53 protein-coding genes (1 of these 53 only partly in view) are annotated in these 57159 nt (G+C 62.7%); 24 read left to right on the top strand and 29 right to left on the bottom strand.

Annotation, left to right across the window (positions count from 1 at the left end):
* Positions 1-1032: the 3' portion of a glucose-6-phosphate isomerase gene (gene pgi / locus FJ958_RS18200; RefSeq protein ID WP_140744577.1), read on the top strand. It extends 612 nt beyond the left edge of the window; only the last 1032 of its 1644 coding nucleotides appear in the window; the start codon falls outside the window, past its left edge; the stop codon is at positions 1030-1032.
* Between the two features lie 5 nt (positions 1033-1037).
* Positions 1038-1760: an HAD family hydrolase gene (locus tag FJ958_RS18195; protein WP_140744576.1), complete on the top strand. Its 723-nt coding sequence runs from the start codon at positions 1038-1040 to the stop codon at positions 1758-1760.
* On the opposite strand, the gene FJ958_RS18190 is transcribed toward FJ958_RS18195, so the two are convergent.
* A complete protein-coding gene (locus FJ958_RS18190; protein WP_140744654.1) occupies positions 1744-2412 on the bottom strand; it encodes a 50S ribosomal protein L11 methyltransferase in 669 nt (222 codons plus the stop codon). The two genes, FJ958_RS18195 and FJ958_RS18190, sit on opposite strands and share 17 nt — an antisense overlap.
* Before the next feature lie 98 nt (positions 2413-2510).
* Complete coding sequence (locus FJ958_RS18185) at positions 2511-4526, bottom strand: long-chain fatty acid--CoA ligase (protein ID WP_140744575.1); 2016 nt, start codon at positions 4524-4526, stop codon at positions 2511-2513.
* A 472-nt stretch (positions 4527-4998) separates the two neighbouring features.
* Here FJ958_RS18185 and FJ958_RS18180 point away from each other — a divergent pair, with 472 nt between their 5' ends.
* From FJ958_RS18180 to FJ958_RS18150, 7 genes are all read left to right on the top strand, one after another.
* Positions 4999-6591, top strand: coding sequence for an ABC transporter substrate-binding protein (locus tag FJ958_RS18180; RefSeq protein ID WP_140744574.1), 1593 nt, complete (start codon positions 4999-5001; stop codon positions 6589-6591).
* Between the two features lie 49 nt (positions 6592-6640).
* Positions 6641-7648, top strand: a complete 1008-nt coding sequence (locus FJ958_RS18175; protein WP_140744573.1) for an ABC transporter permease subunit — start codon at positions 6641-6643, stop codon at positions 7646-7648.
* 70 nt (positions 7649-7718) lie between these two features.
* Positions 7719-8573, top strand: a complete 855-nt coding sequence (locus tag FJ958_RS18170) for an ABC transporter permease subunit (protein WP_210243452.1) — start codon at positions 7719-7721, stop codon at positions 8571-8573.
* 2 nt (positions 8574-8575) lie between these two features.
* Entirely contained in the window at positions 8576-9427 is an 852-nt protein-coding gene (locus FJ958_RS18165) for an ABC transporter ATP-binding protein (RefSeq protein WP_140744653.1), read from the top strand.
* Positions 9424-10251, top strand: coding sequence for a dipeptide ABC transporter ATP-binding protein (locus FJ958_RS18160; RefSeq protein WP_140744571.1), 828 nt, complete (start codon positions 9424-9426; stop codon positions 10249-10251). Before FJ958_RS18165 ends, FJ958_RS18160 begins: the two co-directional genes overlap by 4 nt.
* A 184-nt stretch (positions 10252-10435) precedes the next feature.
* Positions 10436-11335, top strand: a complete 900-nt coding sequence (locus tag FJ958_RS18155) for a macro domain-containing protein (protein ID WP_140744570.1) — start codon at positions 10436-10438, stop codon at positions 11333-11335.
* Positions 11332-12318 (top strand): DarT ssDNA thymidine ADP-ribosyltransferase family protein, encoded by a 987-nt coding sequence (locus FJ958_RS18150; RefSeq protein WP_140744569.1) that lies wholly within the window; start codon positions 11332-11334, stop codon positions 12316-12318. The genes FJ958_RS18155 and FJ958_RS18150 overlap by 4 nt, the downstream gene beginning before the upstream one ends.
* 22 nt (positions 12319-12340) lie before the next feature.
* On the opposite strand, the gene FJ958_RS18145 is transcribed toward FJ958_RS18150, so the two are convergent.
* The 5 genes from FJ958_RS18145 to FJ958_RS18125 form a co-directional block, all read right to left on the bottom strand.
* Complete coding sequence (locus FJ958_RS18145) at positions 12341-13606, bottom strand: cysteine desulfurase-like protein (protein WP_140744568.1); 1266 nt, start codon at positions 13604-13606, stop codon at positions 12341-12343.
* A 43-nt stretch (positions 13607-13649) separates the two neighbouring features.
* Positions 13650-14324, bottom strand: coding sequence for an amino acid ABC transporter permease (locus FJ958_RS18140; protein WP_140744567.1), 675 nt, complete (start codon positions 14322-14324; stop codon positions 13650-13652).
* Between the two features lie 222 nt (positions 14325-14546).
* Entirely contained in the window at positions 14547-15344 is a 798-nt protein-coding gene (locus FJ958_RS18135; RefSeq protein WP_140744566.1) for an ABC transporter substrate-binding protein, read from the bottom strand.
* 90 nt (positions 15345-15434) lie between these two features.
* Positions 15435-16625, bottom strand: a complete 1191-nt coding sequence (locus tag FJ958_RS18130; RefSeq protein ID WP_246679630.1) for a pyridoxal phosphate-dependent aminotransferase — start codon at positions 16623-16625, stop codon at positions 15435-15437.
* Positions 16626-16804: 179 nt separating this feature from the next.
* Positions 16805-17581 (bottom strand): HpcH/HpaI aldolase/citrate lyase family protein, encoded by a 777-nt coding sequence (locus FJ958_RS18125; RefSeq protein WP_140744564.1) that lies wholly within the window; start codon positions 17579-17581, stop codon positions 16805-16807.
* Between the two features lie 123 nt (positions 17582-17704).
* On the opposite strand from FJ958_RS18125, the gene FJ958_RS18120 reads away from it, so the two are divergent.
* Positions 17705-18796, top strand: coding sequence for an LLM class flavin-dependent oxidoreductase (locus tag FJ958_RS18120; RefSeq protein ID WP_140744563.1), 1092 nt, complete (start codon positions 17705-17707; stop codon positions 18794-18796).
* A gap of 61 nt (positions 18797-18857) precedes the next feature.
* Here FJ958_RS18120 and FJ958_RS18115 read toward each other — a convergent pair whose 3' ends face one another.
* From FJ958_RS18115 to FJ958_RS18055, 12 genes are all read right to left on the bottom strand, one after another.
* A complete protein-coding gene (locus tag FJ958_RS18115; protein ID WP_140744562.1) occupies positions 18858-19253 on the bottom strand; it encodes a RidA family protein in 396 nt (131 codons plus the stop codon).
* Between the two features lie 78 nt (positions 19254-19331).
* A complete protein-coding gene (locus FJ958_RS18110) occupies positions 19332-20480 on the bottom strand; it encodes an acyl-CoA dehydrogenase family protein (protein WP_140744561.1) in 1149 nt (382 codons plus the stop codon).
* Between the two features lie 210 nt (positions 20481-20690).
* Complete coding sequence (locus FJ958_RS18100) at positions 20691-21503, bottom strand: enoyl-CoA hydratase family protein (protein ID WP_140744559.1); 813 nt, start codon at positions 21501-21503, stop codon at positions 20691-20693.
* A complete protein-coding gene (locus FJ958_RS18095; protein WP_140744558.1) occupies positions 21500-21970 on the bottom strand; it encodes a MarR family transcriptional regulator in 471 nt (156 codons plus the stop codon). The genes FJ958_RS18100 and FJ958_RS18095 overlap by 4 nt, the downstream gene beginning before the upstream one ends.
* Positions 21964-22722 (bottom strand): SDR family NAD(P)-dependent oxidoreductase, encoded by a 759-nt coding sequence (locus tag FJ958_RS18090; RefSeq protein WP_140744557.1) that lies wholly within the window; start codon positions 22720-22722, stop codon positions 21964-21966. The genes FJ958_RS18095 and FJ958_RS18090 overlap by 7 nt, the downstream gene beginning before the upstream one ends.
* 199 nt (positions 22723-22921) lie before the next feature.
* Positions 22922-25216: a bifunctional salicylyl-CoA 5-hydroxylase/oxidoreductase gene (locus FJ958_RS18085; RefSeq protein WP_140744556.1), complete on the bottom strand. Its 2295-nt coding sequence runs from the start codon at positions 25214-25216 to the stop codon at positions 22922-22924.
* A gap of 117 nt (positions 25217-25333) precedes the next feature.
* Positions 25334-26167 carry an ATP-binding cassette domain-containing protein gene (locus FJ958_RS18080; protein ID WP_140744555.1) on the bottom strand — a complete coding sequence of 278 codons (834 nt, stop codon included), beginning with the start codon at positions 26165-26167 and terminating at the stop codon, positions 25334-25336.
* Positions 26160-27038: an ABC transporter ATP-binding protein gene (locus tag FJ958_RS18075; RefSeq protein WP_140744554.1), complete on the bottom strand. Its 879-nt coding sequence runs from the start codon at positions 27036-27038 to the stop codon at positions 26160-26162. Before FJ958_RS18075 ends, FJ958_RS18080 begins: the two co-directional genes overlap by 8 nt.
* On the bottom strand, positions 27035-27883 hold the full coding sequence (locus tag FJ958_RS18070) for an ABC transporter permease (protein ID WP_140744553.1): 849 nt from the start codon (positions 27881-27883) through the stop codon (positions 27035-27037). Before FJ958_RS18070 ends, FJ958_RS18075 begins: the two co-directional genes overlap by 4 nt.
* A complete protein-coding gene (locus FJ958_RS18065) occupies positions 27876-28883 on the bottom strand; it encodes an ABC transporter permease (RefSeq protein WP_140744552.1) in 1008 nt (335 codons plus the stop codon). Before FJ958_RS18065 ends, FJ958_RS18070 begins: the two co-directional genes overlap by 8 nt.
* Positions 28884-28972: 89 nt before the next feature.
* A complete protein-coding gene (locus FJ958_RS18060; protein WP_140744551.1) occupies positions 28973-30502 on the bottom strand; it encodes an ABC transporter substrate-binding protein in 1530 nt (509 codons plus the stop codon).
* Between the two features lie 110 nt (positions 30503-30612).
* Positions 30613-32187: an NAD(P)/FAD-dependent oxidoreductase gene (locus tag FJ958_RS18055; protein WP_140744550.1), complete on the bottom strand. Its 1575-nt coding sequence runs from the start codon at positions 32185-32187 to the stop codon at positions 30613-30615.
* 119 nt (positions 32188-32306) lie between these two features.
* Here FJ958_RS18055 and FJ958_RS18050 point away from each other — a divergent pair, with 119 nt between their 5' ends.
* From FJ958_RS18050 to FJ958_RS18025, 6 genes are all read left to right on the top strand, one after another.
* The gene (locus FJ958_RS18050; protein WP_140744549.1) at positions 32307-33098 is read left to right on the top strand and encodes a cyclase family protein; all 792 of its coding nucleotides are present in this window, start codon (positions 32307-32309) and stop codon (positions 33096-33098) included.
* A gap of 152 nt (positions 33099-33250) precedes the next feature.
* Positions 33251-34822 carry an NAD(P)/FAD-dependent oxidoreductase gene (locus FJ958_RS18045; RefSeq protein ID WP_140744548.1) on the top strand — a complete coding sequence of 524 codons (1572 nt, stop codon included), beginning with the start codon at positions 33251-33253 and terminating at the stop codon, positions 34820-34822.
* Entirely contained in the window at positions 34822-35304 is a 483-nt protein-coding gene (locus FJ958_RS18040; RefSeq protein ID WP_140744547.1) for a MarR family transcriptional regulator, read from the top strand. Before FJ958_RS18045 ends, FJ958_RS18040 begins: the two co-directional genes overlap by 1 nt.
* A 105-nt stretch (positions 35305-35409) precedes the next feature.
* A complete protein-coding gene (locus FJ958_RS18035; protein WP_140744546.1) occupies positions 35410-37563 on the top strand; it encodes an indolepyruvate ferredoxin oxidoreductase subunit alpha in 2154 nt (717 codons plus the stop codon).
* On the top strand, positions 37556-39136 hold the full coding sequence (locus FJ958_RS18030; protein WP_140744545.1) for an indolepyruvate oxidoreductase subunit beta family protein: 1581 nt from the start codon (positions 37556-37558) through the stop codon (positions 39134-39136). Before FJ958_RS18035 ends, FJ958_RS18030 begins: the two co-directional genes overlap by 8 nt.
* A gap of 424 nt (positions 39137-39560) precedes the next feature.
* Positions 39561-42971, top strand: a complete 3411-nt coding sequence (locus FJ958_RS18025; protein ID WP_140744544.1) for an acyl-[ACP]--phospholipid O-acyltransferase — start codon at positions 39561-39563, stop codon at positions 42969-42971.
* 54 nt (positions 42972-43025) lie between these two features.
* Here FJ958_RS18025 and FJ958_RS18020 read toward each other — a convergent pair whose 3' ends face one another.
* From FJ958_RS18020 to FJ958_RS17980, 9 genes are all read right to left on the bottom strand, one after another.
* The gene (locus tag FJ958_RS18020) at positions 43026-44264 is read right to left on the bottom strand and encodes a DUF1501 domain-containing protein (protein ID WP_140744543.1); all 1239 of its coding nucleotides are present in this window, start codon (positions 44262-44264) and stop codon (positions 43026-43028) included.
* A 35-nt stretch (positions 44265-44299) separates the two neighbouring features.
* Positions 44300-45844, bottom strand: coding sequence for a DUF1800 family protein (locus tag FJ958_RS18015; RefSeq protein ID WP_140744542.1), 1545 nt, complete (start codon positions 45842-45844; stop codon positions 44300-44302).
* 114 nt (positions 45845-45958) lie between these two features.
* Entirely contained in the window at positions 45959-46246 is a 288-nt protein-coding gene (locus FJ958_RS18010) for a hypothetical protein (protein WP_140744541.1), read from the bottom strand.
* A 109-nt stretch (positions 46247-46355) separates the two neighbouring features.
* Positions 46356-46811, bottom strand: coding sequence for a periplasmic heavy metal sensor (locus tag FJ958_RS18005; RefSeq protein ID WP_140744540.1), 456 nt, complete (start codon positions 46809-46811; stop codon positions 46356-46358).
* The gene (locus FJ958_RS18000; RefSeq protein ID WP_140744539.1) at positions 46808-47260 is read right to left on the bottom strand and encodes a hypothetical protein; all 453 of its coding nucleotides are present in this window, start codon (positions 47258-47260) and stop codon (positions 46808-46810) included. The genes FJ958_RS18005 and FJ958_RS18000 overlap by 4 nt, the downstream gene beginning before the upstream one ends.
* A 120-nt stretch (positions 47261-47380) precedes the next feature.
* Positions 47381-47917, bottom strand: a complete 537-nt coding sequence (locus tag FJ958_RS17995) for an RNA polymerase sigma factor (RefSeq protein WP_140744538.1) — start codon at positions 47915-47917, stop codon at positions 47381-47383.
* A 45-nt stretch (positions 47918-47962) separates the two neighbouring features.
* Positions 47963-48385, bottom strand: coding sequence for an acid-shock protein (locus FJ958_RS17990; RefSeq protein WP_140744537.1), 423 nt, complete (start codon positions 48383-48385; stop codon positions 47963-47965).
* 225 nt (positions 48386-48610) lie between these two features.
* Complete coding sequence (locus FJ958_RS17985; RefSeq protein WP_140744536.1) at positions 48611-48799, bottom strand: DUF2158 domain-containing protein; 189 nt, start codon at positions 48797-48799, stop codon at positions 48611-48613.
* Positions 48800-48958: 159 nt separating this feature from the next.
* The gene (locus FJ958_RS17980) at positions 48959-49396 is read right to left on the bottom strand and encodes a VOC family protein (protein ID WP_140744535.1); all 438 of its coding nucleotides are present in this window, start codon (positions 49394-49396) and stop codon (positions 48959-48961) included.
* Between the two features lie 520 nt (positions 49397-49916).
* Between FJ958_RS17980 and FJ958_RS17975 the strand changes: the two genes are divergently transcribed.
* From FJ958_RS17975 to FJ958_RS17940, 8 genes are all read left to right on the top strand, one after another.
* Entirely contained in the window at positions 49917-51110 is a 1194-nt protein-coding gene (locus FJ958_RS17975) for a site-specific integrase (RefSeq protein WP_140744534.1), read from the top strand.
* A 201-nt stretch (positions 51111-51311) separates the two neighbouring features.
* Positions 51312-51593: a helix-turn-helix domain-containing protein gene (locus tag FJ958_RS17970; RefSeq protein ID WP_140744533.1), complete on the top strand. Its 282-nt coding sequence runs from the start codon at positions 51312-51314 to the stop codon at positions 51591-51593.
* 5 nt (positions 51594-51598) lie between these two features.
* Positions 51599-52735, top strand: coding sequence for a hypothetical protein (locus tag FJ958_RS17965; protein ID WP_140744532.1), 1137 nt, complete (start codon positions 51599-51601; stop codon positions 52733-52735).
* 832 nt (positions 52736-53567) lie between these two features.
* Positions 53568-54032 (top strand): hypothetical protein, encoded by a 465-nt coding sequence (locus FJ958_RS17960; RefSeq protein WP_140744531.1) that lies wholly within the window; start codon positions 53568-53570, stop codon positions 54030-54032.
* An 88-nt stretch (positions 54033-54120) separates the two neighbouring features.
* Complete coding sequence (locus FJ958_RS17955) at positions 54121-54993, top strand: hypothetical protein (protein WP_140744530.1); 873 nt, start codon at positions 54121-54123, stop codon at positions 54991-54993.
* Between the two features lie 23 nt (positions 54994-55016).
* Complete coding sequence (locus tag FJ958_RS17950; protein WP_140744529.1) at positions 55017-55256, top strand: hypothetical protein; 240 nt, start codon at positions 55017-55019, stop codon at positions 55254-55256.
* 182 nt (positions 55257-55438) lie between these two features.
* On the top strand, positions 55439-55927 hold the full coding sequence (locus tag FJ958_RS17945) for a GIY-YIG nuclease family protein (protein WP_181176424.1): 489 nt from the start codon (positions 55439-55441) through the stop codon (positions 55925-55927).
* A 341-nt stretch (positions 55928-56268) separates the two neighbouring features.
* Positions 56269-56967: a hypothetical protein gene (locus tag FJ958_RS17940; RefSeq protein WP_140744527.1), complete on the top strand. Its 699-nt coding sequence runs from the start codon at positions 56269-56271 to the stop codon at positions 56965-56967.
* Here FJ958_RS17940 and FJ958_RS17935 read toward each other — a convergent pair.
* Positions 56964-57134, bottom strand: coding sequence for a helix-turn-helix transcriptional regulator (locus tag FJ958_RS17935; RefSeq protein ID WP_246679629.1), 171 nt, complete (start codon positions 57132-57134; stop codon positions 56964-56966). The two genes, FJ958_RS17940 and FJ958_RS17935, sit on opposite strands and share 4 nt — an antisense overlap.
* Positions 57135-57159 lie beyond the last annotated feature (25 nt).

Raw genomic sequence — 57159 nt, 5'->3', positions numbered from 1 at the left:
ACCTTCACCACCGTGGAGACGATGACCAATGCGCAGACCGCGCGCGATTGGGTGCAGAAGGCACTTGGCAAGGAAGCGGTCGGCAAGCATTTCGCCGCTGTCTCGACGGCGCTCGACCTGGTGGCGAAGTTCGGCATCGAATCGGATCGCGTCTTCGGCTTCTGGGATTGGGTCGGCGGCCGCTATTCGGTCTGGGGCGCGATCGGCCTGCCTGTCATGATCGCTGTCGGTCCGAGAAATTTTCGCGCTTTCCTCGACGGCGCCCATGAAATGGACGAGCACTTCCGCTCAGCAACGCCCCAGAAGAACCTGCCGGCGCTTCTGGGGCTGATCGGCTGGTGGCATCGCGTGATCTGCGGCTATCCGGCCCGCGCGGTCATCCCCTATGACCAGCGCCTGTCCAGGCTGCCTGCCTATCTTCAGCAACTCGATATGGAATCGAACGGCAAGGGCGTCACCCTTGACGGCACTCCGGTGACGACGCCGACCGGGCCGCTGGTCTGGGGCGAGCCGGGCACCAATGGCCAGCACGCCTTTTTCCAACTCCTGCACCAGGGCACCGACTTCATCCCGGTCGAGTTCCTCGCCGCGGCTATGGGGCATGAGCCTAACCTTAAGCATCAGCATGATTTGCTGCTCGCTAACTGCCTGGCGCAGTCGGAAGCCCTGATGAAGGGCCGCACGCTGGAGGAGGCGCGCGCGCAGATGCTGGCCAAGGGCATGAAGCCGGCCGACGTCGACAGAATAGCGCCGCATCGCGTTTTCTCCGGCAACCGGCCTTCGGTGACCATTCTCTATCGCAAGCTCGACCCGCGCACTTTCGGCCGGCTGATCGCGCTCTATGAGCACCGCGTCTTCGTCGAGGGCACGCTGTTCAACATCAATTCCTTCGACCAGTGGGGGGTCGAGCTCGGTAAGGAACTGGCGACCGGCCTGCTGCCTGTCGTGGAGGGCAAGGAAAGCGCCGCAAACCGGGACGCCTCGACGAGGGGCCTTGTGGAACGCATCCACCAATTGCGTGGTTCGGAGTGACTGATTTGGCAGACATCAAGGGGATATTGTTCGACAAGGACGGGACACTTGTCGACTTCAACGCGACCTGGCTCGGCGTCGCCGACTTCATGGCCATGGACGCATCCGACGGCGATCGCTGGAAGGCGGACAGGTTGCTTTCGGCCGCCGGCTTCGACTTCGCCAACCGGCGCTTCAAGCCGGACTCGATCTTTGCCTCCGGCACCAATCTCGACGTCGTCGAACTCTGGTTTCCGCGCCTGTCGAATGAGGACCAGATGCTGGCCGTCGCCCGCTTCAACGAGATCACCTCGGTACAGGGTTCGGCGATGGCGGTGGCGCTGCCCGGCATCGTCGACACCTTGGCCGTGCTGCACAAAAGATCCTACCGGCTTGGTGTCGCCACCAACGATTCGACCAGCGGCGCGGAAAAGACTCTGGTCACGCTCGGCGTCGCCCAGCTTTTCGACGCCGCCTATGGCTATGACGCCGTGGCCAGTCCCAAACCCGCGCCCGACACCATCCAGGCCTTTTGCGACCTCACCGGCCTGAAGCCGGCGGAGATCGCCATGGTCGGCGATAACAGGCACGATCTCGAAATGGCGCGCGCCGGTGGCTGTGGTCTGGCGGTCGGCGTGCTCTCCGGCACCGGTACACGCGAGTCGCTCGCCGAGATTGCCGACATCATCCTGGATTCGGTTGCCGATCTGCCGGATTTCCTTTCGGCGCGGGTTAGGGAGACTGTTTGATCGCTCCGGGCAGGGCGGGCGCGGTCCCGGCCTCGAAACGAAAGACGCCGCTCGGCTTCAGCGCGGACTCTTTCGCCTCGCCGAAATCCGGCACCTTGTACTCGGCAAGCAGGCGCAGCCGTGATCGTGGCAGACAGGTCCGGCCGGGATCGCCGACCAGGACCTCGATGCCGGCGGCGAGGCAGCGGTCGAGGAAAGGCATCACCCTCAGGGCGACATCCTGCCCGTAGAACACGTCACCGGCGAGCACCAGGTCGACGGCGGGTGGCGGCCCCGTGGTGATGTCGTGTCCAATTACGGCGATAGCGGTGCCATTGGCGGCAGCGTTGAGAGCCAGCGCGGCAACGCCATTGCGGTCGGTTTCGGCTGCGATCACCTCGCGCGCGCCAGCCTTCGCCGCGGCAATGCCCACGATGCCGGAGCCGGCCCCAAGGTCGAGCACGCGGCGGCCTGTCACGGTCGTCGGATGGTCGAGGATGTGGCGCGCCAGCACGGCGCCGCCGGCCCATGTATAGGCCCAGTAGGGCGGCTGTGGTTCCGACAGGTCGTCGTCCGCATCGTCCTCGGGGTCGACGAGGCGCCTCAAACCGCTGCCCGGGTGGGCGGTGTAAAGCTGGATTTCGGGAAGCGCGGGCACCCGCACGAGCCGCATGTTGGCCTTGATGAACGCCGCCGGGTCGAGGCGCGGGCGCCGGTCAGGCAAATCCTTATCCGGCGCCTCGTCGCCGACGGTATCGTCACCCACTGAAATCAGCCGCGCAGCGCCCGCCGCAGGATCTTGCCGACCGGCGTCTTCGGCAATTCGGTCCTGAATTCGATGTATTTGGGCCGCTTGTAGCCGGTCAGGTTCTCGCGGCAATAGGCGGTGATGGCTTCGACGGTCAGGGCCGGATCCTTCTTGACGATGAACAGCTTCGGCACTTCGCCGGAGTGTTCGTCCGGCACGCCGATCGCCGCCACTTCAAGCACGCCCGGATGCAGCGCCACCACCTCCTCGAGTTCCGTCGGATAGACGTTGAAGCCGGAGACGAGGATCATGTCCTTCTTGCGATCGACGATCTTGGTGTAGCCGCGCTCGTCCATGAAGCCCATGTCGCCCGACTTGAAGAAACCGTCCTTGGTCATCACCCTGGCGGTCTCGTCCGGCCGGTTCCAGTAGCCGGCCATCACTTGCGGTCCCCGGATGCAGATTTCGCCGACCTCGCCCAACGGCACGTTGTTGCCGTCATCGTCGCGGATGGCGATTTCGGTCGAGGGCAACGGCAAGCCGATTGTGCCGGTGAACTCGCTGGACGAGAACTTGTTGGCCGTGGCCACGGGGGAGGTCTCCGAGAGACCGTAACCTTCGCTGACCGGACAGCCGGTCAGCGCTTTCCAGCGTTCGGCGACGCCCTTCTGCACTGCCATGCCGCCGCCAAGCGTCAGGATCAGCGGCTTGAAGTCGAGCTTGCGGAAATCCTCGTTATTGAGCAGTGCATTGAACAGCGTGTTGAGGCCGGGAAAGATGTGGACCGGATATTTCCCGAGTTCCTTGACGAAGCCCGGAATGTCGCGTGGGTTGGGGATGAGGATGTTCTGGGCGCCTTGCTGCATGCCCATCAGCGCATTCACCGTCAGCGCGAAGATATGGTACAACGGCAGGGCGCAGACGAAGTTGAGATGAGCAGGCTTCGGCTTGATCGTGTAGGCATCCTCGACCCACAGCGAATTCTGCGCGACATTGGCCAGCACATTGCTGTGCAGCAGGGTGGCGCCTTTCGAGATTCCCGTTGTGCCACCGGTATATTGCAGGAAGGCGACGTCATTGGCGGCCACCGTGGCCGGCTTGAAATTCATGCCGCTGCCGGCCTTCAAGGCGGCATTGAACCGGACATGGCCCGGGAGCGACCAGGCCGGCACCATTTTCTTGACGCGGCGCACGACCAGATTGACGATCGTGCCTTTCAGGCCGCCGAGCATGTCACCCATGGCGGCGACGACGACGTGCTTGACCGAAGTCCGCGCGACCACGGTCTGCAAGGTGCCGGCGAAGTTTTCCAGGATGACGATGGCCTGCGCCCCGGAATCCTTGAGCTGATGTTCCAGTTCTCGCGGCGTGTAGAGCGGATTGATGTTCACCACCGTGTAGCCGGCGCGGGCCACGGCCATCATCGCCACCGGATACTGCAGCACGTTCGGCATCATCAGCGCGACGCGTTCCCCCTTCTGCAGTCCTGTCGACTGGAGGTAGGCGCCGAAAGCCGCCGAGAGCCGCTCGAGCTCCGCATAGGTGATGGACTTGCCCATGCAGGTGAAAGCCGGCTGGCCGGAAAACTGCTTGCACGCCGCGACAAGGAAGTCGCCGATGGAGCTGTAGGGAAGGGGGCCGATCTCGGCCGGCATGTTCTTCGGATAGCTTTTCAGCCACGGCTTGTCCGGCAGGCCGGCGGCGAGCTCGGTGAGTGCCTTTGGCAGCCGCTGGCCGGCTGCCGGCGCCGGTATCGGTGCCTCTGGCGGTGCAGCCTTCGCCGCTCCGGACTTGTTCGCCCCGGTCTTTGTGAGAGCAACCTTTGTCGAAGAGGTCTTCGCCGAAGCGGGTTTCGCCACCGGTTTGGTGGTGCGCTTGGCCGTCGCCGCCGTTTTGGCCGCCGGTGCCTTCTTGGCAGGCTTTGCTGCCGTCTCGGAAGGCGCGGCTTTGGCGGCGGCTTTACCTTGGCCCTCGGCGGCGGTTGGTTTCGCGACTGCCTTGGCCGCCGCTTTCACCGGCGCCTTCGATGCTTTTGCCACCCGTTCCTCCTCGACAGTTCTTGTTCGCCCGTCTCTTGTCAGCCAGCGCCGCGCTCGCCTCCGAATTGACAGAGACATCCTCCGCTGCCGCCAGCATATCCATCTATGTATTGCCTCTATCGGCGGCGGTGCAAGCCTTGCCCTTGCGGCAGGGCGCCCGAAAGATTTGCCGCCGAAAATCTTTCCCCCCGGCGACACTTGGACCCGGTATCTTTCCACATCCGCGGTCGGACGAGGGCGAACACGGCGCCGATCTCACGGAACCGCCGATCAATAAAAAAATGCGGTCGTTAACAATATCGTGAATGGAAAAAACTGCTCATTTTTTCTGCCGTTTAGTGAAATCGCGGATTTTTTTCCTGCTTCCCGCCGGGTAAGCAAGCGGGGTGTTCCAAAGCCGGAAAAACGGTGCTTATATGCGCGCTTCGCGAGCCTGATAGAGGGGCTTGGAAGAACATCTAGGGAGTGCTCAATGAAGAAGAAATTGACTTTTGCAGCCGCGTTGCTGGCTGCAAGCGTCCTGGGGGGCGTGGCCAACGCGAAAACCTTGGTCTATTGCGCTGAGGCTTCGCCGGAAGGTTTCGACCCGGCGCCGTACACCGCGGGACAGACGTTCGATGCGTCCTCGCGTACCGTTTTCAACCGTCTCGTCGAATTCGATCATGGCAAGACCACGATCTCGCCCGGCTTGGCCGAGAGCTGGACGATCTCCGACGACGGCAAGGAATACACCTTCAAGCTGCGCAAGGGCGTCAAGTTCGCCCCCACCGACTATTTCACGCCGACGCGCGACCTGAACGCCGACGATGTGGTGTTCTCCTTCCAGCGTCAGGTCGACAAGAACGGTCCCTGGTTCCAGTACATTCCGGGTATCGCCTACCAGTACTACAACGACCAGTTCGGCGATAACATCACCAAGGTGGAGAAGGTCGACGACCTGACGGTGAAGTTCAGCCTGAAGGAGCCGGCGATCACCTTCATCCCGACGCTGGGCATGGATTTCGCCTCCATCGTTTCCAAGGAATATGCCGACAAGCTGCAGGCGGACAAGACGCCTGAATTGTTCAATCAGAAGCCGGTCGGTACCGGTCCGTTCATCTTCGTCGATTACCAGACCGACGCGGCCATCCGCTACAAGGCCAATCCGGATTACTGGGGCGGCAAGCAGAAGATCGACGATCTGGTCTTCGCCATCACCACCGATCCGGCGGTGCGCGCGCAGAAGCTCAAGGCCGGCGAATGCAACATCATGTCCTACCCGGCGCCGGCCGACATCAAAGGTCTGCAGGCTGATCCGAACCTGACGGTCGCGGAGCAGGAAGGCCTCAACGTTGGCGCGTTGATGTACAATACCCAGCAGAAGCCGTTCGATGATGTGCGCGTCCGCAAGGCGCTCAACATGGCCATCAACAAGAAGGCCATTATCGACGCCGTGTTCCAGGGCGCGGGCCAGGTGGCGATCAACCCGATCCCGCCGACCATGTGGTCCTACAACAAGGAAGTGAAGGACGATCCGTACGATCCGGATGCGGCCAAGAAGCTGCTCGCGGAAGCCGGCGTCAAGGACCTCAAGATGAACGTCTGGGCGATGCCCGTGTCGCGTCCGTACATGCCGAACGCGCGCCGCACCGCCGAACTGATCCAGGCCGACTTCGCCAAGGTCGGCGTCACCGTCAACATCGTCAGCTATGATTGGGGCGAATACCTCAAGCGCGCTTCCGCCGTCGATCACGACGGCGCCGTCATCGTCGGCTGGACCGGCGACAATGGCGATCCGGACAACTTCCTCGGCGTCCTCCTGAGCTGCGCTTCCGTCGGTTCGAACAACCGCGCGGAATGGTGCAATAAGGATTTTGACGCGCTCATCAACAAGGCCAAGACGGTTTCCGACCAGGCCGAGCGCACCAAGCTCTACGAAAAGGCACAGGTCATCTTCAAGGAGCAGGCACCGTGGGCGACGCTCGCCCACTCGAAGGTGTTCATGCCGATGCAGAAGACCGTCACCGGCTTTGCGATGGATCCGCTCGGCATCCATCGCTTTGACGGCGTCGATATCGCCGAATAAGGTTCGCGAAACGGGGCGGTGCCACAGGTGCCGCCCCACCTCGCCCGCCATGCTGCGTTATATCCTCGGCAAGCTCGCCCTCATCATCCCGACCTTCATCGGGATAACCATCCTCGCTTTCGGCTTCGTGCGCATCCTGCCCGGTGATCCGGTGCTGGTGCTTGCGGGCGAACGTGGCCTGTCGCCCGAACGTCACACGGCGCTGATGCACCAGTTCGGTTTCGACCAGCCGATCTGGCAACAATATCTGACCTATCTGACCAACATTCTCAGCGGTGATTTCGGCACCTCGTTCTCCACCAAGACGCCGGTGCTCAAGGATTTCCTGGTGCGGTTCCCGGCGACCGTCGAACTCGCCATCTTCGCCATGATCTTTGCCATCGTCTTCGGTGTCGCCTTCGGCATCTTCGCCGCGATCCGCCGTGGCTCCTGGTTCGACCAGCTGACCATGGGCACGGCCCTTGCGGGCTACTCCATGCCGATCTTCTGGTGGGGGTTGCTGCTGATCATCGTCTTCTCCGGTATGCTGCACTGGACGCCGGTCTCCGGCCGCATCGACCTGCTCTACTTCTTCAAGCCGGTGACCGGCTTCATGACCATCGATTCCCTGATTTCCGAACAGAAGGGCGCGTTCCGCTCGGCGCTGTCGCACCTGATCCTGCCCACCATCGTGCTCGGCACCATACCGCTCGCCGTCATCGCCCGGCAGACGCGCTCGGCGATGCTCGAAGTGCTGGGTGAAGATTATGTGCGCACCGCGCGCGCCAAGGGCCTGGCGCCACGCCGCGTCATCGGCCTGCATGCCTTTCGCAACGCGCTGATCCCGGTCGTCACCACCATCGGCCTCCAGGTCGGCACGCTGCTCACCGGCGCCATCCTGACCGAGAGCATCTTCTCCTGGCCTGGCATCGGCAAATGGATGATCGACGCCATTTCCAAGCGCGACTATTTCACCGTGCAGGGCGGGTTGCTTTTGATCGCGCTGATCGTCATGTCGGTGAATCTCATCGTCGACGTGCTCTACGCCGTCATCAACCCGCGCATACGGGCGAATTGACATGACCAATGAAGGCCCAGCCACCATCGAAGCCGCGACCGTCGTCAGACCGCAGGACGCGCGGCTGCAGATGTTCGCCGAGTTCTGGCACTACTTCTCCATCAACAAGGGCGCGGTGATCGGGCTCGTCGTCTTCGCGCTGCTGATCCTGATCGCCATCTTCGCGCCGCTGCTCGCGCCGCATTCACCGGACGACCAGTTCCGCGATTTCTTCCTGACGCCGCCGGCCTGGCAGGCGGGCGGCAACACCCAGTTCCTGCTTGGCACCGATGCCGTCGGCCGCGACATCCTTTCGCGCCTGGTCTACGGTTCGCGCTTCTCGCTTGCCATCGGCTTCGTCGTCGTCACCACGGCGCTGATCTCCGGCGTCATCCTCGGTCTGCTTGCCGGCTATTGCCGCGGCTGGGTCGATACGTTGATCATGCGCGTCATGGACATCATCCTGGCCTTCCCGTCACTGCTTCTGGCACTGGTGCTGGTCGCGGTGCTTGGCCCCGGCCTCGTCAATGCCATGATCGCCATCGCCTTTGTGCTGCAGCCGCATTTCGCCCGGCTCACCCGCGCCGCCGTGATGGCGGAGAAGAACCGTGAGTATGTGATCTCGGCCAAGGTCGCCGGCGCCAGCCATCTCAGGCTGATGCTGGTCACCATCCTGCCCAACTGCATTGCGCCGCTGATCGTGCAGGCGACTTTGTCCTTCTCCAATGCCATCCTCGAGGCGGCCGCGCTTGGCTTCCTCGGTATGGGCGCGCAGCCACCGACACCCGAATGGGGCACCATGCTCGCCGAAGCGCGCGAGTTCATCCTGCGCGCCTGGTGGGTGGTGACCTTTCCGGGCCTCGCCATCCTCATCACCGTCTTTGCCATCAACCTGATCGGCGACGGCCTGCGCGACGCGCTCGACCCCAAGCTGAAGAGGTCGTGAGCATGTCACTGCTCGAGATCAAGAACCTCACCGTTTCCTTCGACACCGCCGCCGGCCCGTTCATGGCCGTGCAAGGCATCGACCTTTCGATCGAGCCACGCGAAGTGCTGGCGATTGTCGGCGAATCCGGTTCGGGCAAATCGGTGTCGATGCTGGCCGTGATGGGGCTTCTTCCCAACACGGCAACGGTCAAGGCAGACCGCATGGCCTTCGACGGCGTCGACCTGCTGAAGCTCAGCCCGTCCGAGCGGCGCAAGATCATCGGCAAGGACATCTCGATGATCTTCCAGGAGCCGATCGCCAGCCTCAACCCGTGCTTCACCGCCGGTTTCCAGATCGAGGAGGTGCTGCGCTTCCACATGGGCATGGACCGCGCCCAGCGCCGCGCACGCGCCCTCGAACTTATGAAGCTGGTCGGCATCGCCGATCCGGAATTGCGGTTGAGTTCCTTCCCGCATCAGATGTCAGGCGGCCAGTGCCAGCGCATCATGATCGCAATCGCCATTGCCTGCAATCCGAAGCTTCTGATCGCGGACGAGCCGACCACCGCGCTCGACGTCACCATTCAGAAGCAGATACTGGACCTGCTGGTCTCGCTGCAGGCCAAATACGGCATGGGTCTGATCATGATCACCCACAATATGGGCGTGGTGGCCGAGACCGCCGACCGCGTCATCGTCCAGTACAAGGGCCGCAAGATGGAAGAGGCCGACGTGCTGTCGCTGTTCGAATCGCCGAAAAGCAATTACACGCGCGCGCTGCTGTCGGCGCTGCCGGAAAACGCCGTCGGCGACCGGCTGCCGACCGTCTCCGAGGTGATGTTCGAGCCAGCGCCGTCGGGAGCCAGAGCATGACCAGGGTTGTCGAGGGCAAGAACATCGTGCGCGACTACCATGTCGGCGGCGGCCTGTTCACCGGACCGCGCACCGTGCATGCGGTCAAGGGCGTCTCCTTCAACGTGGACAAGGGCAAGACGCTGGCCATTGTCGGCGAAAGCGGCAGCGGCAAGTCGACGCTTGCCCGCATCATCACCTTGATCGATCCGGCGACAGCGGGCGAGCTGTTCATCGACGGTAAGAAGGTCGACATCGCCAGGGGCGGTCTGACCAGGGAGATGCGCCGCAAGGTGCAGATCGTCTTCCAGAATCCTTACGGCTCTCTCAATCCGCGCCAGAAGATCGGCGACGTGCTGGGCGAGCCGCTGCTGATCAACACCGACAGATCGGCGGCGGACCGGCGCGACCTCGCCATGAAGATGCTGAAGAAGGTCGGTCTCGGTCACGAGCACTACAACCGCTATCCGCACATGTTCTCGGGCGGCCAGCGCCAGCGCATCGCCATTGCCCGCGCGCTGATGCTGAATCCGAGCCTGCTGGTGCTGGACGAGCCGGTCTCGGCGCTCGACCTGTCGGTGCAGGCGCAGGTGCTCAACCTGCTCGCCGACCTGCAGGACGAATTCCAGCTGACCTATGTCTTCATCAGCCACGACCTGTCCGTCGTGCGCTACATCGCCGACGATGTCATGGTGATGTATCTGGGCGAGGCGGTCGAGTATGGATCGCGCGAAGAGGTCTTCGCCGACCCCAAGCACAGCTACACCAAGACCCTGTTCGCCGCGACGCCGCGCGCCGACGTGGCAAGCATCAAGGCGAGGCTAGCGAAGAAGAAGGCTGCTTAGAGGCCTGGGCCCGAAGGCCATCTATCGAAAAGGCGTTTCCAACGATAGCGATCGAAAATGTGTGAGTTGCGACGGTTCTGGCGCTTTCCTGATTTTCACACGACTTGCGATCAGCTATCGTTTCAGATAAAGTTCCCGTTTTGTTCTAAATGAGCTATAATTTCGTGCAGCCTAGGGAGGTTCGATGCTGATTTATCGTCGGACGAGTTTGCTCGAGTCGTCGGCTCAAACTCTCGTCAACACAGTCAATTGCGTTGGCGTAATGGGTAAAGGGATTGCTCGCGCTTTCAAGGAGCGCGAACCTGAGATGTTTAGCGCTTACAAGCGTATATGCGATGAGAAGCTGCTAGAGCCGGGCAAGCTCTGGCTTTGGAAGGGTTCGGACCAGTGGGTGTTGAACTTTCCGACCAAAATTCATTGGCGCTACCCGTCCAAGATTGAGTGGATCGAAGTTGGCCTAGCAAAATTCGTGAGCAACTACTCGCGCCTCGGAATTCGAGAGGTCTCATTTCCTCGTCTCGGCTGCGGCAATGGCGGCTTGGATTGGAATAATGTCCGGCCGCTGATGGAGCACTATCTCGCCGAATTGCCCATTCACGTCTATGTCCATGATTATACCGTTGACGTCGGCCTCCCCGAACATATGGAAACCGTGGCTGACGCTTTGCGCGGGAATTCGACGAGCGTTGAGACTTTCGACTCATTTATCAAACTGCTGGGTCAAGCGGCTTGTCTGGCAGATTCCAAACTCCTCGATTTGGAAACGTACGAGCATTTGGAAGCCCGTCTGGAAGATGGCGAACTTCACCTCCTACAAGGTAATCAGAGGTGGACATTTGATGCTGACGATCTCTGGGGAGTTTGGATCGGCCTGCAGAAGGGGCTTCTGACCCAAGAAAAAGCTGGTTGGTCGGAACGCGACGGTGGGCGCCATCTGTTGTCCCTGATGAGCCTATTGCCGCATGTTCGACCGGTTCAAATCCAGAGGTTCAATCGGTCACCAGAACTCGCGCTGGAACTCAACCCGTCGACTCGGAGTGGACATTCAGTTCCACCACAGGCTGAGCCGATAGCGCTTCAATGACGTTAAGCGCCGCATTCGTCGACATGCACATAACGAAGTGGGAAGCGGCGCTCACACGACCAGCGTACCCATTCCGGTCCAAATGGCCGAGCCGCCTGTTTCACCACGCGCCGCTCGAAAACGCCGTTCGCATAATCATCGATGGGAATCTACGTTCAAGGAATGATCCGGCAAACCAACGCCAACGTGATGTCGCAGCTATGGGCGTCATCGACGCACGACAGCACGCGCATGATTCTGTTCGTCTCTACTTTCGTCCACGAAACCCAACTCAATGGCACATAGAAGGAATCCGGAAGCCTGGTGAGTGCCAGTATGGGGAGGCATCTCACGCGCCCGTGCTGATTATGCTCATGTTCGAGGCACGTCGGGTGCTTTCCCTTCCGGGTGTGAAATTCTGCGACCGTAATATGCAACTGGGTGCGGCAGAGCCGCACGATAACGAAGAGCACTTTGCCGCGATTGCCTTTGACAAGGTGTATCACATGGGCGGGACCGGCGGCGACGCGTCGATCGTTCAACATCGCTGTGCCGAAGTACTGGTCCCGTCGCCGCTTCCGCTCGACGGGTCTCTTCAGTGGATTTATTGCCGATCGAGCGCGGAAAAGGCGACATTGCTGCATAACCTTGGAGCGTATGGAGAGCAGTGGGCGCCGCGGATTCTTATTTCGGACGATCTTCTCGTTTTCGAACGCAATTACGTTTTTGTCGAAGATGTTTCGTTAAGCCGGCGCGGCGTCAGCTTTCGTCTCAATCCGAGACGAGATCTGCAGACTGTCGATGTTCGTATATCGGCGACAGATAGGCACGGCAACCAAGCAATTGCATTCCGAAACAACTCAATGTCTGCAACGCCACCGCGTCCAAGCACTGGTTGGATATACGAATCCGAGCTCGCAGACGGACAATATCTTGTCGACGTGTTCCTTGAGGCCCATTTGGCGTTCAGGAGTTTCCTGACCGTTGGCACAGGACTGTTCTAATCTAGCTAGACCTAGACGCCGATCACGACAACTTCGCAATAATGGCGCGCAGCGCCTCGCCGAAACGGTGGATCTCCTCGACCGTGTTGTAATGGACCAGCGAGGCGCGGATGGCGCCGCTGTCCATCGACAGGTTGAGGCGCTTCATCAGCCGTGGCGCGTACATGTGCCCATCGCGGATGCCGATCTGCATGTCGGCCATTTCCTCGACGATTCGCTGCGGTGACAGCTTGCCGACGTTGAAGCAGAAGGTCGGCACGCGTTCGTTGATGCGGGCCTCGTCGGCAACGCCATAGATGGTTGCGCCGCAGCCCTTGAGCACGGCGAGCATTTCGCGCGCCAACACCAATTCATAGTCGCGGATGGCGCCCATGCCGGCGACGATGTTTTCGCGCCGCGAGCGGTTGTTCGAGGGCGCAAGGTTGCGTCCGATCAGTTCCAGATACTGCACGGCCGCGTCCATCCCGGAGACGTTCTCGTAGATGAACGTTCCGGCCTCGACCTTGTAGGGCGGTTCGTCCGGAATGAAATCCTCGCGGAAGGTCGGTAGCCGCTTCAGCGTCTCGAAGCGGCCCCACAGGAAGCCCATATGCGGCGAGAAATTCTTGTAACCCGAGCAGACGAGATAATCGCAGTCCCAGGCCTGGACGTCGATCAGCCCATGCGGCCCGTAATGCACGCTGTCGAGGAACACCTCGGCGCCGGCGGCGTGGGCGATCTTGGCCACCGAGGCGACATCGACAATCGAGCCGATCGAATGCGCCGTCACCGTGCAGGCGACAAGGCGGGTGCGATCGGAAACCAGCGGCTTGAGGTCGTCGACATGCAGGTTGCCGTCCTCGCGCATGCGCCACCACTTGAACTTTGCGCCGGCGGATTCCAGCGCCAACCAGGTGGCGATGTTGGCGTCATGGTCCATGTCGGTGACGACAATCTCGTCGCGCTCCTGCAGCATCTGGCCGATGCCCAGGCTGACGAGACGGATGAACGAAGTCGCGTTCATGCCGAAGCAGATTTCCGCCGGGCTGTAGGCATTGATCAGCAACGCAACGCTTGTCCGCGCATCGGCGACCGACTGGTCGACGCTGACGCTGCGGCCATAGCGGCCGCCGCGCTGCACATTATGCGAAACCAGGTGGTTGGTAACCGCGTCGAGCACGCTTTGCGGGATCTGCGCGCCGGCGGCGTTGTCCAGGAAGATGAAGTCGCCAGCTCTTTGCAATGCCGGGAACATCGCGCGGATGGTGTCGACGGGAAAGCCGCCGCTGGTGGATTGGGAATTGCTCAAGGTCGTCTCCTGCGAAATGTCTTTGCAGACGGGATTGGGGCGATCAGCGCGACTTTTCGGTCTTGAAGCGGCGCTCGAGCAGGCTGACGAGGCGCACCATCGGCCAGAGGAAGATAAGATAGACGAGCGCCGCGCCGATCAGCGGCGAGGGGTTGGCGTAGAGCGATTGCGCGTTGGTCGCTTCCTTCAAGAGCTCCGGCAGCGCCACGGTCGAGGCGAGCGAAGTGTCCTTGAACATCGAGACGCAGTTGCTGGTCATCGGCGGGATGACCACGCGCACCGCCTGCGGCAGCACCACCTTGCGCAAGGTCAAGAGGAACGGCAGGCCGAGCGCCTGCGACGCCTCGAACTGGCCGCGCGGAATGCTCTCTATGCCGGACCGGAACACTTCGGCCGAATAGGCCGACATGATGATGGCGAACGCCGTCACGGCGGACGCCCAGGACGAAAGCCGGATGCCAAGGAAGGGCAGCGCGTAGTAGATCAGGATAAGCACGACCAGCACCGGCAAGGCCCGGAAAATGTCGGTATAGCCGACCGCCAGCCAGCGCAGCGGCTTCGGCGCGTAGAGCCGCAGCAGGCTGATCACAAGGCCTATGGGAATGCCGATGCCGATGCTGAGCAGGCCGAGCAGCAGCGTGTTCAGGAAGCCGCGCAGCAGCGCCGGCAGGCTGGACGCAATGACATCGGCGTTGAAGAAGGTGTCGATCAGCGACATGGGAGCGTTCCCGAACCGTTTTGCGTCCCGTGACGCCTGAGCAATTCCAGGAAAAGTGTGAAACGGTTTTCCGTCCGGAATTGCGTCGAAACAAGGAGATGGATCAAGGCCCCCCGGAACATCAAATCGGTTTCTGCGCCGACCTGCGGTTCCGGGAAGGAATGCATGAAATGAACCGTGCCGGCCTTCGAAGCCGGCACGGCTCCTTTTTTGCCGGTCCGCTCAAGCCTTCGGCAGCGGCATTTCCTTGACCGTCGAAGAGTCCGCCGGCGCGTCGCTGCCGAACCACTTCTTGTGGATCGCGGCCAGCGTGCCGTCCTTCTTCATCGCGCTCAGCGCATCGTTCAGCTTGCCGAGCAGCGGGTGGTCCTTGGTCATCATCAGGCCGTACTGCTCGCCGGTCTTGATGCGCTGCTTGACGGTCAGGTCCTTCATCTTGGTGAAGGAGTACTGCATGCCCGGAATGTCGCTGACGGCGGCATCGATGCGGCCGGCGCTGAGATCGAGCAGAAGGTTCTGCTGCGTGTCATAGCCCTTCACGTCGCTGAAGCCGTCGGCCTCCTGATGCGCCTTGACCCAGGTCTCGCCTGTCGAACCCGACAGCACGCCGACGATCTTGCCCTTGAGGTCGGCCTCGGCATTGATCGGGCTGTCGGTCTTGGTCGCGATGCCCATGTCTGAATCATAATAGGGCTGTGTGAAGGACTGAGATTTCAGCCGCTCCGGTGTGATGGTGATCGACGAAATGGCGACGTCGATGCGCTTCGAGGTGGTGGCGGCGAACAGCGCCTGGAAGCCGAGGTCGGCTATATCGGTGGTCATGCCGACGCGCTTGGCCGCTTCGTTGACGATGTCGACCTCAAAACCTTCGAAGGTGCCGCTCTCGTTCTTGTATTCGAAGGGCGGGTTGGTCGGGTAGGCGCCGACATTGAGCACATCGGCGGCATAGGCGGTAGCAGGGCCGGCGGCGATGCCGATGGCGGCGGCGAGCAGGATGAGATTGCGACGGGTGAGCTTCATTGGTGTTCCCTCTGGGGTGTCCCTCTGGTTGTTGATCGGGCAGGGCTGGCCCCCGCACGGTTTCTTGCCGTCCCACCTCCCAGCGGGGCGTCAATTCATGGCGACGACCATCCGGTCGAGCGCTGTCGCTATCTGGTCGCGATCGCGGCAGACGCACATGCGCAGGAATGCCGCCGAAGAGCTTCCGAACAAATGGCCGGGCGCCAGACCGACCCGCGCTGTTTCGAGGATCCTGGCGCAGGCCTGCCGGGCATCGCTTTCGCCCTCAAGGGCAAAGAAGGCATACATGCCGCCGCGCGGTTTCGCAGGCAGGATGATGCCGGGAATCCGTGCCAGCCGGTCATAAGCAAGATCGAGGCCGGTCCTGATCCGCTGCCGGATCTCCTCGACCAGCGGCTCGCCCTGGCGGATGGCGGCAACCGCTCCGGCCTGGATCGGGGCGGCGGTGCCGCTGTTGATGTACTGGGTCATGGCGCCCAGCTGGTCGGCGACACCCGATGGATGGGTCAGCCAGCCAATGCGCCAGCCGGTCATTGCCCAGGCTTTCGAAAAGCTGTTGACCGACAACACGCGGTCGCCGTCCTCGGCGATCTGCAGGATGGAGGGCGCGACGTCGCCGTCGAAATAGAGCCGGCCATAGACCTCGTCCGATATGATCCAGATGCCGGTGCGCCGGCTGAAGTCGAGCAGCGCCTGCATTTCCTCGCGCGACGCGGTCCAGCCGGTCGGATTGGACGGCGTCGACAGGAAGATGGCGCGGGTGCGTGCGTCGCAGGTGGCGAACAGCCGGTCGAGATCGAGGTGCCAGTCGCCCTTGAAGTCGAGCGAAACCGGCCGCGGCTCGCCGCCGATCAGGTGGATGGCGTTATGGATGTTGGGCCATTGCGGCGCGACATAGACGACGTTGGTGCCGGTATCGACCAGCAGTTCCAGGGCAAGATACAGCGCCTGCATGCCGCCCGGTGTGACCGTAGTGCGTGGGATCGGGATCGGCCGGCCATGGATGCGCGTCTGGTATTCCGACAGCGCTTCATTCAGCGGGCCGTGGCCGCGCATGTTTGGAACGTAGAACGTCAGGCCTTCGTCGAAAGCCGCCTTGGCGGCGTCGCGGATGAAGGACGGCGTCACCATGTCGCCTTCGCCGTACCAGAGCGCGATCACATCGCCCAGTTCCCGCGCGCGCACGGCGAGGTTGGCGATGTTTTCAGTATGAAGGTCGCGGATCTGGGCGCGCACGCCATCGAAAGCATAGCGCGCGCTGGACGATGACTGGGGCAGCACGAACGACAAGGACTGAACCCCTCCCCCTAAGCATCATGACGGACTGGCCGGCAACCTCCTCGGCACGGCAGCCACCATCGACTTCGAATGCTTATCCAAAGTGGGGCGCTTTTCAAGGCGAAAGTTTTAAGCTTAAAAAGTTTGACCGACCTGTTGCCTTACCCATACGTCTCTTTTGCCTAGCTGCGCCCGTTTTGCGCCAGTTCGACGCGCGCGGCAGCACAGTTGGCCGCGGCGCCGGCACCAAGAAACATCGTGTCGCTGGCCAGCACGAAAAAGCTCGCGCCGATGGCTGCCCATCGGCCGATACTCTGTGGGCTGGCGCAGAATATGCCGGATGTCTTGCCATGTGCGATCGTCGCGCCGATGATTGTGCCGATCGCCTCGTTGAGCTTGTCCGTGCCTTTCGGTCCCATCGCATCGATCGACACCGAAAGATCGCCGGGACCGACGAAGATCATGTCGACGCCATCGATGGCCGCGATCGCTTCGATGTTGGCGAGCCCCTCCGATGTCTCGACCTGCACCGCGACGACGATCCGCTCATTGGCGCCGGCAAGATATTCGGGAATGCGATAGCCGTAGCCGGCGGCCCGGCCGGGCCCGACGCCGCGCTGGCCCAGCGGCGGATAACGCGAGGCCTTTACGGCCATCGCCGCCTGGGCTGATGTCGAAACGCGCGGCACCAGCACGCCTTGCGCGCTGCTGTCGAGTGCGGCCTGGATGGCTTCCGGCGCATGGCCGGGAACGCGCACCATCGCCGGCACGCGGTGAACGTCGGCCGCGCGCACCATGGCCTCGATCGTGTCGCGCGAAATCTGCGCATGCTCCCAGTCGATGCAGACGAAGTCGAGGCCGGCGAGCGCCATCACCTCGACCGCGACGGGATGCGGAATGGCGGCGAACGAGCCGACGAGCCTCGTCTTGCCGATGCATTTCTGGCGGAATTCGCTCATGCCGATCCCCTTTTTGTGCTGCCCAATCCATATCCGCAAACGATGGCAAGGCGAAGCTATTTCAGGCTTGAAATATTTTCGCGCGGGCCTAGCCTGCGTGGTCTCCCGCCGCGAGTTCCCTAGATGATCAAAGCCCATCCCCTGCACGGCCAAAACAAACTGAAACTCGGCGTCTTTTCGACCAATGCCGATGGCGGCCTTGCCATCACCGACGTGCCGGAACGCTGGACGGCAAGCTGGCAGGACAATCTGACAGCGGCCCAGATCGCCGACCGCGCCGGGCTCGAGTTCATGCTGCCCATCGCGCGCTGGCGCGGTTTTGGCGGCCGCAACAAGGTGCGCGAATGGTCGTTCGAGACCTTCACCTGGGCGGCGGCCCTTGGCGTCGCCACCGAGCAGATCGGCCTGTTCATGACCGTGCACGTGCCGCTGGTGCATCCGCTTTATGCCGCCAAGGCGCTGGCGACGGTCGACCATATCAGTCAGGGCCGCGCCGGTCTCAACATCGTCTGCGGCTGGAACCCGAAGGAATTCGGCATGTTCGGCACGCCGCTCGTGGAAAAGGGCTATGAGCAGGCCGCGGAATGGATTGAGATCCTGGAGCGGCTTTATGCATCGAGCGAGCCGCTCGACTATGAAGGCATCTATTATCGCCTGAAGGAAGCGGTCAGCCGTCCGGCCAGCCTGCAGGTGCCGCGCCCGGTGACCATGAATGCCGCTTTCGGCGGCCCGGGCCGCGATTTCGCCGCCGCCCATTGCGACTATTTGTTCACGACCTTTTCCGAGATGGGCGATGCCGGCAAGCATGTCGCCGACATCCGTGAACGGGCCGACAAGGCTGGCCGCGATGTCGGCGTCTACACCGTGGCGCATGTCGTCTGCCGCCCGACCATGGAGGAGGCGCAGGCCTATTATAACAGCTATGCCGTCACGATGGCCGACCATGAGGCGGTCGATGCCCATATGGCCGGCAAGAAGGAATTCTCGCAGTCGCACGACCCGCACGCCTACGACCGCTACCGCCAGCGCTTTGCCGGCGGCGCCGGCACCTACCCCTTGGTTGGAACGCCGGAATCAATTGCTGCCGAGATGGCCGCCATTGCCGGCCATGGCTACCAGGGCATCGCGCTGTCCTTCGTCAACTACACGCAGGAGCTGCCCTATTTCTGCGATCACGTGCTGCCGCTGCTGAGGCGGGCCGGGCTTCGCGAATAGCAGCGATGCTTCCCCAACTTCGTCATCAATTCCCCAGAGTTGATGACGAAGCGATGGTCGGTTATTCCGGGATAACGGCGGTGGCCTGAATTTCGATCTTGGCGCGATCCTCGACCAGAGCCATCACCTGCATGGCGGCCATTGCCGGAAAATGCCGCCCGATCACCGTGCGATAGGCTTCGCCTAGCCCCTTGAGGTTGGCCAGATACTCGGCCTTGTCGGTGAAATACCAGGTCATCGAAGTGATATGTTGCGGCGTAGCGCCAGCCTCCGCCAGCACCGCCACGACGTTTTCCAGCGTCTGCTTCACCTGGCCGACAAAGTCGTCGGTTTCGAACTGGCACTGTCCGTTCCAGCCGACCTGTCCACCGACGAAGATGAGACGCCCGCGCGCGGCCACGCCATTGGCGTAGCCGACCGGTTTTGCCCAGCCTTCCGGCTGCAGGATCTCGTGCATCTCAACTCTCCGTCTGTCCAATATCGGGTCCGCAATATCCGCGTTCGAAAACAATCCAGTCCGTCGACGCGACCTGTTTCAGGCTGCGCCCATCACCTGCCGCGCGATCACCACTTTCTGCACGTCGGATGCACCCTCGTAGATGCGCAGCGCGCGGATCTCGCGATACAGGCTCTCCACGATGTGGCCCTTGCGCACGCCGTCGCCGCCATGCAGCTGCACCGCCTTGTCGATCACCTCCTGCGCCTTGTCGGTGGCGAACAATTTGGCCATCGCCGCCTCGCGCGTTACCCGCGCGGCGCCCATGTCCTTGGTCCAGGCGGCGCGGTAGACCAGAAGCGCCGCGGCATCGACGTCGAGCGCCATGTCGGCGACATGGCCCTGCACCATCTGCAGCTCGGCCATTGCAGCGCCGAACAGCTTGCGCTCGGCTACCCGCTTGATGCTCTCGTCCAGTGCGCGGCGGGCAAAGCCGAGTGCGGCCGCACCCACGGTCGAGCGGAACACGTCGAGCACCGACATGGCGATGCGGAAGCCGTCGCCCGGTCTGCCGATCAGCGCCGAGGCGGGCAGGCGGACCTGGTCGAAGGAAAGCCGCGCCAGCGGATGCGGCGCGATCACTTCCAGACGCTCGGCAATGCCGAGCCCCTTGGCGTCGCCCCGCACGAGGAAGGCGGAAAGCCCTTTGGCGCCCGGCGCCTCGCCGGTGCGGGCAAAGACCACATAGAGATCGGCGATGCCGCCATTGGAGATCCAGGTCTTCTCGCCGGTGAGAACATAATCGTCGCCGTCGCGGGTCGCCGTCATCTCGGTGTTGGCGACATCCGAGCCCGAGCGCGGCTCCGACAGGGCGAAGGCGGATATTGCCTTGCCGGCGCGTGTCTTCGCCAGCCATCGCTGCTGTTCCGGCGTGCCGAACAGGCTGAGCGCGCCGGTGCCGAGCCCCTGCATGGCGAAGGCGAAATCGGCGAGCCCGTCATGGCGCGCCAGCGTTTCGCGGGTGATGCACAAGCTCCGGACATCGAGTGGTCCCGGATTTTCGGTATCGAGCGCCGTCGGCTTCAACCAGCCGTCCTTGCCGAGCCTGGCCACCAATTCGCGGCAGGCCGCATCGACATCGTGATGATCGACCGGCAGGTTTTTTGCACACCAGGTTTCGAGGCGATCGGCCAGCTGGCGATGGCGGTCTTCGAAGAAGGGCCAGTTGAGGAAGGAACGGTCAGGCATGGATATCTCCTGTTACGCCCCGTTCCTTCACACCCCCCTCTGGCCTGCCGGCCATCTCCCCCGCAAGGGGGGAGATTGGCGGCTTTGATCCCGCCGCCCATCCTGCACCGCCGGTGATTGGCGAAACCATGGCGACAAGCTGATCTCCCCCCTTGCGGGGGAGATGGCCGGCAGGCCAGAGGGGGGTGTCTGGGCGAAAACCGTTCATCCTCAATTCCCCTCGAACACCGGCTTTTCCTTGGCGACAAACGCCCTGTAAGCCCTCTCGAAATCGTGCGTCTGCATGCAGATCGCCTGCGCCTGCGCTTCCGCTTCGATCGCCTGGTCGAGGCCCATCGACCATTCCTGGTTCAACTGCGTCTTGGTGATGCCATGGGCGAAGGTCGGGCCGGAGACGATGCGCGCCGCCATGTCGAGCGCGTCGGCTTCCAGCGCGGCGGCGTCGACGAGCCTGTTGTAGAACCCCCAGCGTTCGCCTTCGGTGGCCGTCATGGTGCGGCCGGTGTAGAGCAGTTCGGCGGCTCGGCCCTGGCCGATGATGCGCGGCAGGATCGCGCAGGCGCCCATATCGCAACCGGCAAGGCCGACGCGGGTGAACAGGAACGCGGTCTTGGCCTCCGGCGTGGCGATGCGGATATCGGAACTCATGGCGATGATGGCGCCGGCGCCGACCGCCACGCCATCGACCGCCGCGATGATCGGCTTGCCGCAATTCAGCATCGCCTTGACGAAATCGCCGGTCATGCGGGTGAAGGCGAGCAATTCCTTCATGTCCATCCTGACCAGCGGGCCGATAATGTCGTGGACATCGCCGCCGGAGCAAAAATTGCCGCCATTGGGCAGGAACACCACGGCGTCGATGTCGTCGGCGTAGACGAGGTCGCGGAACGTGTCGCGAAGTTCGGCATAGCTGTCGAAGGTCAGCGGGTTCTTCCGCTCGGGACGGTCAAGTCGGACCTTCGCGATCCTGCCTTCGACCTGCCAGAGGAAATGCTGCGGCTTGAGACTGGCCATCTTTGTCATTCGCGTCCCTCCCAGTTGCTGCGGAAAGAGGTCAGCATGCCGGTGAGCCGGCGTGCATCCTCTTCGCTCACCTTGCCCAGCAATTCACCGATCCAACTCTCATGCGCCGCGGCGATGGTGGCAAAGGATTTCGAGCCCTCCTCGGTCAGCCGCACCATGGACGTGCGCCGGTCGCCATTGCGACGCGCACGCGCTACCAGACCTTCCGAAACCAGCCGGTCGACAATGCCGGTGACGTTACCGTTGGAAACCAGCAGGAAACGCGACAGATCGCTCATCAGCATGCCTTCGGGTGCGCGGTAGAGGGCGGCCATCACGTCGAAGCGCGGCAGCGTCGTATCGAACTCCTTCTTCAGGCGTTCGCGCAACTCGGCCTCGATCGTGCGCGAGGCGCGCAGCAGCCTGATCCACAGCCGCAGCCGGTCCTTGCCGGGTCCCGATGGCGCGGGCAGGGGGCCGGCTACCATGTTTCGCCTCCTGAGATCGAAATGGCCTGTCCGGTGATCGATGCCGCCGCTTCGCCGCACAACCACAACACCGAGGCGGCAATCTCCTGCGGCTGGATGAAGCGGCCTTGCGGGTTGGTCGAGACGAGGCTCGATCGTGCCTCGCCGGCCGAGCGGCCGGTCTTTTCGACAATGCGCTGGATGGATTCCTCCAACATCTCCGTTTCGACAAAGCCTGGGCACACCGCGTTCACGGTGACGCCGGATTTCGCCGTCTCGGCGGCGAGCGCCCGCATCAAGCCGACGACGCCATGCTTGGCGGCGACATAAGGCGCGACATAGGCGTAGCCTTTCAGCCCCGCCGTCGAGGCGATGAAGACGATCCGCCCCGCCTTGCGCGCGGCCATGCCGGCCAGCGCCGGTTTCACCGTCAGGAAGGCGCCGGTCAGGTTGATGTCGAGCGTCCGCTGCCAGTCGGCAAGCGTGGTCTTGTGCGCCGGCGTGCTGCCGGCCATACCGGCATTGGCAACGACGATGTCGAAGGGCCCGCGCGCGGCTTCCGCTGTCTGGTAAAGCGATGCCATCGCCGCCTCGTCGGTGACGTCGGCGGCGATCCCGAAGATGCGATCGCTTTCGCCGGCCACCTTGGCAAGTTCCGCTTCGCGCCGGCCGCAGACAGTCACGTCGATGCCGGCACCCGCAAGCGCCAGCGCGATGGCCCGGCCAACGCCGGAGCCGCCACCGGTGACCAGCGCATGCTTGCCGGCGATCATGCGCCAGTCCTCGAGGCAAGGCGCCGAGTACCCCCACCCCTAACCCTCCCCACAAGGGGGAGGGAGAAGGCCACGGCAGCGCCTATCCATTGCAAACTTATGCGGTTCCGACCGAGCCGGATGCAACTTAGTCCCCCTCCCCCTTGTGGGGAGGGGTTAGGGGTGGGGGTACGGCGCCAACTTGGGAAGCGTGAAGCACTCATACCTTGAGCCCCGCGGCGGCATCGCGCTCAGCCAGCCGGTAGAGTTGGTCGCGTCCGGGCAGATAGGGATCCGGCCATTTCACCCCACGGTCGCCGAGCGTCACCGCCGCATGCAACGTCCAATAGGGATCGGCAAGATGCGGACGGGCCAGCGCTACCAGGTCGGCGCGTCCGGCCATCAGGATCGAGTTGACATGGTCCGGTTCATAGATGTTGCCGACCGCCATCGTCGCCATGCCGACCTCGTTGCGGATGCGGTCGGAAAACGGCGTCTGGAACATGCGGCCGTACACCGGCTTCGCCAACAAAGAGGTCTGGCCGGCCGAAACGTCGCAGATGTCGACGCCGGCCTCATGCAGCAGCCGTGCTATCTCGACCGCGTCGGCGGGTGTCACGCCTTCGATGCCGACCCAGTCATTGGCCGAAATGCGCATCGAGATCGGCTTTTCCGCTGGCCATGCCGCGCGCACCGCGTGGAAGATTTCGAGGGGATAGCGCATGCGATTCTCCAGCGAACCGCCATATTCATCCGTGCGCCGGTTGGTGACCGGGGTGATGAAGGACGACAGGAGATAGCCATGCGCGGCATGGATCTCCAGCATGTCGAAACCGCAACGATGCGCCATCTCGGCGGAGGCCACGAACTGGTCGCGCACCCTATCCATGTCGGCGCGGTCCATCGCCTTCGGCACCTGATTCTCAGGTGACCACGCCACCGCCGAGGCGGCCATGACAGGCCAGTTGCCGGAGGTCAGCGGCACGTCGGTGCCTTCCCAGCCGACACGGGTCGAACCCTTGGCGCCGGAATGGCCGATCTGCGCGCAGATCTTCGCCTCCGTCTCGCTATGGGCGAAATCGACCAGCCGCTTCCAGGCCACCTCGTGCTCGGGCGCGTAGAAGCCGGGACAGCCGGGCGTTATGCGCCCTTCCGGGCTGACGCAGGTCATCTCGATATAGACGAGGCCAGCGCCGCCCTTGGCACGCTCGGCATAGTGAGTGAAGTGCCAGTCTGTCGGGCAGCCGTCGACAGCTCTGTACTGCGCCATCGGCGAGACGACCACGCGGTTGTTAAGCCGCATGTCGCGCAGCTTGAACGGCGCGAACATCGGCGCGCGGCGCAGCCTGTTGCCGCCGGCCCCCGCCTGGCGCTGGAACCACTCTTCCGCGCCGCCCAGCCATTCGGCATCGCGCAGCCGCAAATTCTCGTGGCTGATGCGCTGCGAGCGAGTCAGCAGCGAATAGTTGAACTGCACCGGATCGAGGCCGAGATAGCGCTCCACCTCCTCGAACCATTCGAGCGAGTTGCGCGCCGCCGATTGCAGCTTCAGCACCTCGGTGCGGCGGGCATCCTCATATTTGCGGAACGCGGCATCGAGGTCCGGCTCGGTTTCGACATACTCGGCCAGCGCCACCGCGCTTTCCAGCGCCAGCTTGGTGCCGGAGCCAATCGAGAAATGCGCCGAGGCGGCCGCGTCGCCCATCAGCGCCAGGTTCTTGTACGACCAGCGCTCGCACAGCACGCGTGGGAAATTGATCCAGGCCGAACCCCTGATGTGGTTGGCGTTGGTCATCAAGGCATGGCCGCCGAGATGCTTTTCGAAGATGCGCTCGCAGACCGCGATCGATTCCTGCTGCGTCATCACGCCGAAGCCGAAGGCTGCCCAAGTCTGTTCGCTGCACTCGACGATAAAGGTCGCGGTGTCGCTGTCGAACTGGTAGGCGTGCGCCCACACCCAGCCATGCTCGGTCTTTTCGAAAATGAAGGTGAAGGCGTCGTCGAATTTCTGGTTGGTGCCCAGCCAGACGAACTTGCATTTGCGGGTGTCGATGTCGGGCCTGAAGACATCGACGAAAGTGTTGCGTGCCTTGGAGTTCAGCCCGTCGGCGGCGACGACCAGATCATGCGTCTCCATATAGGGACGGGGATCGCCGATATCGGTCTCGAACATCAGCTTGACGCCGAGTTCCCGCGCGCGGCGTTGCAGCAGGATGAGCAGCCGCTTGCGGCCGATGCCGCAGAAACCGTGGCCTGACGAGACCGTGCGCACGCCATCATGGATGACGGCAATGTCGTCCCAATAGGCGAAATGCTTCTTGATCCACACGGCGCTGACAGGATCGTTCTTGGCCAGGTTGTCGAGCGTTTCGGCCGACAGCACCACGCCCCAGCCGAACGTATCGTCCGGCCGGTTGCGCTCGAACACCGTCACATCGTGCCCGGCGTCCCTGAGCTTCATCGAAATGGCAAAGTAGAGGCCGGCTGGTCCGCCGCCGAGAACCGCAACCTTCATCCGTGCGATCTCCTCTTCGCTTCTTTTGCTAGCCTGAATATCGCGCCTGAAGCCAGATATTTCAAGCTTAAAATTTCATATCGAAACGACCTGACCCTTTGTGCGCCTCGACGCCTTTCATGTCGGAGCCGCGACCGACGGGACGTTCAGCCAATCCGGATCGATTTCCGGCAGCGGAATGGCTGCTATGAGGTCGCGCGTGTAGGCCTGCTGGGGATTGGCGAACAAGGCGTCGGTGGCGCTGGCTTCGACGATCCTGCCTTCGCGCATGACGATCACCTGCCGGCACAGCCGGCGGATGACGGACAGGTCGTGGCTGATGAAGGCGACCGTCAGGCCCATCTCCACTGCCAACTTCTCGAGCAAAGTGAGGATCTGCGCCTGCGTCGACACGTCGAGACCGGAGACGATCTCGTCGGCCAGGACGAATTTCGGCGACATCGCCAGCGCGCGCGCAATGCCGACGCGCTGGCGCTGGCCACCCGACAATTCGTGGCGGTAGCGGCTGGCGAAACTCTGCGGCAGGCCGACCCGCTGCAGCGCCTCGGCGACGCGGCTCTTCAGATTATCGCCAAGCCCATTCTGCTTGAGCGGCGCGGCGATGATGCTGGCAATGGTGCGGCGCGGATTGAGCGACGACATCGGATCCTGGAAGATCATCTGCAGGTCACGGCGCAGCGGGCGCAACTCCGCTTCCGGCAGATGCGTGATATCGCGGCCGTCGAAGCTGATGCTGCCGGCGCTGGGTTCCAGCAGCCTGACCAGCGCCCGGCCGAGCGTCGACTTGCCGGAACCGGATTCGCCGACGATGCCGGTGACCGAGCCGCTGGGCAGGTCGAAATCCAGGCCTTTCAGGATCTCGGCCATCGGCGCGCGGCCGATCAGCGGCTTGCGGGTCATGTCGGGCAAAGCCACCTTTAGCCCGCGCACGGAAAACAGCGGTTCAGCCATGCGGCTGCCTCCAGGCCTGGTCCACCGCCGCGATCTCGGCGGCAAGCCCAGCCAGCACCGCCTCGTCCACCGGTTTCAGCGAAGCGAACGGGTCTGTGTAGCGCGGCGTCGCCGCCATCAGCGCACGTGTATAGGGGTGCCGCGGTGCCGCGAAGAGCACAGCCGTCTCGGCTTCCTCGACCACTTTGCCGGCATAAAGCACCGACACCTTCTGGCTGATCTTGGCGACAACGCCGAGATCGTGGGTGACGAACAGGATCGCCGTGCCGTGCTCGCGCTGCAACTGCGCGATCAGCCGCAATATCTGCTTTTGCACGGTGACGTCGAGCGCGGTGGTCGGCTCATCGGCGACGATCAGCCGTGGCTCGGCGGCGAAGGCGGCGGCGATCAAAACGCGCTGGCGCATGCCGCCGGAAAGCTCGTGCGGATAGCTTTTCAGCACGCGCTCGGGGTCGCGGATCTGCACCTCGTCAAGCAATTGCCGGATGCGGGTGTCGGCCCTCTCGCCGCTCCAGCCGAGGATGCGCACCAGCCGGTCGGTCATCTGCGGGCCGATGCGACGCGATGGATTGAGCGCGGTCAGCGGGTCCTGCGGGATCAGCGCCGTGCGCGCGCCGATCAGCGTGCGCCGTGCCTTGGGCCGGAGTTTGCCGAGGTCTTCGCCCTCAAGCCTCATATCGCCTTCGACAATGCGCACGCTCGACGGCAAGACGCCAAGCACGGCCTTGCCGATCATGGTCTTGCCGGCGCCGCTCTCGCCGACCAATGCGCGCACCTCACCGGGCTGCACCGCGAGCGACACCGAGCGCAGCACGCGCTGGCCGTTCGGCAGCACCGCGCTGAGATTGACGATGTCGAGGCAGGCGCTCATCGCAGCACCGGATCGAAGCGCGCCTTCAGCGCTTCGCCGAACTGGCTGAACGACAGCACGGTGAGGATCAGCGTGATCAGCGGGAACACCAGCACCCACCAGGCCTGATGGATCGACAGCCGCCCCTCGGCGATGATGCCGCCCCAGGTCGGGTCGTCGGTCGAGATCGACAGATTGACGAAGGACAGGATCGCTTCGACGATCACGGCGATGCCCATTTCCAGCGACAGCAGCGCGACGATCGACGGCACGACGTTGGGCAGCACTTCGCGCAGCATGATGCCGATGCGGCCATAGCCGGCGATGCGGGCGTTCTCGACATAGTCCATGCGCGACTGGCCCATGGCCTCGGCGCGGATCACCCGGCAGAAGCGCGTCCAGTCGATGATGGCGATGGCGAGAATGACGGAGCTGAGGCCGGTGCCGAGCACCGCCACCAGAAGGATGGCGAACAGCACCGGCGGGAACGCCATCCAGATATCGACAATGCGCGAGATGATGCGGTCGGCCCAGCCACCGAAATAGCCCGCGATCAGCCCAAGCGTCGAGCCGACCAGACAGGCGGCGATCGCGGCGGCGAAGGCGACGATGAAGGCGATGCGGCCGCCGAAGATCAGCCGGGAGAGCAGGTCGCGGCCGAGGCTGTCGGTGCCCAGCCAATAGCCGGGCTCGGCGCCGTCGAGCCAGAAGGGCGGCAGCCGCTCCAGCATCAGGTCCTGCGCCAGCGGATCCTGCGGCGCGACCAGCGGCGCGAAGATCGCGGCCAGCAACGCCAGCAGCAGCCAACCGCCGGCGAGCCACAGCCGAGGGCTTACGCTCGGTCGCCACATGCGTGCCTTATCCATGGCGCAGCCTCGGATTGAGCAGCGCGTACATCATGTCGACGGCAAGGTTGATCAGCACGAAGAGCAGCGCGAAGACCAGCACGATGCCCTGGATCAGCGGCAGGTCGCGGTTGATGACGGCATCAATCGCCATGTTGCCGAGTCCCTCATAGGAGAACAGCCGCTCAACGATGACGGTGCCGCCGATGAGGAAAGTGAATTGCACGCCGACCAGGGTCAGCGTCGGCAAAGCGGCGTTCTTCAGCGCCTCGCGCAGGATGACCTGCGTTTCCGAAAATCCCTTGACCCGCGCGAGCACGACATAATCGAGGTCGAGCACTTCCTTCAGCGACTGTTTCAACAGCTGCGAGATGATCGCCGCCAGCGGCAGTGCCAGCGCCACCGCCGGCATCAGCATGTGTTTCAAGAGATCCCAGGTCAGGTCGAAACGCAGCCGCAGCAGGCTTTCGAAGAAATAGAACTGGGTGACGAAGGGCAGGTCGAGCTGTGGGGACACGCGGCCGGAAATGTCGAAGATCGGCACCAGCACGCCGAACAGCAGGATCAGCACCAGCCCCCACAGGAAATCGGGAATGGACAACGCCACCCCGCTGGCGATGTCGATGCCGGCCTCGACCGCCGTGCCGCGTTCGCGCGCGCCGAGGATCGCCGTCACGCCGCCGATCGCAACCGCCATGACAAGCGCGACGATGGCGAGTTCCAGCGTCGCGGGCAGCCGGTTGAAGACCAGGCCGAGCACATCTTGCCTGAGCGAGATCGAGGTGCCGAAATCGCCCCTGACAACACCGGACAGCCAGATGAAGAATTGCTCAACGATGGACTTGTCGAGCCCGTAGAGCGCGCGCAGCCGGGCGATGTCAGCATCCGTCGCGCCGGGCGGCAGCATCATGGCGATCGGATCGCCGGGCGCGACGCGGATCACGACGAAGACGACGACGGCCACGCCGAACAGCGTGATCAGCATCGTCGCAAGACGGATCAGGAATCTTTGCAGGAGCATGTAAATCTTTGCAGGAGCCCGTGGCTCGTATTCCCGATGGAAAATGCGCGCCGTCATTGGTGACGGCGCGCGGTAATTCAGGGCTGATGTCAGGCCGGGGTCATCAGGGCCGGAAGCAGCGCGCCGGAAATATGCTGGACCACCTTGACGCCCTTGGCATGCACGATTGGCTGCGCGTACTGGATCAGCGGCAGCACATAGGCCTCCTCGGCGATGTATTTGTCGACCGCCTTCCAGCCGGCGATGCGCTTGGCCTCGTCTTTCTCACCCCAGAGCGGGCCGATCTTGGCATCGAGGTCGTCGGTCTTCCAGGACGAGTGCGGCGACGGGCCGAACATGGCGAAGCCGGTCGAGGTGGTCGGATCGCCGATGGCGTTGCCCCAGTTGTAGAAGGCGGCCGGCGCCAGCTTGTGCGCGGCGCGCAGCTCATAGTGCTTGGCGATCTCATACACCTCGATCGTCGCCTCGATGCCGACCTTGCGCCACATGCCGACGATCGCCTGCACCATCTCGTAGTCCTTGGGCTTGAAGCCCTTGGTGGTCTGGATGGTGATCTTTGCCGGCTTCTTCGGCGAGTAGCCGGAAGCAGCGAGCAATTGCTTGGCCTTTTCGGGATTGTGCTCGACCTTGATCGACGGGTCGAAGGCCGCGTATTCGGGCGTCTCCAGCGTATCGATCGGCTGGCCGTAGCCGCGCAGCAACCGCTTGACCAGGAGCTCCTTGTCCACCGACATCACGGCCGCCTGGCGGACGTTCTTGTCCAGCATGGCGTCCTTGTTGTTGAAGAAGATCATGCCGATGTCGGAAACGTTCTTGCACGACCCGGCAAGCCCATCCTTGGCGATCAGGCGGTCATACTCCTCATAGGGGATTTCGAGCGTCACCTGCGAGGAGCCGGATTCGATCTCTGCCACGCGGCTCGCCGCGTCGGTGACGAACTTGATCGTCACATTCTCGAAGGCCGGCTTGCCGCCCCAGTAATTCGGGTTGGCCTTCAGCCGCAGGAAAGCGTTGCGCTCGAATTTCTCGACCATATAGGGGCCGGTGCCGATCGGGGCCTTCTCGAAGCCTTCGGCGCCGACCTTTTCGTAATAGGCCTTCGGCATGATGTAGCCGGTCAGGAACGACATCCACTTGAAATAGACCGGGTCGAACTGCACGACGTCGCCGGTGATCTTGTTGCCGTCGATCTTGAAGTTGTTGACGTTCTTCCAGACGAACTGGATCGGGTTGCCGGTCTTCTCGTCGCCGGCGCGCTGCAGCGACCAGACGACGTCCTCGGGCGTGAACGGCGAACCGTCATGCCATTTCACGCCTTCGCGCACCGTCATCGTCACCTTGGTGCGGTCGTCGTTCCAGCCCCATTCGGTCAGCAGGCCCGGCGCGAAGGACAGGTCCGGCTTCTGCGGGATGAACTGATCGAACACCGACTGGTAGAGGCCCTGGATGGTGGGGTTGACGGCCGATGGGCCGGTGGTCGGGTCCCAGGAGGGCAGGTTGACATTATAGGCGATGGTCAATTCGCCGGCGGCGGCCTTGGCGATGTTTGGCAGGCCGACAGCGGCCACACCGAGTGCCGCGGCACCGTATCCCAGCAATTCGCGTCTGTTGATTGTCATTGTCGTTCCCCTTGTTGGTTATTGTCTTTGCGCGGCACTGTCCGTTCATTGGTTCAGGCTTCGTGAGCAGCAGCGCCTTGCCTCTCGCAGCCTCCGTGAAATCGTCGGGCCTACCTCCCGCCAAGCTGTTGCGCGAGCATGAAGCCCGAGGCCGCACCGGTGCCGGCGCCTGGCCATGTCGCCGCGCCCGTGAGATGCAGATTGGCGACCGGCGTGTTCCAGCCGGCGAAGCCGCGCGCCGGGCGGAACAGGAAATTCTGCGCCAGATGATGGCTGCCGCAGACCTGGTCGCCGCCGACCAGGTTCGGATTCTCGCGCTCGAGGTCGATGGGCGAGAACACCGCCCGGCCGAGAATTTTGCCCCGCAGGCCGGGCGCATAGGTCTCGATGATGTCGAGCACGCGCTCCGCGTAGGCCCCCTTGACCTCATCCCAATGCGCGGCAGCGATCCGACCGGCGGCATCGCCGAGGATCTCGGCCGGCAGCATGCGCACCTGCACCCACAGCACATGCTTGCCTTCGGGTGCACGCGACGGATCGATCGCCGTCGGCTGGCCGACGACCAGCACCGGTTCGTCCGGCAACATGCCCGCGATCGCCTGCTGATAGGTGCGCGACATGGCGTCGAGCGAGGGCGACAGATGGACATAGGCAAACTGCCGAAGCTCCGCCCCGGCGCGCCAGTCCGGCAGGTCGTCGAGCGCCAGATGGATCATCATCGTGCCCGGCGCATGGCGGAACTTTTTCATCGCCGTATCGAAGCCGGCGTCGCCCGAACCGGCGGACAGCAACTTGCCCGTCAGTGCCTTGGGCGCAACGCCCGCGATGACCGCCTTGGTCGCTGTATGGCTCTCACCGGAAGCCAGCCGCACGCCGGTCGCCTTGCCGCCGGAAACCGTGATCTCGGCCACCTCGGCCCCGGTGACGATCTTGCCGCCGGCTGACGTCACCATGCCCGACAAGGCGCGGACGATGGTGTCGGCGCCGCCCTTGCCCAGCACCATGCCGAAGCTCTGGTTGGCCATCGATTCCAGATAGGGGAACACGGCGCCGCCTGCGATGTCGGGCGCGAAGTCGAGATGCATCCCCCAGGTGGCGAGTGTTGCACGCACATGCGGCGACTCGAAGTTTTCCTCGAGCCAGGCGCGCGGCGATGACAGCAGCAGGCGACCCGTATCGAGCGCGCCGGACATGCCTTTCCTGCGCCACAGGTTCCAGGCCGTACCGGCAAGCGCGCGGGCACTCATCGGCGAGCCGAGCAGCCGGAACAGATGCTCGGCTTCCGCCGGAAACGCCGCGACCAGCCTGCGCCATGTCGCTGCATCGGCGGCGGAGAACGCAGCCATGCGCGCGGCTGTTTTCTCCAGACTGTTGCTGACGCCGAACCAGCGTCCGTCCGGGAAGGCGCTGGCGAAGCAGTCGGCGACCGGCGCGAACTCCAGCCCCTGCGCTTTCAATTCATTTGCATATTTCCGGTGGAAGGCAGAGCCGGCAAACAGGCTCAGATTCATCGCCCCGAAATCGTGACGGAAGCTGGGAAGGGTGAATTCACGCGTCTGGACGGCGCCGCCGATTGTGGCGCTGCGCTCGAAAATCCCGGTTTTCCAGCCTTTCAACGCCAGATGCGCGGCGCATGCCAGACTGTTGTGGCCCGCCCCGACAAAGATGGCGTCGAACTCGCTCACGCCCCGTTCCCATTTCCTTTATGCTTAAAGATAATTGCAGATGCATATGTTTTCGTCTAGTAGGATATTAAGGGCCGAGACGAGCCTCCAGCATCATCAAGAAAGAGGGAACAGAGATCATGGACACGCAAAAACTCCTCGGCGAGGTCGCCGGCCAGCTGCTTTCAGGTGCCATCAAGGTGGTCGACCTTTCGGCGCCGCTGGGACCCGACACGCCGCTGATCAAGCTGCCGCCGGAACTTGCCGTCGACACACCGAAGGTCGAGATCCATTCGATCTCCCGCTACGACAAGAACGGTCCGTGGTGGGCCTGGAACTGGCTGAAGCTCGGCGAGCATTCCGGCACGCATTTCGATGCGCCGCAGCATTGGATCACCGGCAAGGATTATCCGGACGGCGCCACCGACACCATTCCGGCGCAGAATTTCGTCGGCCCGGTCAATGTCATCGATTGCTCCGGGGAAGCCGCCGCCGATCACGATTTCCTGCTCACGGTCGATCATATCAAGGCCTGGGAAGCCAAGCATGGCGCCATCAACCCCGGCGAATGGGTGGTGATGCGCACCGACTGGTACAAGCGCAATGGCTCGGAAGCCGCGTTCCTCAACGCCAACGAGACCGGCCCGCACACGCCCGGCCCGACGGCTGAAGCCATCCAGTATCTGATCAGCAAGGACATCAAGGGCTGGGGCTCGGAGACCATCGGCACCGATGCCGGCAAGGCTGGCGGCATGGAGCCGCCATTCCCGGCGCACACGCTGATGCACAAGGCCAACCGCTATGGGCTCGCCAGCCTCTGCAACCTCGACCAGCTGCCGCCGAAGGGCGCGATCCTGATCGCCGCACCGCTCAAGATCGAGCACGGCACAGGCAGCCCGATCCGCGCGCTGGCGCTGGTATCGGGAAAATAGAGCGAGGTGGGTCTTCGGGAGAAGATCATGCGCGCGGGTGATAATGTCATGGCAGCAAGAGGGCGCCAGCCTGGCGAGGCCAGCGCTCTACGGCGCGAAGGAACGCCACGTTGCGCGGCCAGATCTGACCTCCCGCCGTCCGTGAGTGTCCAATGAAAGCGCCCGATCACATCATTGTCGGCAGCGGCATCAATGGGCTGGTGTGCGCGGCGATGCTTGGCGGCAAGGGCGCCAAGGTGCTCGTTCTCGAGCGCAACGACCGCATCGGCGGCTGCATGCGCACCGAGGAGATCACCGCGCCCGGCTTCATCCACGACGTGATGGCGACGACTTTCGTGCTGTTCATCACCTCGCCGGCCTTCGCGGCACTTGGCGCCGACCTTGCGCGGCACGGCCTGGAGTTCTGCCACACGGCAACGCCGACCGGCGTGCTGCGGCCTGATGGCAGCCATGCGGTGCTCAGCACCGACCGCGCCGCCAATGTCGCGGCACTCAACGCAATCGCGGCAGGTGACGGCGACCGGCATGCCGAGGATGTCGGCGGCATCGAGCGCAATGCCGGCCTGTTGTTTGGCCTGCTCGGCGGCAGCTTGTGGTCTTATTCGACCGCGAAGCTGCTGGCGGGCGACGCCTGGCGGCGCGGTCCGCGCGGCCTTGCCGACTTCCTTGGTGAGGCCCTGGTGCCGGCACGCGGCTGGCTGGAAAGCACCTACCGGTCCGAAACCATCCGTGCGCTCTGGGCGCCCTGGGTGCTGCATGCCGGGCTCGGCCCGGAAGATGCCTTTTCCGGCCAGATCGCCAAGGTGATTGCCTTCGCGCTGGAGGCGGCAGGCGCGCCGATCGTCAAGGGCGGGGCGAAGAACCTGCTGTCGGCTTTCGAGGCGCTCATCATCGAGCGCGGCGGCGTCATTTCCACAGAATCCGACGTTGCTTCCATCATCCTGGCCGGCGGCCGCGCCACCGGCGTGCGGCTGGCCTCGGGCGAGACGGTCCATGCCAGGAAGAGCGTCATCTGCTCGGTCACGCCGACGCAGCTCTATGGCCGCCTGCTCGGCACGGATGCTCCCAAAGCCGATGCCGAGGCGGCACGGAAATACAGCTACGGCAAAGGCAATTTCCAGATTCATTACGCCCTCGACAAGCCGCCGGCGTGGCGTGGTGAAGGGCTGGACAAGGTGGCGCTGCTGCACCTGACGCCGGGCCTGGACGGCGTCTCGAAAGCCTGCAACGAAGCGGCGCGCGGCATGCTGCCTGAAGTGCCGACCATCTGTGTCGGTCAGCCGCACGCGCTCGACCCGCCGCGCTGCCCCGACGGCAAGGCGATCCTGTGGCTGCAGCTGCCCGAGACGCCGCGCCATATCAAGGGCGACGCCGCCGGCAAATTGCAGGCGCCGGCCGACGGGCAGTGGACCGCCGAGTTGCGCGTGGCCTACGCCGACCGCGCCGAGGCGATTCTCGCCAGCCATGTTGACGGCTTCAAGGACAGCGTCATCGCGCGCTGCGCCTATTCGCCGGCCGATCTTGAAGCCATGAACATCAACCTGGTCGGCGGTGACCCCTATGGCGGTTCCTCCACCATCGACCAGTCGTTCCTGTGGCGGCCGTTCAAGACCAGCCGCAATCATCAGACCGGTATCAAAAACCTCTACCATATCGGCGCCTCGACCCATCCGGGCGCGGGTCTCGGCGGCGGCTCCGGCTTTCTCCTGGCGGGGAGGCTGTGATGGAACAGAAGCTTCCCGAAAGGCGCCAGCGCATCTCGACCCTCGGCCAGATCGGACTGCAGCAATTCGCGCCCTATCTGATGAACCGCATCATGGGCCGCTACAACGCCACGTTGCGCGACGATTTCCGCAGGCAGGGCCTGACCATTTCGCAGGTGCGCACGCTGGCCGTGCTGTCGGTTACGGATGGTGTCACCGTCAACGACCTCTCGGTCTACACTGTCATCGAGCAATCGACCTTGAGTCGCACGCTCGACACGCTGGAGGGCCAGGGGTTCGTGCGGCGCGAGCAAGGGGTCAGCGACAGCCGTATCCGCCACGTGTTCCTGACCGACGAGGGCCGGGCCGAGTTCACCCGCGCCTGGCCGGCCATGCATGACGCGTTCGAGGCGATGTTCGACGATGTCGACGATGCCGAATACACCGCATTGATCGCGACGCTGCAGAAGATGCTGAAGAATATCCGCAAGCACGACATCTGATGCATGTCGCCCAAAAGTGGACCCGGTTTTGGGGAAACGACATGCATAAACAGGGACTCTAGATTACGCGCCGCCGGCTGTCGGCGGCAACGGAAGGAGGCAGAGATGGCCGAACGGTCTTTTGCCAAGGAAGTCGAAAAACTCAGGCTCGGCGCCGGCGAGGAATTCGCTGGCGAGGGCATCCTCGCCATCACCAAGGCGCTGCTGCAATGCGGCGTCGGCTATGTCGGCGGCTATCAGGGCGCGCCGATCAGCCATCTGATGGACGTGTTGGCCGACGCGCAGGACATTCTGGGCGAGCTCGGCGTGCATTTCGAGGCCAGCGCTTCGGAAGCGACCGCCACCGCCATGCTGGCCGCCTCGGTGCACTATCCGATCCGCGGTGCCGCGACTTTCAAGTCGACTGTCGGCACCAATGTCGCCTCCGACGCGCTGGCCAATCTCGCTTCAGGCGGCGTCACCGGCGGCGCGCTGATCATCGTCGGCGAGGATTACGGCGAGGGCTCCTCGATCATGCAGGAGCGCAGCCATGCGTTTGCCATGAAGAGCCAGGTCTGGCTGCTCGACCCACGCCCGAACCTGCCCTCGATCGTCAAGGCGGTCGAGGATGGCTTCGAACTCTCGGAGATCTCCAACACGCCCGTCATGCTGCAGGTGCGCATCCGCTGCTGCCATGTCCACGGCCATTTCATCGCCAAGGATAACAAGCGCCCGCCGATGAGCGTGGCCGATGCGCTTTCGGCACCGCGCCGCGACACCGGCCGCATCGTTCTGCCGCCCGCCTCCTTCCTGCACGAGAAGGAGAAGGTGGCAAAGCGCTGGCCGGCGGCGGTGGATTTCATCGCCAAGAACAGGATCAACGAGTTCTTCGGCTCGGACCATGGCTCGGTCGGCATCGTCATGCAGGGCGGCATGTACAATTCCGTCATCCGCGCCCTGCAGCGGCTCGGCCTTGCCGACACCTATGGCGAGACGGACGTGCCGCTCTATGTGCTCAACGCCGTCTATCCGCTGATCGACGATGAGTTCCTGTCCTTCTGCGAGGGCAAGCAGGCCGTGCTGGTCGTCGAGGAAGGCCAGCCCAACTACATCGAACAGGCCTTTGCCGCGATGCTGCACAAGGCCGGGCGCGGCACCGGGCTGGTCGGCAAGGAATATCTGCCGATGGCCGGCGAGTATACCGGCCAGGTCATGCTCGATGGCATCGGCGCCTTCCTGCGCGCCGAGGCGCCGCATCTGCTGCCGGGCGAAGTACGTGCGCCCAATAAGGTCGGCGAGGGCGTCGACACCGCTGATCTGATCAACGTCGTGCCCGGCCGCCCGCCGGGCTTCTGCATCGGCTGCCCGGAGCGACCGATCTTTGCCGCCACCAAGCTGGTCGAACAGGAACTCGGCAAACACCACATCGCGTCCGATATCGGCTGCCATCTGTTTTCGATCATGCCGCCCTTCGAACTCGGCGCCACAACCATGGGCTATGGGTTGGGGCCGGCCTCGGCCTCGGCCTTCAATTCGCCCGATGCCAGGCGCCGCTCCATCTCTTTCGTCGGCGATGGCGGCTTCTGGCACAACGGATTGACCTCCTCGATCGGTAATGCGGTCTTCAATAAGAACGATGGCGTCATTGTCATCGTCGACAATTTCTATTCAGCCGCGACCGGTGGGCAGGACATTCTGTCATCGCGCGCCGGCAACAAGACCAAATCGACTAAGCATCCCATCACTGAGGCGGTGAAGGGCATGGGCGTCAAATGGCTGCGCCATGTCGACCACACCTATGATGTCGGCAAGATGCAGGACACGCTGCGTGAGGCGCTGACCACCGACGAGAAGGGACCGAAGGTCATCGTCGCTTCGTCCGAATGCATGCTGAACCGCCAGCGCCGCGAAAAGCCGCTGGTCGACAAGGCGATCAAGGGCGGCGAGCGCGTGGTGAAGCCGAAGTTCGGCGTCGACGAGGACATCTGCACCGGCGACCATGCCTGCATGCGGCTGTCCGGCTGCCCGTCGCTGTCGGTGAAGTCGCTCGACGATCCGCTGCGCGACGATCCCGTCGCGAGTATCGACCAGAACTGCGTCGGCTGCGGCAATTGCGGCGAGGTCGCCGATGCGGCGGTGCTGTGCCCGTCCTTCTACCGCGCCGATGTCGTACACAATCCGAGCCGCTGGGACCGTTTCCTGGAAAGCGCGCGCCGCGCCGTGATCAGCCTCTTGCAGCGCCGTCGCGAAAGCCGGCGCCTGACCTTCGCCGATGCTTGACGCTGTCCCGCCATTTCGCGCCAAGGCCGGTGCTCAGGACAGCGAGCGCGTCATCAAACTCGCGGTGCTGGCGGTTGGCGGCCAGGGCGGCGGCGTGCTTGCCGACTGGATCACCGACGTTGCCGAACGCAATGGCCATGTCGCGCAATCGACTTCGGTCGCCGGCGTCGCCCAGCGCACCGGCGCCACGATCTATTATATCGAAATGGCGCGCGACACTGGCCGGCTGCCGGTGTTCGCGCTGTCGCCTTCGCAGGGCGATGTCGACATTCTGATCGCCGCCGAACTGATGGAAGCCGGCCGCGCCATCATCAGGGGCTTCGTCACGCCCGAGCGCACGACACTAATCGCTTCGTCGCACCGCATCGCCGCCGTGTCGGAAAAGATCGAACCGGGTGACGGCCGGGCCTCGTCGTCCAAGGTGCACGCGACCGCCGAGGCCGCGTCCAAGCGCTTCATCGTTTTCGATATGGAAAAGATCGCCGCCGACAACGGTTCGATGATCTCCGCCAGCCTGCTTGGCGCGCTGGCCGGATCCGACGCGCTGCCGTTCACGCGCGAAAGCTACGAACAGGCAGTCGGTGCTGGTGGTCGCGGCGTCAAGGCCAGCCTTGCGGCCTTCGCCGCCGCTTATGATCGTGCGCGCGGCACGGCCGTGCCGGCGCCAAAGGTGGCCGAGTCGGCGATCGTTGAATCCACTCTCGGAGCGGGGCGCGTGAGTGGCCCGCAAAACCTGCTGCAGGGCTGGCAGGCGCTCGCTGCCCGCATCGACATGATGCCCGTGGCGGTGCGCGACATGGCGTTGCGCGGTCTGCGAAAGGTTGTCGATTATCAGGACATCGCCTATGGGCGCGACTATCTCGACCGGCTCGACAAGGCCGTCGCGCTGGATGACGCCGGCCATGCCCATGCGCTGTCCATCGCCGCCGCCAAGCATCTGGCCAATGCAATGTGCTATGATGACATGATCCGTGTCGCGGATCTGAAAACGCGCTCGACGCGGGACAGGCGTGTGCGCAAGGAGGTCGGCGTCAAGGATGGCTCGATCCTGCAGGTGACCGAATATTTCCATCCGCGTATCGAGGAGTTCTGCGGTACTTTGCCGGCAAGATTGGGCAGCTACATCGAGAACCGGCCGAAACTTGCCGCCTTTCTCGACCGCCGCATCAATCATGGCCGGCGCATCCGCACCGACAGTTTTGCCGGTTTTGCCGCTCTCTGGTTCATCGGCGGCCTGCGTCGCTGGCGCCGCAGCCTGCTGCGCCACAAGGTCGAGACCGCGCATCTTGACCAATGGTACACGCTGGCGCTTGGTTACGTGCCCTCTGATTACGCGCTTGCCGTCGAAATCCTCAACTGCCGCCGGCTTATCAAGGGCTACAGCGACACCCATGTCCGCGCCCAGTCGAAATTCGACCGCGTGCTTTCGGCGCTTGACATGCTCAAGGACCGTGAAGATGCCGCCGACTGGATCCGCCGCCTGCGCGAGGCGGCATTGAAAGACGAGAAGGGCGACATGCTCGACGGTGCGCTGAAGACGGTGGCGACCTTGGATCAAAATCCCGTCGATTGAGGCGTGCCAACAGGCGCCGCACCGATGTCACCGGGCTGCTCCTCTGGCGTGCATAGCGCGCGAGGCTTATCGTTGGCGATGCACATTCCTTTCAAGAGACCGGGTTCCGTAGTCCGACCCTCTTCCTTCATCGGTAATGAACGTCGTTCATTTTTCTCTTGAACATTGTTCACGATGTGATAAAGTCCTATCGTGAACAACGTTCATTTCAGGAAGGCCGAAAATGCTGAAACAGCTTGGCATGTGTACCGCACAACCCGTCTCTTCCGTGGGTTCAAACACCGGCTGCCGGAGCCAAGCATGGGCATGAACCGCGGTAAGGAAGTCTAACCAGCTTACCGATATCGCTGGGATTGAAACAGCGCCTGCAACCCGCAGGGCCTGTCGGCGCACAGCCGTAGGGTTCCGCCAAATGGAAACCGCCATGAACACTCATCTCATGTTGTCGCGGCGCTTTGCGCCTCTGTTCTGGACGCAGTTCCTGTCCGCGTTCAATGACAATTTCCTCAAGAACACACTGGTTTTTCTGATCCTCTTCACCTTGGCCGCCGACCAGGCGGCCTCGCTGGTCACGCTTGCTGGAGCCGTGTTCATGGCTCCTTTCCTGTTCCTGTCGGCCTTGGGCGGCGAGATCGCTGACCGGTTCGACAAGGCCCTGATCGCCCGCCGGCTGAAATTCGCGGAGATCGCCGCCGCTGCAGTCGCAGTCATTGGTATCGCGCTGTCGTCGATCCCGGTGCTGATGACGGCGTTGCTCATGTTCGGCATCATCTCGGCGCTGTTCGGACCGATCAAGTATGGCATCCTGCCGGATCATCTCGAGCGCAAGGAATTGCCGCGCGCCAATGCCTGGATCGAGTCGGCGACCTTCGCCGCCATCCTGGGCGGCACCATCGCCGGCGGCGTCGTCTCGGCCGATGGCATCGGCGTCTGGGTCTTCGGGCCGATCATGATGATCCTGTCAGTCGGTTGCTGGTTCGTCAGCCGCTACATTCCTTCGACGGGTTCGGCTGCTCCCAGCCTTGTCATCGACAGGAACATCTTTCGTTCAACCTGGCGTCAGGTCAGCGAATTGCGCACCGACACACGCATCTGGCGCGCCGGCCTGATGACCTCCTGGTTCTGGCTGATTGGGGCCATCATCCTTTCGATCCTGCCGACGCTGGTCAAGAATTCGCTCGGCGGCGGAGAGATCGCCGTCACTGCCTATCTCGCGGTGTTCGCCGTCTCGATCGCCATCGGTTCGGCAATCGCCGCATGGATGTCGCAAGGCCGCATGGTGCTCCTTCCCGCGCCGGTCGGCACGGCGCTGCTTGCGCTGTTCGGCCTGCATCTCGCCTGGACAATCTGGAGCATGCAGCCGTCGCCGCGGGCCGAAACCCTTGCCACGTTCTTCGCCGGACCGAACACCATCCGTGTCGCGATCGACCTTGCCGGCATGGCCATCTCGGCCGCCTTTCTCGTCGTGCCGACCTTCGCCGCCGTGCAGGCATGGTCGCCCGAGGCGCGCCGTGCCCGCGTCGTCGCCGCGGTCAGCATCGTCAATGCCGGCTTCATGACCGTGGGTGGCATACTCGTTGCCGCGATTCAGGCAGCAGGCGTTTCCGTCGGAAGCATTCTGTTCGGCCTCGTCGCGGCCAATGTGGTCGCTGCCTGGCTGATGCTGAGATACCTGCCGACCAATCCGTTCCGCGACTTCGTCTCCATCCTCTTCCGCGCCTTCCACCGCCTGGAGATCGAGGGGATCGAAAACCTGAAGGCTGCCGGCAAGGCACCCATCCTGGCGCTCAACCATGTCAGCTTCCTCGATGGTCCGCTGGCGTTGACGCTGACGGACGAAGAACCGGTCTTCGCCATCGACTACACCATCGCGCAGGCCTGGTGGATGAAGCCTTTCCTGAAACTGACCCGCGCGCTGCCGCTCAATCCGGCCAAGCCGATGTCGACGCGCACGCTGATCAAGATCGTGCAGAACGGTGATCCGCTGGTCATTTTCCCCGAAGGCCGCATTACCGTCACCGGCGGCCTGATGAAGGTCTATGACGGCGCCGCCATGGTGGCCGATAAGACCGGCTCGATGGTGGTGCCGATCCGCATCGACGGGCTGGAGAAAAGCCCGTTCTCGCGCCTGACCTCTCAGCATGTGCGCCGCCGCCTGTTCCCGAAGGTCAAGGTGACCATACTGAAGCCGGTCAAGCTTGAAGTGCCGCCGGAACTGAAAGGCCGCCAGCGCCGCGCAGCGGCGGGTGCAGCGCTCTATCAGGTCATGTCGGATCTCGTCTTCCGCACCCAGAATATCGACAAGACCGTGCTGGAAAAGATCATCGAGACCGCGAACGAACGCGGCATGAAACGGCTCGCCGTTCAGGATCCCGTCACCGGTTCGCTGAGCTACGGCAAGCTACTCACCGCGGCCGCCGTCCTCGGTGAGAAGTTCAAGAACCTCTATGCCGGCCAGCGGACGCTCGGCATCATGCTGCCCAACGCCAACGGCTCTTGCGCCACACTGCTTGGCGTGATGTCGGCGGGCAAGGTGGCGGCGATGATCAACTTCACCGCCGGTGCGGCCAACATCCTGTCGGCCTGCGAGGCGGCCGAGGTGCGCACCGTGCTGACCTCGCGGGCCTTCGTGGAACAGGCCAACCTTGGCGCCGTGGTCGAGGAGATGGGCCGGTCGGTCGACATTGTCTGGCTGGATGATCTGCGCGCCACCATCGGCCTCAAGGACAAACTGCTCGGCCTGTTACGCAAGAGCACGCCCAGGGTTGCCCGCAAGGCCGCCGACCCTGCGGTGATCCTGTTCACCTCCGGGTCGGAAGGCACGCCAAAGGGCGTGGTGCTCACCCACCGCAACATCCTGGCCAATGCCGCGCAGGCCGCCTCCCGCATCGACTTCCACTCGGGCGACAAGGTGTTCAACGTGCTGCCGATCTTCCATTCCTTCGGCATGACGGCTGGCACCGTGCTGCCGCTGATCTCGGGCGTACCGGTCTATTTCTACCCGTCGCCGCTGCACTACCGCATCGTGCCCGAACTGATCTACGCATCGAACGCGACGATCATCTTCGGCACCGATACGTTTCTCAGCGGCTATGCCCGCACCGCGCACCCGTACGATTTCCGTTCGATACGCTATTGCTTTGCCGGCGCGGAGCCCGTCAAGGCCGCGACGCGCATGACCTATATGGAAACGTTCGGCCTGCGCATCCTCGAAGGCTATGGCGTCACCGAGACCGCGCCGGTGATCTCCATAAACACACCGATGTACAACCGCTCCGGCACCGTCGGCAAAATCATGCCCGGAATGGAGTATCGTCTCGATCCGGTGCCTGGTGTCGACGATGGCGGACGGCTCTATGTGCGCGGGCCAAATGTGATGGCTGGCTATCTCAGAGCCGAGAAGCCGGGCGTGCTCGAATCGCTGCCGGACGGCTGGCATGACACCGGTGACGTCGTCTCCATCGACGAGGCGGGATTTATCACCATTCGCGGCCGGGCCAAGCGTTTCGCCAAGATCGGCGGCGAGATGATCTCGCTCGCAGCCGTCGAGGCGCTGGCCGGCGAACTGTGGAAGGGCTTGCTCTCGGCAGTCGCTTCCGTGCCGGATGCGCGCAAGGGTGAGAAGCTCATTCTCATCACCGAGGCTCCCGGCGCCACGCGCGCCGAGTTCCTGAACTTCGCCAAGACGAACGGCGCCATGGACTTGATGGTGCCCGCCGAAGTGCGCGTCGTCCACAAAGTGCCGGTGCTCGGCTCCGGCAAGCTCGACTTCGCCGGCGTGACCAGACTGGTGCGTGGCGAGGATGAGCCTTCCGCCAAGGTCGAGGCCGCCTGATCACGGGTGACGGCGAGACGGCGCCGCGCTGAAAATCGCGGCGTCGTGAGCGTTTCAGACAACCAGGTTCGTCATCGGCTTCACTGCCGCCGACTCCGGAAACACCTTGTCGCCAAGCACGGCGGCGGAAAGACCGAACTGGTCGGCGAGCAGTCCCTTCAGCACGGCTCTGACATCGCTGGTCGGTGCAAGATCGCGTTGCTCATAGAGCTGAGCCGGCCTCAATCCCGGCCAGTCGGCGATGACGCGGCCGCCCTTGATCGCGCCGCCGGCGAGCAGCACCACCGTGCCGGTGCCGTGATCGGTGCCGACTGTGCCGTTGATCCGCGCCGTGCGCCCGAACTCGGTGATGGCGACGATCGCAGTGTCCTTCCAGCGCTCGCCAAGCCCCTTCTCGAACTCCTCGAAGGCACCGTCGAGACCACCGAGCAAAGTGGCAAGCCGGCCGGTCGCGCCGCCCTCATTGACATGGGTGTCCCAGCCGTCGAAGGCGAGGGCGGCAACCCGCGGCCCATCATCGGCCGCGATCAGCTTGGCGGCGCCTTGCGCGGCCTGCCGCATGCCGGCGGCGCTATCGAGGCCCCCCTTCGGCTTGATTGCTTTGGCGACCATCTGGTCGTCGAGCGCCATGCGGTCGGCATCGAGGCCTTTTTGCAAGGCCACCGCCAGCACCGGGTCGCGATGCTGGTAGAGATCGAGAACCCGCGCCGCGAGGTCGCCGGCTGGCGGCGGCAGGGATTGCGGCGCCCAGCCGAGCACCGGTGCCGCGCCGCGGATCACCAGCGGTGTCGAAGGCCCGACGGCCAATCCGCCAAGCGTCGCGACGCGGTCGCCGGCCGGCAGGCTCTCGAGCGCCCGGTTGAGCCATCCGGTGGCGACATGGCCCGGGCCGGCATAGCCGCTCTCCAGCACATCCTGCCCGTCGAAATGCGAGCGTTCGCGGTAGCCTGTCGCGGCCGCATGCACCGCCGCGGCCTGCTTATCCCTGAACAGCCGCGCGAACACCGGCATCGCCGGATTGACCGCGAAGAAACCATCGAGCGGCAGCGCCGCGTGCGGGCCGGTGAGCGACAGCGCGATATCGCCATGCAGGCCGGCATAGTCCGGATCGCCGACCGGGCCGACGGCCGACAGGCCGTCGAGCGCGCCGCGCAGGACGATCACGATGAGGCGCGGGTCGCGATTGTCGGCGGCACGGGCGAAGCGGGGCAGATAGGCCCAGGCAAACAGCGCGCCGCCGGTCATCAGCACGGCGCGGCGGGAAGGATGAGGGGTTTCACACAGCAGGCTCATGACCTTGTCTCCATGGGAGTTGTCCGCGCTGGCGGCTATCGTCTCTGGAATTCGGGCGCCATCAGCAGCAGCGCCAGGCCCTGCTGCTTGGACTCGGCGCGTGCCACCGCTTGCCGTGTCTCCGGCGAGGCGGAGGCACCGATGATGGCGTCGAGCATGTCGCTGGGATTGCCGATGTCCTTGACCTGGCGGGCCGCCTGCCAGGCGATGTCGAAGCGGATCTTCATGCCTTCGGCCGAGGCCCAACTGTCAGCCTGGTCGGAAAAGCCGTTCGGCCCCGGTGGCTGCCAGAGCGGCTCGCCCAGCGCGTTGAGCCAGTTGAGCGACTGGCCGGGATCGTTCGCCGGGCCGGGACCGGCGGCCCGGCGGATGGCGACGATGTAGTCGAAGGGCGAGCGCATCTTGGTCAATGGCGTCGACCAGGCCTCAGGCATGTCGATGAGCGCCGCCGCCAACGCCCTAAGATTGCCATCGCTCTTGGTGAACAGCTTGGCGAGACGCGTCACCGCCGCCGGTGGCGGTTCGTCCGCTATGAAGTGTCGGGCGAGCTTGGTGGCGATGTGCTGCGCCGTCGCCGGATGGCGGGCGATATCGTTAAGCGCGGCCTCGGCCTGGCCCATGCCGGCAGCCGGATAGGTCTTGCCCAGCAGCACCGCGTCGCCCGGCTCATGCGCATTGGCGTTGAAGACGGAACTGCCGGGCTCGCCCAGCCGTCCTTCCCGTCCGGCCATCATCCAGCCGGTCAGGATACGGGCGAAGCTGGTGACATCGGCTTGGCTGTAGCCGCTGCCGACGCCCAGCGTGTGCAGTTCCAGGATCTCGCGGGCGAGGTTCTCGTTGAGGCCGCGCTGGCGGTTCCTGCCGGCGCGGGAGTCCGGGCCGATCGATTGCTGGTTGTCGAGATAGAACAGCATCGCCGGATGCCGCTCCACAGCCATCAGCATGTCGGCGAAGCGGCCGAGTACGAAGGGGCGGATCGCTTCCCGCTCGAAGGCGCCGGCGCTGGCCCGCACGATCGGCCCCTTCGCCGCCGAGACGCAGAAATGGTTCGACCAGAAATAGACGAGACGCTCGACGAAGCCGGCCTCGGCCCGAAAGGCTTTGTCGAAGCGCGCTTGTGCTTCGGCCCGGAAGAGCCTGGCCTCGACCGGTGGAACGGCTGGCTTCGCAGGGGCGGCCGGCGACGGCATGGGCTGGGCAGGCGCAGCCTGGGTCGGCGCGGACTGGGCCGGCTTGGGCTGGACAGGCTTGGGCCGAGCCGGTGTGGCTTGGGCAGGCATGTCCTGCACGCTCGCTGTTGCCATCGCCGGCTGCGTTGCGGCCATGCGTTCACGTTCGAGCTTGCGCTGGACATTTGCCGCCATGCTGGCCTGGATGGCCGGCGTGCTGCCCAGCAGGCTTGCATAGGCCGGGTCGTCCAGCGAGATCATGGCGATATCGGGCTGCCGCAGTTCCGCCTTCAGGTAACCGCGCGGGTCGCCGGCAATCCTGTCGCGGTCGCCGGGCTTTGCCCCGAGCCCGAAACGGTTGGAAGCGACAAGGGCCGGATCTGGCTGGGAATTGGAGGCCGGGATAGCCAAGTCAACCCTCCATTGCTTGGGCTTGCCGCGCGAGGCGCCTGAAGCCCGTTCGAGCCGTTTCATACCTGCTCAATCAAGGTGTGGGGCCGGCGCGGAAGCCGGCCCCGGAAGCGCCTACCAGCGATGCCAGCGATGCCAGCGGTGGTGCGGATGCCGGGCGTGGAAGCCCGGGCCGTTCCAGTAATAATAGCGCGGATAGACCCCCACGCGATAAGGAACGCAGCGCCCCCAGCGGTTGGGATGCCAGCCGGGGCCGCAGCCCCAGGCCACGTGCTCGACCAGCGCGGGGGCGGCTGGCTGCGCAAGCGACACCATGGGCATCGCCGGCGATGCCGCGGTCGTGGCAACCGTGCCGGTTACGGCACGAGCGGCGGTAATGGCGTATTTTGTCAGATGAAACATGTCCGTGCTCCGAATATTTCAGAGGTTGAAAACCTGCTCGCACGCAGCGGTCCGGCAGATCCTGCCCTTCTCCCGGTTAAACGCTGCCGCCGGCAGTTTCCGTCGGTCGTCACGGCGATTTTTTTGGCGTGGCGGGTGGTTGCTGGCCCGCGCGCCTTGTGAGCCCTTCCGCCAACACGGCGCGATCCTCGGCCGAACCCGCCGCCGCGAACTCGATGATGCGCTGCTCCAGCCGCGTGCGTATGGTGACGTCAGCATTGCGGGCCCGCTCCAGGGCGGCCGTCAGGGCCGCCTTGTCAAGGACGGGCTGTCGCAGCAGGTCCGCCGCCTCCCGCCGGGCCTGCTGGCCGGCGAGGATAATATCGCGGGATTCGCGGCGGACCTCCCGCAACGCCTTGCGGAACAGCGTGCGCTGCTGGTCGGGAAGCCGGCCGCCCGCCGCTTCCAGTGAATAGCCCTGGCCCTGCTTGCCGCTTCTTATCCAGACGGCGCCGCCGGCGAGCGCGCCGGTCAGGAACACATTCAGCACCACCGACGCGATGAGGAGGTTTCGGCCTGTGCTCATAGATCCTCCTCGATCGTGTCGCTGTCGGGCCCGGCGTCGCCGAAGGCCGTCGCATTGGCATCGAGCACATAGTGGTCGGGCTGAGCCTCGGGCGTGACGACGGTCACCAGGGCCAATCCGGCCACGGCGCCGGCCAGGCCGACGCCGGCAAGTCCCAATCCCAGCCACCAGAACCGCTGACGCCGTCGCTGGACGAGGTGCCGGTCGGCGACGCGCAGGATGCTGCCGTGCAGCGCCTTGCCGGGGGGCTGGACGCTGTAGCTGTCGAGCAGGGTGTCGAGTGTGCCGGCATGTCGCGAAATGGCCTGGCCCGCCTCGCTTGAAGCAAAGGCCGCGGCGGCTTCGCGCTCCACTTTCGGCCAGCGACGCAAATCGCCGCCATAGGCTTCGGCGAGCGCCGCGAAACGCTTTGCATCCATTGCCGGGCCGTCTTCGATGTCTTTAGTCATCTGCTTTCCCCTTGCCCTTTGGCGCCGCGTGCCCACGCGGGTTGGAAACGACAGCGACCGGCCCCCCACCGGACGCCCGCAAAGCGCGATGAATGTTCGGCATCCATGGTCGCGCCTTTGTCAGTCATGGACGCTATCCCTGGCCAGAATCGCCTGCAGGGCCCGCCGGCCGCGCGAAAGCAGGCTCTCCAGAGCATCGACGCTGATCTCCAGGGTCGCGGCCGCCTCGATATTGGACATCTCTTGATAGTAGACCAGGATGATCGCTTCGCGCTGGCGTGGCGCGATCGCCTGCAAGGCGCGCTCGACCCGATGCGTCTCTTCCCGGGAATCGGGAAGCGGGGCCGGGTCGACCACGTCCGGCAAATCGTTGGTCACCCATTCGCGGCGCCGGCGCAGCCGGTCGTAGCAAAGGTTGAGCGTCACCCTGTGGATCCAGGTGTCGAAGCGTGCGTTGCCGCGCCGCCAGCTCGAGGCATGACGCCAGATCCGCACGAAGGTTTCCTGGGCGACATCCTCGGCCTCCGCCGCGTCGCCCAGCATGCGGACGGCTAGCGAAAGGATGCGCGGCAGCTTGCGCGCGACAAGCGTCCGCACCGCCGCCGGATCGCCAGCCCCGACCCGACGGACCAACTCCTCGTCCGGATCGGGGCTCATCTGCTGGCGCACTCCCGAGGTTCATCACGCGTCATGGCCTCTTGGTCATTGCTCCGCCTTGGGAGCGGATTTGTGGCCTGGCATCTCGTCGGCCGCGAGGACCCCGTCGCCATTCTTGTCCAGCTTGGCGAAGCGCTTGGCGAAGAACGCGTCGAGCTCGGCGCGATCGATGAAGCCGTCATGGTTGGAATCGATGCGGGGGAAGGATTTTGCTGGATCGCCCTTGATGTTGCGCTTGGCCTGGAAGGCCTCCCACTCCAGCAGGCTGATCTTGCCGTCACCATCCGTGTCGGCGGCCATGATCGCCTTCTCCCGCCGTTTCTGGAACTTGGCCAGCGTAAGGTCGGACTTGGCCTTGGGCGCGGCAGCCGGCGGAGGAGCAGGAGCAGGAGCAGGAGGCTGCGTCTGGGCAAAAGCCGCCACGGGCGACAGGCTCAAGGCAGCGGCAAGGATCGAACGGCGTATCATGCTCTGGCGTCTCCGGTTGGGGCGTCGGCCACGGCCCCTGCCATGGTCACGCTTCAACCGTTAAACGCCGCGGCGGGAGAAATCCGTCGGTCGCCGTGCCGCCTGTTCCGATTTATCGGCGGTGGCGATTGGGGCTCGTCCTTGGAGTGGTCGCCGTGACACGGCGCCCGGCGTGATCTGAAATCCACGCTAGGCAGGCCACTATTGTTGGCGGTCGGGCTGGGATTACGTGGATTGGTCGGCGGCTACCAGCTGGTCCGATTTGAAGCCCGCATGTTGCGGGGTCCAGACATCGCCCTCGCGGTTGAACCAATGGCACATATACGTGCCGGAAGCCGCGCCGTCGCTGACCGTCATCTTCGGACCTCCCGACTTCAGCCTGACGACGTCTCCGGTCTTGAAACTGTTGGGCATTTTGGGCCTCCATGCTGACGCCGGGAGTTTCACATCAAACATGAGTCTCGACAATGGCGATATGCGTGGCGGGCGCCGCGATCCTTCGCGCTCGATCCTGATCCTCAAGGCGTAGCCTGCCCCGCCCGCAGGCCCTTCGTCATTCTCGTCGTATCGCGCTCAGCTGAGTTCTTGGGCGAGTCCGATGAGAAGCCCTTCGGGCCCGCGGATGTAGCAGAGCCGATAGACGTCTTTGTACTGGACCACTTCGCCTACGAGCTGCGCGCCGCGTTTGCGGAGCCTTTCAAGCGTGTCGTCGATGTCGTCCACGGCGAACATGACGCGGAGGTAGCCGAGAGCGTTGACCGGGGCGTTACGATGATCCGCGACGGCAGGCGGCGTGAGGAAGCGGGATAGCTCGAGCCGGCCATGGCCGTCCGGCGTGCGCATCATGGCAACCTCGACGTGCTGATCGCCCAATCCGGTGACACGTCCGGACCATTCTCCTTCGATCGTGGCCCGCCCTTCGAGCTCAAGGCCGAGCTCGAGAAAGAAATCAATCGTCTCTCCGAGGTCATCGACGACGATACCTATGTTGTCCATCCGTTTGAGCGCCATGGGTTCAATCTACAAGGCGTCGTCTGGACCGTAAACTCATAAAAATGCTTGCCAAGGTAAGCAAGTGGTGAATCAAGGCTCCGGCAGGGAGCCTTGTGATGCGTCGCCGGTTTGAGCCGACGGATTTTGAGTGGTCGCTAATCGAGCCAATGCTGCCGTAAAGGAGCCGGGCATATATTCGTGGCTCTGCGCTGCTCGATGGCTTTGCGCTCCTCAGCGGGCAGGTCCGCGCGGTCCAGTTCGCGAGTGTTGTCGTTGACGAGGTTGGAAAAGCTCGGTCTCTCCGTCAAATCCGGCGAGGCGATCAGCCAAGGTGTTGAGTTTTGGTGCCGCTTAGGGGCATTTACATACGACCGCAGCGTGTATCACGGTATATCATATTGCCATATAACGCAGACACTTAGCAGATTCTCAAGTCTCACATCGTCGCAATCTGTTGCAACCTATCATAGATAGGAAGGTGGATTTTCTGGTGGTTTGTGATTAGGTGAAGTTTGGGAATTTTGGAGAAGTGGATGCGATGCGTGCCCTCAACCGGTTAAGTGCCATTGCTGTCAAGAAGCTCACACCCGGTAAGTACGCGGACGGCGGGGGATTGTGGCTGCTCAGGCGCGATGACGGCGGGGGCCAATGGTTCTTGCGCTACACCACACATGGCAGGCGGCGGGAAATGGGCCTTGGCTCTGTCGTCGAAGTCAGCCTCAAGGAAGCCCGCGACGGAGCCGAGAAATGGCGGGCGGTGGTGCGGGCTGGAAAAGATCCCATCAAGGTACGTGACAAAGAAAAGCGGGAAGCCGCGCGCAACCTGCACCTTTTGGCCGACATCGCCAAAGACGCCTTTGAATCGCGCAAGGCAGAACTGAAGGGAGACGGGAAAGCTGGCCGATGGTTCACGCCGCTGGAACTGCACGTGCTGCCCAAGCTGGGAAAGGTGCCGGTTGGGGAAATAGACCAGCGCGATATACGCGACACCCTGGCGCCCATTTGGCACGCCAAGGCCGACACAGCGCGCAAGGCAATGAACCGGCTGAGCATATGCCTCAAACACGCTGCCGCACTGGGCCTGGAAGTGGACCTACAGGCCACGGATAAGGCAAGGGCCTTGCTAGGCAGGCAGCGGCACAAAGCCGAAAACATTCCAGCTATGCCTTGGTCTCATATCCCGGCATTCTACGCCACGCTTAAGGATGACAGCACAACCCATTTGGCGTTGCGCCTGCTCATTCTCACCGGCGTGAGGTCGGCGCCGATCAGGTTCATTCACGAGGATCAGATTGACGGCGAAGTGTGGACGGTTCCGGCTGAGGCGATGAAGGGGCGGCGGGACGCCACGACGGAATTCAGAGTGCCGTTGTCAGCGGAAGCGCTCAGCGTGATTGAGAAGGCCCAGGAGTTTGCCCGCGACGGCTACCTCTTCGCCAACCTCAAGAAAGGCGTCATCAGCGATATGTCGATGAGCCAGCATATGAAGCGCGCCAAGCTGGAGTATAGGCCGCACGGGTTCAGGTCGTCGTTGCGGGACTGGCTGGCGGAAGTGACAGATGCTCGGCATGAGATTGCTGAAACCATGCTTGGCCACACGATCGGCTCAAGCGTTGAAAGGGCTTACCGTCGCACCGACTTCTTGGATCAAAGGCGTGAGTTGCTGGATCGCTGGGCCATCCATGTTACCAGTCACGTCGGCAAAAACTATCGCAGCCGTGTGCGGCTGTAGGGTGCAAATCGACCCTGCAAATGGCTTTTCGCAATTTTTTTTACTAGCTGCCTGGAATATTTTTCCCACAACGCGCCTGCGCGCGACAGGCCAACGCGCGTAGCAAGTTGCATACCACAATCGTAGATTCCTGTTCTCTTGCCCCCGGACCTCAGCGTGCCGATATCGACCCGCAACCAACGAACCATGAGGTTGCGCCCGATGACAGCCCTCGTAACGAAATTTCTGAGCGTCAAAGAAGTTGCGACTGTGATGCACGTGTCAGTCGCGACCGTCTGGCGCTATGCACAACGCGGCACGTTGCCAGAACCGATCAGGATAGACGGCCACACGTGGTGGATCGAGGCAGAAGTGGTCGCCGTGATTGAGAACAAGATGTCGATGCGCCGGAAGAATGTGGTTGCGTCGATAGCACCCGCACCGGCATCGAACACCAAGAACGAGCGCGTTCGTGTGCGCCTTGAAAGAAGCGGCATGAGGTAAGCGCCATGCCCGCGAGACTGACCATACCTGGAATTGGGACATTTCAGCCGACCTTCGACGCAATCAGCATTTGCACCGACATACCCAAGGCGCAGCTACGGCAACACTTACCGATTGAGGAACTGGAGCGGTGTAGTCACGCGTTCAAACTTGAGAAGCGTCGCGGGAAACGAGGCAGCCGGCTCAAGCTCGTTTGCCTGCCCGACAGGGAGGCGCTGAAACTCCTGCAAAAATACGAAGATGCCCTTGGGTCCTATCGGGCGACCAAGGTCGAAGCGGCCTTTGACATAGACGCTATTTCGGAGAAATTCGCCCTTGTCGGACGAGACTCCCTACTCCGTCAGCTTGGCAAGGTAAATCATGAGCGCGGGTACATCACCTTCGTCAGCGAGAGGAAAAAGGGGCGGCCGCTAGCGGACAAAGAACTAGAGAAACGGGGGCTTTTCAGGCACCCCACGATCTACTTTGAGTACGATAAATCGGCCCACAACCTGAAAATCTACATTCGTCGAAGGAAGCTGGCACAGGGACAGTTTGGATCGCCCGTTGTTCGCCTAGAATGGACATCGAAGCGCAGCCGTGCTGTCAGGGCTCATTTTGGTGGCGACCAACTTTCCGATCTGATCAACGCCAACTTGGAAAGCTACCTTCACCGGTTCCTGGTTCTGGAGCAGATCGACTACGTCAAACTCGGCAAGCTGCTTGCACCGAAGACCGTCATGCGGCCATCGAAGCGTACTTCGACCACCACCCGCGCGAGCACCCCTCCTGTAGCCGCGCTTTTCCGCGAAGTGGACTACCGAGCAGGCCGAGTGGCCCACCTTGCGATCAAGGTGCTGGAACAGCGTAGAGGGCGACAGATAAAAGCACGTCGTGATGTACCCGAAGAAATTTGGCGATCATCGCCGGCTCAGATAAAAGGCAGGTTTCGCGATGCCATTCGTACGATGAAGGCAAAGCGTCCCTCAAAAAGCACCACGAAGCGACGCCGCAGGCGACACGCGCTCACCACGAAGAAGCTGGCAGAATGCTTCACGACGATTCCTTTAAGAAAGAACCGCGAGTGTCTGGTGGGAAGAACCGCATACGGCCGTGAAAATGGCGGCAAAACGTACCCTAATGTATGGCATAGACACCGGTAGAACCAAATTCGTACCGTTATCAGTAAGATAAGACGACTGCGACTCTCATAGAAATGGCAACGACTGAACGCCGCCAATACACCGCTAAGCCTCACGACCACGACAGCGTTTTTGACGTGGTGGTCATATGGAATTCCGTCCCAGGAAAAGAAACATCCATTGAAAAGTGAAGTGCCCTTATCGCGGAGATTGCTTGATCTCACACCCGCGCCGAAGCCGGCATGGAACAATGCTCTTTTCGTCGTGACTTCCGCGCCGCTTCAGAAAGGACCGATACTGCCCTGGTGGGCTTGGCAGGCTGTTGGCGTCGTCTTGAGCCGACAAATGCCCGGACAATGCCCCTTCGCGCCAGACGGGTGCGCCTATGCAGGCGACGAGAGCCGGCCACGCGACAGCCTTATGTCTAGGCGCAGGTAGCTCAGAGAGCACCCTCCTACGTGATCTAGACACCTGGGAGCGTAACCTCACAGCAAGTGCACCGCAGGAACCATCGCCGCTGAGGGCTGGACGACGACTGCGACGACGATGATTGATAGGTGGGACTTCACACTCGGCGGCCCGGGTGGCTTGCTAACCCGAGAAACCACCGCACAGCGGCATCACTGGCTTGGCCTGCCGTCCTGACCGGGCAACGTCCCTTACGCTTGCCAGCGGGCATTTACGGCCACGCGTGTGTTCAAGGGGGAGCGGTCCGGATTCGCTGGCTGGAGGGTACCCCTCTCACGCTGCTGAAAACATTCGGGACAAGGCCCCGTCAGGCGACCACCTTGCGCGCCCTTTGCCAGAGTTGTTCAATGGATCATACCCTGCAATTGTTCTAGGTGATAGACCTGTGGGAAAATACAGCTTCAACGAAGATACGACGGTTCACAAGCTGGACTTGGCGAAGGTCCAGTTGGAGGCGGCCATCGATATGTTCCTTTCGGCGAAGTATCTTCCGGCTTTCACCCTTGCTAGCGCAGCGGACGGCATCTTAGAGGGCCATATCCGGTCAACAAAATTCAAAACCACCGCAGTGAAAACATGGGAAGGAGCGGTCGCTTTCAAACGACAACACAAGCTATCAGATACCTCATACAACAAAGAGAACGTCAAAGACGCCATCAATGAATGGAACAGTATGAGAAATATAATAAAGCATCACGACAATAATGTTGAAGAAACTTTAAAGATAAATTTCTTCGATGTCGCGTATATTATGATACAAAGGGCCAATGCAGATGGCGATATTCTCATGATGCATGCAGACAATCGCCAAGAGTATGAAAATTGGTTAGTTCAGAACATCTATACGTAGGCGGTGAGCAGGCGTTTTGAAACTCAGGAGGGGCGGGTCCAGATTTGCGGCACGGAAGGCGGCGGCAGATCAGACCACGGAGGGGAGCATGACGATACAAGCTGACAAAGTCAGACCGCTATCTGCAAGCGCCGCGTCGGCCGCATGCCGAACTGCCCTTGCTAGCGGCCTTTTGCGCTATGCGCCGCATGTCCAGTTGGACAAGAATGGCTATACCCTGGAAATAGAGGAGAACCTGATTTCCGGAGTGCGACCAGTAGATTTTGTCAGTGACCTCATGCAAGGGGATGGCAATGAGCTTGGCGGGAAATTCCGCGCTGCACATTCATCGTCTGCCCTAGCTGTAAACACGTTCGCGCCGTTCAAGGCAGACCCCAGCGCACTTCGGTTGCCAAGTGGCGATCGCTTCATGCATCTGAGCTTTGAGCGGAAATGCCCGCATGGCCTTCGCGGACGAAGATCCCCTAACCTGGACCTAGTCGCAGAACATCCGGGCGGTGTCGTTGCTGTAGAATCAAAATGCCTGGAACCGCTGTCAGCCCATAAGCCAGAGTTCGCCCCTGCCTACTTTCGTGAAATTACAGATAGCAGGCGCGAAACGGCCTGGTTTGCGGAAATGACGCGACTAACTCTGATTCCGAGCCCCTATAGGTGGCTTGATGCGGCTCAGTTGATCAAACATGCGCTTGGCATATCCTACACGTTCCCCGACCGCCCTACGACATTGCTCTACCTCTTTTGGGAGCCTTTGAATCCTCACGCCCACTCAGTGTTTGAAGAACACCGGCAGGAAATCCGACAATTTGCAAACGCGGTGAATGGGAATGGCGGTCCAGTTTTTGCGGCCTTATCCTATCCGGAATTGTGGGCGTCATGGGAGGACGCTGGGCTGACCGACGGGTTGCAGCGCCACTTAGACGGGTTGCGGTCGAGATATGCCGTGTCCATTCTTGGCGACTAGCTTTGGATCGCATGGAGGGGAATATGGTTGACGACATTCGGAAGAGTGAAAAGGGCGGAAATACCGCGTATCTCAGCGTTGGAGCATGGTACAACGCAGAAACAGGACATATCCATTTGACGTTACCTCACTCCGGCTGGTTTCACACCACCGTTAATGCCGACGAGGGAAGCAAACGGGGCCACCCGAACTTGTTTAGAAAACTGGCTCGAGCATTGAAAGAAGCTGGCGTTCCAGGGCCCGATGTTGGCGAGACAGATTGAACACATCCACAAGACGCGCAGCCGCGCGCGATCTGGAAGGTGATTCCACAGCCAAGCGGGTCCGGCACAGACTGCTACCAAAAGCCGACCTTGGCGACGTGAGAAACGGTCGTAGGATGGCTGAAGGAGTTCGCCAGTCTTTTTGGCAACTGGCGGCTTCCAAATGGGTGCGTAGTAGGGGCATGCGTGAAGTGAAGCAGCTTGGTTGGAAGATCAAAAAGGCGGCAAGCGATAAACTACCCGGATTCATAGTCATCGCACGACTGCGGTGGGACGGAGGGTGTCATATTGAGCCGCCGCTGAAAGAGCTCCCGAACGTCAGCGCGATCTACGCGCTCCTCCACAAGGACCAGGTTCGTTACATCGGTTCAGCCGAGAACCTGAGGAGACGACTTGGATCCTACCTGAGAAGGCAAAACGCCGGCGCTACTAGTCCGCGTCCCGTGCACAAGCTGCTCCACACCGCACTTTACGAAGCTGAGGTCTACGTTCTCTGTTTAACCATTGAGAAACGTGGACGATGGGTCGAAAAACTGCCCGTTGATATGATGCTTGGCGCTGAGGCAGGCCTGATAGCGACCCTCATACCGGATTGGAATCGGCGGAAGAGTGGAGGGTTCATCATAGAGTTTCCTGGCGCGGGTGACGCCGCCGCCATGGAAATTCAGTGAGCTTATACAGTATCAGGACGACTGCGCGCCACAGCGGCTTCCACCAAGTCTTTAGGGGAGGGAGGGCGGTCCCGATTTGCAGCACGGGAGGGGTGCCCTTCTGGAGTGACCTTGCTTCGAAATCGCACCAAAATTTTCCTGACTTCCCAATAGGAGCAGTTCACGCGAGATTCGGTTGTTGAGCGCCATATTGGCCTGCGAAGCACTTTCCATGGCTCAGTCGCTTGTCGGCCCGCTGTCGGGCTTTCTCGGCAACGACAGGGGTGGTTTGAGTCTCACCTGCCATTTGACGCGGCCGGGACGCCGCGCCATTATTCTACGCTCAACGGGTAGGCTTGAAAATGCCGAATGGCATCATTCATCAAAGCGGCAAGGTCACAATCCCAACGATCCTGACCCGAAAGCCGTTGTTCTGCACCCCACCAATTCCAGCCCGGTTCCGCAGCATCTGCTCACCGGGTTATGTCAATATCTTCAAGTTTGGTTTGGGCAACAAAAACCTTTGGGGCACCGAAACCATGTTTGGCGATTGGAATGGGGAATACTTGTTAGTCGCCAAGGATTTTTATCCAGCTTCCTATATCAGGCTGCTACAAGCTGCCGGCGAGAAATATCCGTACCGGCACCACCCAGGCATCCACAGCAATACCAAGTTGATGAACATACTGCATCGGGATTTTAAAATCCTTAGAATCGATGCCTTGGGTAGTGATGGCAACTGTTCCTGCAACTTCCTCTATATTTCTGCATGTTTCTTGTTACGTGATGACGGCGTGATTTCTGGAGCTCTCCCAGAAGGGGGCGATGCTGCGATGGAGGCATCTGAACCCGTGGTCTTGTGGACCATGGGTAAGGAGAACATGCCCAACCTGAAGAATATTGTAGCAATGGGGGACGACGCCAAACGCGCACTGGAGCGCGGGCCTATCGCTGAAATGATCCGTCGCCGCAAACTTCGCCATTTCACCGTTCCGCACCCATCGAGAGGCAGCTTAGCAAAACGAACAGAGCGATGGGCGCCGGTCTTCGATGCGGATTAGCTCTTGCTCGTGCCATCGTCCGGTTGGACAAGTTCGACGTGACTAACGCCAAGTGCCTGAGCCAGTTCGTACAGCGTAATGATGGTCGGATTGCGCTGGCCGCGCTCCAAGCCGCTAGAGCATAATCTGACCTGATGGAATCGCGAGGGATTCCCATCGGCGAGAATATCTGATTCATCATGTCTGCTGGAT

Source organism: Mesorhizobium sp. B2-3-5 (genome assembly GCF_006442395.1).
Classification (GTDB): domain Bacteria; phylum Pseudomonadota; class Alphaproteobacteria; order Rhizobiales; family Rhizobiaceae; genus Mesorhizobium.
Note: the sequence above shows the minus strand (reverse complement) of the source record. Positions and strands in the feature narration are given on the sequence as shown.

What these genes read in the sequence shown, in the direction of transcription:
- FJ958_RS18035 (WP_140744546.1), top strand. Translation starts at nt 35,410, where the DNA reads ATGGCCGAACGGTCTTTTGCCAAGGAAGTCGAAAAACTCAGGCTCGGC.
- FJ958_RS18165 (WP_140744653.1), top strand. Translation starts at nt 8,576, where the DNA reads ATGTCACTGCTCGAGATCAAGAACCTCACCGTTTCCTTCGACACCGCC.
- FJ958_RS18175 (WP_140744573.1), top strand. Translation starts at nt 6,641, where the DNA reads ATGCTGCGTTATATCCTCGGCAAGCTCGCCCTCATCATCCCGACCTTC.
- FJ958_RS18125 (WP_140744564.1), bottom strand. Translation starts at nt 17,581, where the DNA reads ATGAGCGAATTCCGCCAGAAATGCATCGGCAAGACGAGGCTCGTCGGC.
- FJ958_RS17965 (WP_140744532.1), top strand. Translation starts at nt 51,599, where the DNA reads ATGCCCGCGAGACTGACCATACCTGGAATTGGGACATTTCAGCCGACC.
- FJ958_RS18075 (WP_140744554.1), bottom strand. Translation starts at nt 27,038, where the DNA reads ATGAGCGCCTGCCTCGACATCGTCAATCTCAGCGCGGTGCTGCCGAAC.
- FJ958_RS18040 (WP_140744547.1), top strand. Translation starts at nt 34,822, where the DNA reads ATGGAACAGAAGCTTCCCGAAAGGCGCCAGCGCATCTCGACCCTCGGC.
- FJ958_RS18000 (WP_140744539.1), bottom strand. Translation starts at nt 47,260, where the DNA reads ATGACTAAAGACATCGAAGACGGCCCGGCAATGGATGCAAAGCGTTTC.
- FJ958_RS17940 (WP_140744527.1), top strand. Translation starts at nt 56,269, where the DNA reads ATGCCGAATGGCATCATTCATCAAAGCGGCAAGGTCACAATCCCAACG.
- FJ958_RS17945 (WP_181176424.1), top strand. Translation starts at nt 55,439, where the DNA reads ATGCGTGAAGTGAAGCAGCTTGGTTGGAAGATCAAAAAGGCGGCAAGC.
- FJ958_RS18155 (WP_140744570.1), top strand. Translation starts at nt 10,436, where the DNA reads ATGCTGATTTATCGTCGGACGAGTTTGCTCGAGTCGTCGGCTCAAACT.
- FJ958_RS17970 (WP_140744533.1), top strand. Translation starts at nt 51,312, where the DNA reads ATGACAGCCCTCGTAACGAAATTTCTGAGCGTCAAAGAAGTTGCGACT.
- FJ958_RS18065 (WP_140744552.1), bottom strand. Translation starts at nt 28,883, where the DNA reads ATGCTCCTGCAAAGATTCCTGATCCGTCTTGCGACGATGCTGATCACG.
- FJ958_RS18120 (WP_140744563.1), top strand. Translation starts at nt 17,705, where the DNA reads ATGATCAAAGCCCATCCCCTGCACGGCCAAAACAAACTGAAACTCGGC.
- FJ958_RS18080 (WP_140744555.1), bottom strand. Translation starts at nt 26,167, where the DNA reads ATGGCTGAACCGCTGTTTTCCGTGCGCGGGCTAAAGGTGGCTTTGCCC.
- FJ958_RS18135 (WP_140744566.1), bottom strand. Translation starts at nt 15,344, where the DNA reads ATGAAGCTCACCCGTCGCAATCTCATCCTGCTCGCCGCCGCCATCGGC.
- FJ958_RS18085 (WP_140744556.1), bottom strand. Translation starts at nt 25,216, where the DNA reads ATGAAGGTTGCGGTTCTCGGCGGCGGACCAGCCGGCCTCTACTTTGCC.
- FJ958_RS18110 (WP_140744561.1), bottom strand. Translation starts at nt 20,480, where the DNA reads ATGCCTGACCGTTCCTTCCTCAACTGGCCCTTCTTCGAAGACCGCCAT.
- FJ958_RS17950 (WP_140744529.1), top strand. Translation starts at nt 55,017, where the DNA reads ATGGTTGACGACATTCGGAAGAGTGAAAAGGGCGGAAATACCGCGTAT.
- FJ958_RS18025 (WP_140744544.1), top strand. Translation starts at nt 39,561, where the DNA reads ATGAACACTCATCTCATGTTGTCGCGGCGCTTTGCGCCTCTGTTCTGG.
- FJ958_RS18095 (WP_140744558.1), bottom strand. Translation starts at nt 21,970, where the DNA reads ATGGTAGCCGGCCCCCTGCCCGCGCCATCGGGACCCGGCAAGGACCGG.
- FJ958_RS18190 (WP_140744654.1), bottom strand. Translation starts at nt 2,412, where the DNA reads ATGCGGCTCGTGCGGGTGCCCGCGCTTCCCGAAATCCAGCTTTACACC.
- FJ958_RS17955 (WP_140744530.1), top strand. Translation starts at nt 54,121, where the DNA reads ATGACGATACAAGCTGACAAAGTCAGACCGCTATCTGCAAGCGCCGCG.
- FJ958_RS18060 (WP_140744551.1), bottom strand. Translation starts at nt 30,502, where the DNA reads ATGACAATCAACAGACGCGAATTGCTGGGATACGGTGCCGCGGCACTC.
- FJ958_RS18020 (WP_140744543.1), bottom strand. Translation starts at nt 44,264, where the DNA reads ATGAGCCTGCTGTGTGAAACCCCTCATCCTTCCCGCCGCGCCGTGCTG.
- FJ958_RS18150 (WP_140744569.1), top strand. Translation starts at nt 11,332, where the DNA reads ATGACGTTAAGCGCCGCATTCGTCGACATGCACATAACGAAGTGGGAA.
- FJ958_RS18030 (WP_140744545.1), top strand. Translation starts at nt 37,556, where the DNA reads ATGCTTGACGCTGTCCCGCCATTTCGCGCCAAGGCCGGTGCTCAGGAC.
- FJ958_RS17990 (WP_140744537.1), bottom strand. Translation starts at nt 48,385, where the DNA reads ATGATACGCCGTTCGATCCTTGCCGCTGCCTTGAGCCTGTCGCCCGTG.
- FJ958_RS18005 (WP_140744540.1), bottom strand. Translation starts at nt 46,811, where the DNA reads ATGAGCACAGGCCGAAACCTCCTCATCGCGTCGGTGGTGCTGAATGTG.
- FJ958_RS18115 (WP_140744562.1), bottom strand. Translation starts at nt 19,253, where the DNA reads ATGCACGAGATCCTGCAGCCGGAAGGCTGGGCAAAACCGGTCGGCTAC.
- FJ958_RS18180 (WP_140744574.1), top strand. Translation starts at nt 4,999, where the DNA reads ATGAAGAAGAAATTGACTTTTGCAGCCGCGTTGCTGGCTGCAAGCGTC.
- FJ958_RS18090 (WP_140744557.1), bottom strand. Translation starts at nt 22,722, where the DNA reads ATGATCGCCGGCAAGCATGCGCTGGTCACCGGTGGCGGCTCCGGCGTT.
- FJ958_RS18045 (WP_140744548.1), top strand. Translation starts at nt 33,251, where the DNA reads ATGAAAGCGCCCGATCACATCATTGTCGGCAGCGGCATCAATGGGCTG.
- FJ958_RS18100 (WP_140744559.1), bottom strand. Translation starts at nt 21,503, where the DNA reads ATGACAAAGATGGCCAGTCTCAAGCCGCAGCATTTCCTCTGGCAGGTC.
- FJ958_RS17995 (WP_140744538.1), bottom strand. Translation starts at nt 47,917, where the DNA reads ATGAGCCCCGATCCGGACGAGGAGTTGGTCCGTCGGGTCGGGGCTGGC.
- FJ958_RS18070 (WP_140744553.1), bottom strand. Translation starts at nt 27,883, where the DNA reads ATGGATAAGGCACGCATGTGGCGACCGAGCGTAAGCCCTCGGCTGTGG.
- FJ958_RS17975 (WP_140744534.1), top strand. Translation starts at nt 49,917, where the DNA reads ATGCGTGCCCTCAACCGGTTAAGTGCCATTGCTGTCAAGAAGCTCACA.
- FJ958_RS17985 (WP_140744536.1), bottom strand. Translation starts at nt 48,799, where the DNA reads ATGCCCAACAGTTTCAAGACCGGAGACGTCGTCAGGCTGAAGTCGGGA.
- FJ958_RS18170 (WP_210243452.1), top strand. Translation starts at nt 7,719, where the DNA reads ATGTTCGCCGAGTTCTGGCACTACTTCTCCATCAACAAGGGCGCGGTG.
- FJ958_RS18050 (WP_140744549.1), top strand. Translation starts at nt 32,307, where the DNA reads ATGGACACGCAAAAACTCCTCGGCGAGGTCGCCGGCCAGCTGCTTTCA.
- FJ958_RS18140 (WP_140744567.1), bottom strand. Translation starts at nt 14,324, where the DNA reads ATGTCGCTGATCGACACCTTCTTCAACGCCGATGTCATTGCGTCCAGC.
- FJ958_RS18010 (WP_140744541.1), bottom strand. Translation starts at nt 46,246, where the DNA reads ATGTTTCATCTGACAAAATACGCCATTACCGCCGCTCGTGCCGTAACC.
- FJ958_RS18160 (WP_140744571.1), top strand. Translation starts at nt 9,424, where the DNA reads ATGACCAGGGTTGTCGAGGGCAAGAACATCGTGCGCGACTACCATGTC.
- FJ958_RS17980 (WP_140744535.1), bottom strand. Translation starts at nt 49,396, where the DNA reads ATGGCGCTCAAACGGATGGACAACATAGGTATCGTCGTCGATGACCTC.